General features: G+C 69.3%; 55 protein-coding genes and 4 pseudogenes (1 of these 59 cut by a window edge). 23 read left to right on the top strand and 36 right to left on the bottom strand.

What is annotated here, in order from left to right; all coding sequences use genetic code 11:
• The 3 genes and pseudogenes from lpdA to G7071_RS13050 all read left to right on the top strand — a co-directional run.
• Positions 1 to 722: the 3' portion of a dihydrolipoyl dehydrogenase gene (gene lpdA, locus G7071_RS13060; RefSeq protein WP_166319462.1), read on the top strand. Its footprint begins 655 nt before the window's first position; the window shows 722 of its 1377 coding nt (coding positions 656-1377); the start codon falls outside the window, past its left edge; the stop codon is at positions 720 to 722.
• A 44-nt stretch (positions 723 to 766) separates the two neighbouring features.
• Positions 767 to 2619: pseudogene (gene sucB / locus G7071_RS13055) on the top strand (2-oxoglutarate dehydrogenase, E2 component, dihydrolipoamide succinyltransferase).
• An 85-nt stretch (positions 2620 to 2704) separates the two neighbouring features.
• Positions 2705 to 3595 (top strand): TIGR01777 family oxidoreductase, encoded by an 891-nt coding sequence (locus G7071_RS13050; protein WP_166319460.1) that lies wholly within the window; start codon positions 2705 to 2707, stop codon positions 3593 to 3595.
• On the opposite strand, the gene G7071_RS13045 is transcribed toward G7071_RS13050, so the two are convergent.
• Positions 3541 to 4095 (bottom strand): hypothetical protein, encoded by a 555-nt coding sequence (locus tag G7071_RS13045; RefSeq protein ID WP_166319458.1) that lies wholly within the window; start codon positions 4093 to 4095, stop codon positions 3541 to 3543. The genes G7071_RS13050 and G7071_RS13045 overlap by 55 nt on opposite strands.
• A gap of 64 nt (positions 4096 to 4159) precedes the next feature.
• On the opposite strand from G7071_RS13045, the gene lipB reads away from it, so the two are divergent.
• From lipB to G7071_RS13020, 5 genes are all read left to right on the top strand, one after another.
• Complete coding sequence (gene lipB, locus G7071_RS13040; RefSeq protein ID WP_166319456.1) at positions 4160 to 4882, top strand: lipoyl(octanoyl) transferase LipB; 723 nt, start codon at positions 4160 to 4162, stop codon at positions 4880 to 4882.
• Positions 4883 to 4971: 89 nt separating this feature from the next.
• Positions 4972 to 5913 (top strand): ABC transporter ATP-binding protein, encoded by a 942-nt coding sequence (locus G7071_RS13035; RefSeq protein WP_166319454.1) that lies wholly within the window; start codon positions 4972 to 4974, stop codon positions 5911 to 5913.
• Positions 5910 to 6893 (top strand): hypothetical protein, encoded by a 984-nt coding sequence (locus G7071_RS13030; protein WP_166319452.1) that lies wholly within the window; start codon positions 5910 to 5912, stop codon positions 6891 to 6893. The genes G7071_RS13035 and G7071_RS13030 overlap by 4 nt, the downstream gene beginning before the upstream one ends.
• A 33-nt stretch (positions 6894 to 6926) precedes the next feature.
• The gene (gene lipA, locus G7071_RS13025) at positions 6927 to 7904 is read left to right on the top strand and encodes a lipoyl synthase (RefSeq protein WP_166319450.1); all 978 of its coding nucleotides are present in this window, start codon (positions 6927 to 6929) and stop codon (positions 7902 to 7904) included.
• 42 nt (positions 7905 to 7946) lie between these two features.
• Complete coding sequence (locus tag G7071_RS13020; RefSeq protein ID WP_166319448.1) at positions 7947 to 8654, top strand: DUF4191 domain-containing protein; 708 nt, start codon at positions 7947 to 7949, stop codon at positions 8652 to 8654.
• Here the strand turns inward: G7071_RS13020 and G7071_RS13015 are convergent.
• Together G7071_RS13015 and G7071_RS13010 are read right to left on the bottom strand one after the other, a co-directional pair.
• Positions 8651 to 9034 carry an RDD family protein gene (locus G7071_RS13015; RefSeq protein WP_166319446.1) on the bottom strand — a complete coding sequence of 128 codons (384 nt, stop codon included), beginning with the start codon at positions 9032 to 9034 and terminating at the stop codon, positions 8651 to 8653. The genes G7071_RS13020 and G7071_RS13015 overlap by 4 nt on opposite strands.
• 9 nt (positions 9035 to 9043) lie before the next feature.
• Entirely contained in the window at positions 9044 to 9790 is a 747-nt protein-coding gene (locus tag G7071_RS13010; RefSeq protein ID WP_166319444.1) for an SCO4651 family lipoprotein, read from the bottom strand.
• 159 nt (positions 9791 to 9949) lie between these two features.
• On the opposite strand from G7071_RS13010, the gene G7071_RS13005 reads away from it, so the two are divergent.
• Both G7071_RS13005 and glnA read left to right on the top strand, forming a co-directional pair.
• Complete coding sequence (locus G7071_RS13005) at positions 9950 to 12127, top strand: glutamine synthetase III family protein (RefSeq protein ID WP_166319442.1); 2178 nt, start codon at positions 9950 to 9952, stop codon at positions 12125 to 12127.
• A gap of 152 nt (positions 12128 to 12279) precedes the next feature.
• A complete protein-coding gene (glnA, locus tag G7071_RS13000; protein ID WP_166319440.1) occupies positions 12280 to 13710 on the top strand; it encodes a type I glutamate--ammonia ligase in 1431 nt (476 codons plus the stop codon).
• Between the two features lie 140 nt (positions 13711 to 13850).
• On the opposite strand, the gene G7071_RS12995 is transcribed toward glnA, so the two are convergent.
• From G7071_RS12995 to G7071_RS12970, 6 genes and pseudogenes are all read right to left on the bottom strand, one after another.
• The gene (locus G7071_RS12995; RefSeq protein ID WP_166319438.1) at positions 13851 to 14588 is read right to left on the bottom strand and encodes a gamma-glutamyl-gamma-aminobutyrate hydrolase family protein; all 738 of its coding nucleotides are present in this window, start codon (positions 14586 to 14588) and stop codon (positions 13851 to 13853) included.
• Entirely contained in the window at positions 14585 to 15352 is a 768-nt protein-coding gene (locus G7071_RS12990; RefSeq protein ID WP_166319436.1) for a 3-oxoacyl-ACP reductase, read from the bottom strand. Before G7071_RS12990 ends, G7071_RS12995 begins: the two co-directional genes overlap by 4 nt.
• Before the next feature lie 58 nt (positions 15353 to 15410).
• Complete coding sequence (locus G7071_RS12985; RefSeq protein ID WP_166319434.1) at positions 15411 to 16769, bottom strand: aldehyde dehydrogenase family protein; 1359 nt, start codon at positions 16767 to 16769, stop codon at positions 15411 to 15413.
• Positions 16770 to 16776: 7 nt separating this feature from the next.
• Positions 16777 to 18156 carry a glutamine synthetase family protein gene (locus G7071_RS12980; protein ID WP_206062804.1) on the bottom strand — a complete coding sequence of 460 codons (1380 nt, stop codon included), beginning with the start codon at positions 18154 to 18156 and terminating at the stop codon, positions 16777 to 16779.
• 28 nt (positions 18157 to 18184) lie between these two features.
• A complete protein-coding gene (locus G7071_RS12975) occupies positions 18185 to 18805 on the bottom strand; it encodes a FadR/GntR family transcriptional regulator (RefSeq protein ID WP_246210645.1) in 621 nt (206 codons plus the stop codon).
• Positions 18806 to 19124: 319 nt separating this feature from the next.
• Positions 19125 to 20387 (bottom strand): annotated as a pseudogene (locus G7071_RS12970) (amino acid permease); the annotation flags it as partial.
• Between the two features lie 266 nt (positions 20388 to 20653).
• Here G7071_RS12970 and G7071_RS12965 point away from each other — a divergent pair.
• Together G7071_RS12965 and G7071_RS12960 are read left to right on the top strand one after the other, a co-directional pair.
• A complete protein-coding gene (locus G7071_RS12965; RefSeq protein WP_206062803.1) occupies positions 20654 to 22672 on the top strand; it encodes an MFS transporter in 2019 nt (672 codons plus the stop codon).
• Positions 22673 to 22806: 134 nt separating this feature from the next.
• On the top strand, positions 22807 to 23640 hold the full coding sequence (locus G7071_RS12960) for an ATP-binding protein (RefSeq protein ID WP_166319428.1): 834 nt from the start codon (positions 22807 to 22809) through the stop codon (positions 23638 to 23640).
• A 221-nt stretch (positions 23641 to 23861) separates the two neighbouring features.
• Here the strand turns inward: G7071_RS12960 and G7071_RS12955 are convergent, their stop codons facing one another.
• The gene (locus G7071_RS12955) at positions 23862 to 24899 is read right to left on the bottom strand and encodes a DUF6081 family protein (protein ID WP_166319426.1); all 1038 of its coding nucleotides are present in this window, start codon (positions 24897 to 24899) and stop codon (positions 23862 to 23864) included.
• Positions 24900 to 25050: 151 nt separating this feature from the next.
• Here G7071_RS12955 and G7071_RS12950 point away from each other — a divergent pair, with 151 nt between their 5' ends.
• A complete protein-coding gene (locus G7071_RS12950) occupies positions 25051 to 25953 on the top strand; it encodes an ATP-binding protein (RefSeq protein WP_166319424.1) in 903 nt (300 codons plus the stop codon).
• 57 nt (positions 25954 to 26010) lie between these two features.
• Here G7071_RS12950 and G7071_RS12945 read toward each other — a convergent pair whose 3' ends face one another.
• From G7071_RS12945 to G7071_RS12870, 18 genes and pseudogenes are all read right to left on the bottom strand, one after another.
• Positions 26011 to 27189, bottom strand: coding sequence for a thiolase family protein (locus G7071_RS12945; protein WP_166319422.1), 1179 nt, complete (start codon positions 27187 to 27189; stop codon positions 26011 to 26013).
• A 25-nt stretch (positions 27190 to 27214) separates the two neighbouring features.
• The gene (locus G7071_RS12940) at positions 27215 to 28219 is read right to left on the bottom strand and encodes a TIGR03617 family F420-dependent LLM class oxidoreductase (RefSeq protein ID WP_166319420.1); all 1005 of its coding nucleotides are present in this window, start codon (positions 28217 to 28219) and stop codon (positions 27215 to 27217) included.
• Positions 28220 to 28221: 2 nt separating this feature from the next.
• Positions 28222 to 28626: a MaoC/PaaZ C-terminal domain-containing protein gene (locus tag G7071_RS12935; RefSeq protein ID WP_166319418.1), complete on the bottom strand. Its 405-nt coding sequence runs from the start codon at positions 28624 to 28626 to the stop codon at positions 28222 to 28224.
• Complete coding sequence (locus tag G7071_RS12930) at positions 28626 to 29063, bottom strand: hypothetical protein (RefSeq protein ID WP_166319416.1); 438 nt, start codon at positions 29061 to 29063, stop codon at positions 28626 to 28628. Before G7071_RS12930 ends, G7071_RS12935 begins: the two co-directional genes overlap by 1 nt.
• Positions 29060 to 29212: a hypothetical protein gene (locus tag G7071_RS18755; protein WP_206062802.1), complete on the bottom strand. Its 153-nt coding sequence runs from the start codon at positions 29210 to 29212 to the stop codon at positions 29060 to 29062. The genes G7071_RS12930 and G7071_RS18755 overlap by 4 nt, the downstream gene beginning before the upstream one ends.
• Positions 29209 to 29874, bottom strand: a complete 666-nt coding sequence (locus G7071_RS12925) for a maleylpyruvate isomerase family mycothiol-dependent enzyme (RefSeq protein WP_206062801.1) — start codon at positions 29872 to 29874, stop codon at positions 29209 to 29211. The genes G7071_RS18755 and G7071_RS12925 overlap by 4 nt, the downstream gene beginning before the upstream one ends.
• Positions 29871 to 30635, bottom strand: coding sequence for an enoyl-CoA hydratase/isomerase family protein (locus G7071_RS12920; protein WP_166319414.1), 765 nt, complete (start codon positions 30633 to 30635; stop codon positions 29871 to 29873). Before G7071_RS12920 ends, G7071_RS12925 begins: the two co-directional genes overlap by 4 nt.
• Positions 30628 to 31554, bottom strand: a complete 927-nt coding sequence (locus G7071_RS18750) for a biotin/lipoyl-containing protein (RefSeq protein ID WP_281351784.1) — start codon at positions 31552 to 31554, stop codon at positions 30628 to 30630. Before G7071_RS18750 ends, G7071_RS12920 begins: the two co-directional genes overlap by 8 nt.
• Entirely contained in the window at positions 31446 to 32612 is a 1167-nt protein-coding gene (locus tag G7071_RS18745) for an acetyl-CoA carboxylase biotin carboxylase subunit (RefSeq protein ID WP_206062800.1), read from the bottom strand. Before G7071_RS18745 ends, G7071_RS18750 begins: the two co-directional genes overlap by 109 nt.
• Positions 32613 to 32624: 12 nt before the next feature.
• Positions 32625 to 34223, bottom strand: a complete 1599-nt coding sequence (locus G7071_RS12910; protein ID WP_166319412.1) for an acyl-CoA carboxylase subunit beta — start codon at positions 34221 to 34223, stop codon at positions 32625 to 32627.
• Positions 34224 to 34244: 21 nt separating this feature from the next.
• Positions 34245 to 35096, bottom strand: a complete 852-nt coding sequence (locus tag G7071_RS12905) for a phosphate acyltransferase (RefSeq protein ID WP_166319410.1) — start codon at positions 35094 to 35096, stop codon at positions 34245 to 34247.
• Positions 35093 to 35425 carry an AtuA-related protein gene (locus G7071_RS12900; protein WP_166319408.1) on the bottom strand — a complete coding sequence of 111 codons (333 nt, stop codon included), beginning with the start codon at positions 35423 to 35425 and terminating at the stop codon, positions 35093 to 35095. Before G7071_RS12900 ends, G7071_RS12905 begins: the two co-directional genes overlap by 4 nt.
• Before the next feature lie 13 nt (positions 35426 to 35438).
• Positions 35439 to 36793: pseudogene (locus G7071_RS12895) on the bottom strand (acyclic terpene utilization AtuA family protein).
• 110 nt (positions 36794 to 36903) lie between these two features.
• Entirely contained in the window at positions 36904 to 37623 is a 720-nt protein-coding gene (locus G7071_RS12890; protein ID WP_166319406.1) for an ABC transporter ATP-binding protein, read from the bottom strand.
• Entirely contained in the window at positions 37607 to 38437 is an 831-nt protein-coding gene (locus G7071_RS12885) for an ABC transporter ATP-binding protein (RefSeq protein ID WP_166319404.1), read from the bottom strand. The genes G7071_RS12890 and G7071_RS12885 overlap by 17 nt, the downstream gene beginning before the upstream one ends.
• Positions 38434 to 39387, bottom strand: coding sequence for a branched-chain amino acid ABC transporter permease (locus G7071_RS12880; protein ID WP_166319402.1), 954 nt, complete (start codon positions 39385 to 39387; stop codon positions 38434 to 38436). Before G7071_RS12880 ends, G7071_RS12885 begins: the two co-directional genes overlap by 4 nt.
• The gene (locus tag G7071_RS12875) at positions 39384 to 40271 is read right to left on the bottom strand and encodes a branched-chain amino acid ABC transporter permease (RefSeq protein ID WP_166319400.1); all 888 of its coding nucleotides are present in this window, start codon (positions 40269 to 40271) and stop codon (positions 39384 to 39386) included. Before G7071_RS12875 ends, G7071_RS12880 begins: the two co-directional genes overlap by 4 nt.
• 70 nt (positions 40272 to 40341) lie before the next feature.
• Entirely contained in the window at positions 40342 to 41544 is a 1203-nt protein-coding gene (locus G7071_RS12870) for an ABC transporter substrate-binding protein (RefSeq protein WP_166319398.1), read from the bottom strand.
• A gap of 185 nt (positions 41545 to 41729) precedes the next feature.
• Here G7071_RS12870 and G7071_RS12865 point away from each other — a divergent pair, with 185 nt between their 5' ends.
• Positions 41730 to 43322, top strand: coding sequence for an AMP-binding protein (locus tag G7071_RS12865; protein WP_166319396.1), 1593 nt, complete (start codon positions 41730 to 41732; stop codon positions 43320 to 43322).
• On the opposite strand, the gene G7071_RS12860 is transcribed toward G7071_RS12865, so the two are convergent.
• Together G7071_RS12860 and G7071_RS12855 are read right to left on the bottom strand one after the other, a co-directional pair.
• Positions 43319 to 43903 carry a TetR/AcrR family transcriptional regulator gene (locus G7071_RS12860; protein WP_166319394.1) on the bottom strand — a complete coding sequence of 195 codons (585 nt, stop codon included), beginning with the start codon at positions 43901 to 43903 and terminating at the stop codon, positions 43319 to 43321. The genes G7071_RS12865 and G7071_RS12860 overlap by 4 nt on opposite strands.
• A 27-nt stretch (positions 43904 to 43930) precedes the next feature.
• The gene (locus G7071_RS12855) at positions 43931 to 44224 is read right to left on the bottom strand and encodes a PaaI family thioesterase (RefSeq protein ID WP_166319392.1); all 294 of its coding nucleotides are present in this window, start codon (positions 44222 to 44224) and stop codon (positions 43931 to 43933) included.
• A gap of 74 nt (positions 44225 to 44298) precedes the next feature.
• Here G7071_RS12855 and G7071_RS12850 point away from each other — a divergent pair, with 74 nt between their 5' ends.
• Positions 44299 to 44739, top strand: coding sequence for a hypothetical protein (locus G7071_RS12850; RefSeq protein ID WP_166319390.1), 441 nt, complete (start codon positions 44299 to 44301; stop codon positions 44737 to 44739).
• Here the strand turns inward: G7071_RS12850 and G7071_RS12845 are convergent.
• The 4 genes and pseudogenes from G7071_RS12845 to G7071_RS18730 form a co-directional block, all read right to left on the bottom strand.
• Positions 44733 to 45668, bottom strand: a complete 936-nt coding sequence (locus G7071_RS12845) for an acyl-CoA dehydrogenase family protein (protein ID WP_343043496.1) — start codon at positions 45666 to 45668, stop codon at positions 44733 to 44735. The genes G7071_RS12850 and G7071_RS12845 overlap by 7 nt on opposite strands.
• A 98-nt stretch (positions 45669 to 45766) precedes the next feature.
• A pseudogene (locus tag G7071_RS19855) lies at positions 45767 to 45829 on the bottom strand (hypothetical protein); the annotation flags it as partial.
• Positions 45830 to 45931: 102 nt separating this feature from the next.
• Positions 45932 to 46705, bottom strand: coding sequence for a class I adenylate-forming enzyme family protein (locus G7071_RS19700; RefSeq protein ID WP_206062798.1), 774 nt, complete (start codon positions 46703 to 46705; stop codon positions 45932 to 45934).
• A complete protein-coding gene (locus G7071_RS18730; RefSeq protein ID WP_206062797.1) occupies positions 46702 to 47595 on the bottom strand; it encodes an AMP-binding protein in 894 nt (297 codons plus the stop codon). Before G7071_RS18730 ends, G7071_RS19700 begins: the two co-directional genes overlap by 4 nt.
• A 184-nt stretch (positions 47596 to 47779) precedes the next feature.
• Here G7071_RS18730 and G7071_RS12835 point away from each other — a divergent pair, with 184 nt between their 5' ends.
• The 5 genes from G7071_RS12835 to G7071_RS12815 are packed head-to-tail and all read left to right on the top strand — an operon-like array spanning position 47780 to position 51803.
• A complete protein-coding gene (locus G7071_RS12835) occupies positions 47780 to 48388 on the top strand; it encodes a biotin transporter BioY (protein WP_166319388.1) in 609 nt (202 codons plus the stop codon).
• A 4-nt stretch (positions 48389 to 48392) separates the two neighbouring features.
• Positions 48393 to 49379 (top strand): AMP-binding enzyme, encoded by a 987-nt coding sequence (locus tag G7071_RS12830; RefSeq protein ID WP_166319386.1) that lies wholly within the window; start codon positions 48393 to 48395, stop codon positions 49377 to 49379.
• A complete protein-coding gene (locus G7071_RS12825) occupies positions 49376 to 50524 on the top strand; it encodes a thiolase family protein (RefSeq protein WP_166319384.1) in 1149 nt (382 codons plus the stop codon). The genes G7071_RS12830 and G7071_RS12825 overlap by 4 nt, the downstream gene beginning before the upstream one ends.
• Positions 50518 to 51201 carry an energy-coupling factor ABC transporter ATP-binding protein gene (locus G7071_RS12820; RefSeq protein ID WP_343043495.1) on the top strand — a complete coding sequence of 228 codons (684 nt, stop codon included), beginning with the start codon at positions 50518 to 50520 and terminating at the stop codon, positions 51199 to 51201. Before G7071_RS12825 ends, G7071_RS12820 begins: the two co-directional genes overlap by 7 nt.
• Entirely contained in the window at positions 51198 to 51803 is a 606-nt protein-coding gene (locus tag G7071_RS12815) for an energy-coupling factor transporter transmembrane component T family protein (RefSeq protein WP_166319382.1), read from the top strand. The genes G7071_RS12820 and G7071_RS12815 overlap by 4 nt, the downstream gene beginning before the upstream one ends.
• A gap of 12 nt (positions 51804 to 51815) precedes the next feature.
• On the opposite strand, the gene G7071_RS12810 is transcribed toward G7071_RS12815, so the two are convergent.
• Both G7071_RS12810 and G7071_RS12805 read right to left on the bottom strand, forming a co-directional pair.
• Complete coding sequence (locus tag G7071_RS12810; RefSeq protein WP_166319380.1) at positions 51816 to 52985, bottom strand: acyl-CoA dehydrogenase family protein; 1170 nt, start codon at positions 52983 to 52985, stop codon at positions 51816 to 51818.
• Between the two features lie 13 nt (positions 52986 to 52998).
• Positions 52999 to 53844, bottom strand: coding sequence for a 3-hydroxybutyryl-CoA dehydrogenase (locus G7071_RS12805; RefSeq protein WP_166319378.1), 846 nt, complete (start codon positions 53842 to 53844; stop codon positions 52999 to 53001).
• Positions 53845 to 53922: 78 nt separating this feature from the next.
• Between G7071_RS12805 and G7071_RS12800 the strand changes: the two genes are divergently transcribed.
• From G7071_RS12800 to wrbA, 3 genes are all read left to right on the top strand, one after another.
• The gene (locus G7071_RS12800; RefSeq protein WP_166319376.1) at positions 53923 to 54618 is read left to right on the top strand and encodes a TetR family transcriptional regulator; all 696 of its coding nucleotides are present in this window, start codon (positions 53923 to 53925) and stop codon (positions 54616 to 54618) included.
• A 105-nt stretch (positions 54619 to 54723) separates the two neighbouring features.
• Positions 54724 to 55344 carry a YceI family protein gene (locus G7071_RS12795; RefSeq protein WP_166319374.1) on the top strand — a complete coding sequence of 207 codons (621 nt, stop codon included), beginning with the start codon at positions 54724 to 54726 and terminating at the stop codon, positions 55342 to 55344.
• Between the two features lie 102 nt (positions 55345 to 55446).
• Entirely contained in the window at positions 55447 to 56037 is a 591-nt protein-coding gene (wrbA, locus tag G7071_RS12790) for an NAD(P)H:quinone oxidoreductase (RefSeq protein WP_166319372.1), read from the top strand.
• Positions 56038 to 56052: the final 15 nt, after the last annotated feature.

Here is a 56052-nt window from a genome sequence, read left to right as displayed (position 1 = left end):
CCTTCCGCAAGCGCAAGATCGACTTCCGCACCAACACGTCCTTCCAGAGCGTCGAGCACACCGAGTCCGGGGTGGCGGTGACCGTGGAGGGAGGCGACGTGATCGAGGCCGAGCTGATGCTGGTCGCGGTCGGCCGCGGCCCCTCGACCGACGGGCTGGGCTATGAGGAGCAGGGCGTCGCGATGGAGCGCGGGTTCGTGCTCGCAGACGAGCACTGCCGCACCAACGTCGAGGGAGTCTTCGCCGTCGGTGACATCGTCCCCGGACTGCAGCTCGCCCACCGTGGGTTCCAGCAGGGCATCCTGGTGGCCGAGGAGATCGCCGGGCTCGACCCCCGGCCGATCGACGAGGCGGGCATCCCGCGTGTCACCTACTCCCACCCCGAGATCGCCTCGGTGGGACTCGACGAGGCGGCCGCGCGTGAGCAGTACGGCGATGACGTCACCACGCTCACCTATGACCTCGGTGGCAACGGCAAGAGCCAGATCCTCCAGACCCAGGGCTTCGTCAAGCTCGTCGCCCTCAAGGACGGGCCGGTGCTGGGCGTCCACATGGTCGGCGACCGCGTCGGTGAGCTGATCGGCGAGGCCCAGCTGATCTATGGCTGGGAGGCCCACGCCGACGACGTCGCGCCGCTGGTCCACGCCCACCCGACCCAGAACGAAGCCCTCGGTGAGGCGCACCTCGCTCTCGCCGGCAAGCCGCTCCACGCACACTCCTGAACCAGACACGACCGCACCCGACCACAGCGAGCGAAGGAATCCTCATGGCCTCCGAAGTCACCCTCCCCGCCCTCGGCGAATCCGTCACCGAGGGGACCGTCACCCGCTGGCTCAAGCAGGTCGGCGACGACGTCGCTGTCGACGAGCCGCTGCTCGAGGTCTCCACCGACAAGGTGGACACCGAGATCCCCTCCCCCGTGGCCGGCAAGCTGCTCGAGATCAAGGCCAACGAGGACGACACCGTCGAGGTCGGCGCCGTGCTGGCCATCGTGGGTGACGAGGGCGAGGGTGGTGGCGAGGCGACCGAGACCGCGGAGCCCGAGGCCGAGCCCAAGGACGAGCAGGAGTCGGAGAAGAAGACCGAGCAGGAGGAGGAGATCGCCGAGGAGACCGGCGAGCTCCCCGCCGGCGACGAGACGCCCGAGGCGGAGAAGCAGGATGCGCCGGCCGAGGAATCCAAGCCGGCCGCTGAGGAGAAGCCCGCCGGGGGTGGCGGCGGCACGTCGGTCACCCTGCCTGCGCTCGGCGAGTCGGTGACCGAGGGCACGGTCACCCGTTGGCTGAAGAAGGTCGGCGACGACGTCGCCGTCGACGAGCCGCTGCTCGAGGTCTCCACCGACAAGGTCGACACCGAAATCCCTTCGCCTGTGGCCGGGACGCTGCTGGAGATCAAGGCCGAGGAGGACGAAACCGTCGAGGTCGGCGCCGAGCTGGCTGTCATCGGCTCCGGCGAGGCTGCTCCCGCCGCCGAGGAGAAGCCCGCCGAGCCCGCCGCCGAGGAGAAGCCCGCGGAGGAGAAGCCGGCCGAGCCCGCCGCCGAGGAGAAGCCGGCCGAGCCCGCCGCGGAGGAGAAGCCCGCCGAGCCCGCCGCCGAGGAAGCACCCGCCGCTGAGCCGCAGCAGCAGGAGAAGGCCGAGGAAGCCCCCGAGCAGGAGACGACTGCCGCCGACGACCAGAGCTCCTACGTCACCCCGCTAGTCCGCAAGCTGGCCAACCAGCACGGTGTCGACCTCGCCGCCGTCACGGGCAGCGGTGTGGGCGGCCGGATCCGCAAGCAGGACGTCCTCGACGCGGCAGCCCAGGCCAAGTCCGCCAGCCAGCCGGCGCCGGCAGCCCAGCCTGCCGCACCGGCAGCCGCCGCCGCGAGCAGCAGTCCCAAGCCGGCCGCCAGCTCCACGTCGGCCTCGCTCCGCGGGACCACCGAGGACCTGTCGCGACTGCGCAAGATCATCGCCGAGCGCATGGTCGGCTCCCTGCAGACCACCGCACAGCTCACGCAGGTGATGGAGATCGACGTCACCACCATCGCGCGCCTGCGCGAGTCGGTGAAGGCGGACTTCCTGGCGCGCGAGGGGGTCAAGCTGACCTACCTCCCGTTCTTCGCCAAGGCCGCCATCGACACCCTCAAGGAGCACCCGAAGCTCAACGCGGCGATCGACACCGACGCCGGCAAGGTGACCTACTACGACCGCGAGAACATCGCGTTCGCCGTCGACACCCCGAAGGGCCTGCTGACCCCGGTCGTCAAGGACGCCGGTGACCTCTCGATCGCCGGCCTGGCGAAGAAGATCGCCGACATCGCCGAGCGCACCCGGAGCAACAAGATCGGTCCCGACGAGCTCTCCGGGGGACGTTCACCATCACCAACCTCGGCAGCTTCGGGGCCTTGTTCGACACTCCGATCATCAACACCCCGCAGGTGGCGATCCTCGGGCCCGGGGCCGTCGTGAAGCGGCCGGTCGTGATCGACGACCCCAACCTCGGCGAGACGATCGCCGTGCGCCACATGGTCCACTTCTCGCTGACCTACGACCACCGCCTGGTCGACGGCGCCGACGCCGGCCGGTTCCTGTCGGCGGTCAAGACGCGCCTCGAGAGCGGCCAGTTCGAGGTCTGAGCCACGACCACGCACGACCAGACGCGGACCCCGGTCGCCCACGGCGACCGGGGTCCGCGTTTTGTCGATGTGGTGAGGTGGAGCCATGCGCGTCGTCATCGCCGGAGCATCCGGGTTCCTCGGCACCCACCTGACCGAGCACCTGCGCGTCGGGGGGCACGAGGTCACCCACCTGGTCCGTCGACCCGCCCAGACCAGGCACCAGTCCCAGTGGGACCCCTATGCCGACCAGGTCGACCAGGACCTCATCGACCGCGCCGACGTCGTGGTCAACCTGGCCGGCGCCAACATCGCCGGCAACCCACACTCGCGCAAGCAGGCGGACGCCGTTCTCGAGAGCCGGCTCGCCACCACCGACGTCCTGGCCCGGGCCGTGGCGCGGGCCGAGCGAGCGCCCGCGTTCCTCGCAGGCAACGGCATCAGCTGGTATGGCGACCACGGCGCCCAGGAGCTGACCGAGACCAGCACCAGCCAGGGTGACGCCTTCCTGACGCAGGTCGCCCGGGAGTGGCAGGCAGCGGCCGCTCCGGCGATCGAGGCCGGCACCCGTGTGTGCGTGCTGCGCACGGCACCCGTGCTCGACCGTGCGTCCTCCCCGCTCAAGGAGCTCAGGCAGCTCTTCCGGCTGGGGCTCGGGGCGCGGCTGGGAGACGGGCAGCAGTACTTCCCGATCATCTCGCTGCGCGACTGGGTGGGTGCGGTGTCCTACCTCGCCGAGTCGCGTGACGTCTCGGGCGAGTTCAACCTCTGCTGCCCGCAGACGCCGACGAACGCCGAGTTCACCCGCGCGCTCGCCGAGGCCGTCCACCGCCCTGCCTTGCTCGTCGCACCGTCGTCGGTGCTCAAGGTCGCCGCGGGCCGGATGGCGCCCGAGCTGCTCGGCTCGCTCAACGCCCGCCCGGCGGCGTTGGAGCGCGCCGGCTATGACTTCCAGGACGTCGACGTCCGCGAGGTGCTGGCGGCGGCGCTGTCCTGATCGCGCACCCTCACCATCAGCCAGGCGCCGTCGATCCGTCTGAGGGTCAGGGTGCGGACGCTGGCGCGGTCGCGTGGCAGCGACGGGCGCGACGCGGCGCCCCGGACGACGCCCCCGGCGACCCGGTCGGTCACCCTTAGCCTCAGCTCGTCGTTTGACTGCTCCAGCACCTCGAGCGCCAGCACCTGGGTGGTCAGACCCTCGACGCGCAGTCCGCGATCGGCATATGCCCCGAGCATGCGGACGTCGACCCGGCCGGTGCGTGAGCCGTCGGCATACAGGTCGCCGAGCGCCTCGGCGTCGCCGGCCGCCCAGGCAGCCGAGCGCCGCGCATCCCAGTCGGCCAGCACGGCCCGCGGGTCGGTCCCGGCGGCTGCCGGCGGACCGGTCGTCGACGTCTGGGCCGAGTCGCGCTGCGAGACCAGGAAGAGGGCGGTGGTGGCCACGACGGCGCACACCGTCACGGCCAGGAGGTAGGGCACCAACCGTCGCGGATCCACTCCCCCACCGTGCCCCAGTTCCGCACGACCCGTCGGGGCTCATCCACAGGCGTAGGCTCAGGACATGCAGTTCGAGATCGCCGGTCTGGGCCGGGACGCCGTCGACTACCTCGCCGCATGGGACCTCCAGCGGTCGGTCCACGGAGAGGTCGTGGCGGGCACTCGCAGCGGCACGGTGCTGCTGCTCGAGCACCCCCCGGTCTTCACCGCCGGCAAGCGCACCGACCCGCACGAGCGTCCGCTCGACCCGGGAGGTGCGCCGGTGATCGACGTCGACCGCGGCGGCAAGATCACCTTCCACGGTCCGGGCCAGCTGGTGGGCTACCCCATCGTGGCCCTGCCCGACCACGTCAAGGTGGTCGACTACGTGCGTCGCGTCGAGGAGGCGCTGATCGCCGTGTGCGCCGGGTTCGGCGTCACGACCGCCCGGGTGCCGGGGCGCAGCGGCGTGTGGCTGCAGGCCGACGAACGGGGCCCCGAGCGCAAGATCGCCGCCCTGGGGATCCGGGTCAGCCGGGGCGTGACCATGCACGGCTTCGCGCTCAACTGCGACGTCGACCTGGGGTGGTACGACCGCTTTGTCCCGTGCGGCATCGCTGACGCGGGCGTCACCTCGCTCAGCCGTGAGCTCGGCCGCGACGTGCCCGTCGCGGAGGTCCTCCCGGTGGTCCAGGAGCACCTGACGACCTATCTCGCCTGGGAGCCCTACATTCCGACCCCCGACTACGAGCCGCGCCCGGAGCCGGGGCGCGTGCCCCGGATCGAGCTCCTGACGCCCGGTCGCTGAACCCGGCGAGCCGCGGGCGCAGTCGCTTCGCGGCTCTGCCAGAGTCCTCCCTCGGGGGCGTCACCGCGACGCCGGGGGAAGGAACGATCGTGACAGCCACGACCACAGCCGACCTGGTCATCGAGACCAAGGGGCTGCGCAAGGAGTTCAAGAGCCGACAAGGGACTCGGGTCGCTGTCGACGACCTCGACCTGGCGGTCCCGCGCGGTGGCGTGCACGGCTTCCTGGGGCCGAACGGGTCGGGCAAGACCACGACGATCCGGATGCTGCTGGGACTTGCCCGCGCCACCAGCGGCGAGATGTCGCTCTTCGACCAGCGGGTCCCGCAATGCTTGTCGGAGGTGATGGGCCGCGTCGGCGCGGTCGTGGAGATGCCGAAGTTCCTGCCCAACTTCAGCGGCCGGCAGAACCTCACGATCCTTGCGCGCACGATCGGCGCTCCCGCCGACCGCGTCGCCGCAGCGGTCGAGACCGTCGGTCTCACCGGACGCGACGGCGATCGCTTCAAGTCCTACTCGCTCGGCATGAAGCAGCGGCTGGCCATCGCCGCCACCCTGCTCAAGGACCCGGCGCTGCTGATCCTCGACGAGCCCACCAACGGGCTCGACCCGGCCGGGATCCGGGAGATCCGCGAGACGATCCGCGCCCTCGGCGAGTCGGGCGTGACGGTGCTGCTGAGCTCCCACATCCTCGCCGAGGTGCAGCAGGTCTGCGACAGCGCGACCATCATCGGCAACGGCCGGATGCTCGCCTCCGGTCGGGTGGAGGACCTCCTCGCGACCTCCGGGACGACCTACTTGGTGCGGGTGGCCGACGCTGCGGCTGCGGTGCCCGTCCTCGAGCGTGGCGGCTTCAGCGCCACGCTGGACGGCGAGATCCTCCGGGTCGAGGGCAGCAGCCCACCCACGGAGATCTCCCGGCTGCTGGCCGAGGAGCAGATCTGGCTCAGTGAGCTGACCCCGTCCCGGCAGGACCTCGAGTCGTTCTTCCTCGAGCTCACGACCGACCAGACCCTCGGAGGGGAACGATGATCCGGCTGTTGGGCGTCGAGCTCACCCGACTGCGGTGGCGCCGAGCGGTCGTCTCACTGCTGGTCGCTGCGTTCGCGATGCCGCTCATCGTCCTGGCCATCACCCTGTGGGACAGCCGACCTGTCAGTGCCGACGAGCTGGCGCAGGCCGAGAGACTGGCCGCCGAGCAACGCAACGACCCGCTGTTCGAGCGCGACCTGGAGCAGTGCCGCAAGGACCCGGGCTCGTGGGGTGCGGCGACAGCCGATGACTGCGAGGCACTCATGGAGCCGCAGGCAGAGTGGTTCCTGACCCGCCAGCCGCTGGAGATCGGGCCGGTGCTGCGCGACCAGGGGACCGCCATCGGGGTCGTGGGGATGATGCTCGTGCTGCTGGCCGGGGCGACCTTCGTCGGCGCCGACTGGGCCTCGGGCTCGATGAGCAACCAGCTGCTGTTCGAGCCTCGGCGCCTCCGGGTGTGGCTCGCCAAGGCCGGGGCGCTCGCCGTGGCGGGCGCTGTCACCGCTGCGATCGCGCAGGGCGTGTTCTGGCTGGGCATCTGGCTGGCCGCCCGCAGCTGGGACATCGAGGCCTCCGCCCAGACGTGGGACCGCGTCGACGGGGTGGTCCTGCGCTCGGTCGCGCTCGTGGTGGGGGCTGGGGTCCTGGGCTTCGCCCTCACGACGCTCTTCCGCAGCACGGTCGCCACGCTCGGCATCCTCTTCGCGGTGTCGGTCGGCGGGATGATCGTCCTCGGCGCGTTGGGACTCGACGCACGATGGTCGCCGATCACCAACCTCGAGGCCTGGATCCAGGACGGCGCCGAATACTTCAGCGACGGCGAGGTGATGTGCACCCGCGATGAATCCGGCAACGAGACGTGCGAGGGCGGAGGTGTCCAGACGCTCACCTGGTGGGAGTCCGCACGCTTCCTGGGCACGATCCTCGCGGGTTCGGTGACGCTCTCGATCGCGTCCTTCGTGCGGCGCGACGTCCCGTGAACGGGCGGCTTGTCCCGCGCGTAGAGTGACTGCGTGACAGCCTCCGCCCCACACGAACCGACGACCCCGGACCCGACCGCACAAGGTCGCAAGCTCCTGCGTCTGGAGATCCGCAACGCCGAGACGCCGATCGAGCGCAAGCCCGCCTGGATCAAGACCCGCGCCCGGATGGGCCCGGAATACACGGCGCTGCAGAACCTGGTGAAGTCCGAGGGTCTGCACACCGTGTGCCAGGAGGCGGCCTGTCCCAACATCTTCGAGTGCTGGGAGGACCGTGAGGCGACGTTCCTCATCGGTGGTGACCAGTGCACGCGGCGCTGCGACTTCTGCCAGATCGACACCGGCAAGCCGCAGCCCCTCGATCGCGACGAGCCGCGCCGGGTCGCAGAGTCGGTGCAGAAGATGGAGCTGCGCTACGCCACCATCACCGGCGTCGCGCGCGACGACCTTCCCGACGGGGGCGCCTGGCTGTATGCCGAGACGGTCCGAGCGATCCACGAGCTCAACCCCGAGACCGGCGTGGAGAACCTCATCCCCGACTTCAACGGCCAGCCCGACCTGCTGCGCGAGGTCTTCGAGTCACGTCCCGAGGTGCTGGCCCACAACGTCGAGACCGTGCCGCGGATCTTCAAGCGGATCCGTCCGGCGTTCCGCTACGACCGCTCCCTCGACGTCATCACCCAGGCCCGCGACTTCGGTCTCGTCACCAAGTCCAACCTCATCCTCGGCATGGGCGAGACCCGCGAGGAGGTCAGCCAGGCGCTCCGCGACCTCCACGCGGCGGGTTGTGAGCTGATCACGATCACCCAATACCTCCGGCCCTCGGTGCGCCACCACCCCGTCGAGCGCTGGGTCAAGCCCGAGGAGTTCATCGAGCTCAAGGACGAGGCCGACGAGATCGGCTTCTCGGGAGTGATGTCCGGACCGCTGGTTCGTTCGTCCTACCGTGCCGGCCGGTTGTACCGTCAGGCCATCGAGAGCAGGGCCGCCAGCTCCGGCGTCCCTGCCTGACCTCCCCTCCACGACGAAGCACGACGCAGCAAAGGGCCCCACATGTCATCCCCCGCCACCCCGCCCACCAAGCGGCGCCAGCAGCTCATCCAGACCTACCGGATGGCCAAGGAGTCCGACCGACGCATCGGCCTCTACACCCTGGGCGCCTTCCTGCTGGGCGCCGCACTCGGCTTCGCGATCCTGTTCTTCGTGATCCCCGGCGACGGGACCCTGTCGCTGGTGCTCTCGATCGTCTCCGCCCTGCTGTTCGGCGTCCTGGCCGCCCTCATCATCTTCGGCCGGCGCGCCCAGCGGGCCGCGTTCGGCCAGATGGAGGGCAAGACCGGCGCCGCCGCCTCCGCGCTGCAGATGCTCAGGCGCGGCTGGAAGACCGACCCGGTCGTCGGCTTCAACCGTCAGCAGGACATCGTGCACCGCGTGGTCGGCCCGCCCGGCATCGTGCTCGTCGGTGAAGGCAACCACAACCGGGTCAAGACGCTGCTCGCCACCGAGCGTCGCAAGCACGAGCGGGTGCTGCCCGAGACGCCGATCCACGAGGTCATCTGCGGCAACGGCGAGGGCGAGGTCCCCCTCCCCAAGCTGGTGCGCCACGTGACCAAGCTCGGCCGCAACGTCAAGCCGGCAGAGCTGACCGACATCCGCAACCGGATCAAGGCCATCGACGCCCAGCGCGGCACCATCCCGATGCCCAAGGGCCCCGTGCCGACGTCGATGAAGGGCATGCGCAGCCAGCAGCGCGGCCGCTAGGCCCGCAGATCGGCCAGCCGGACCGTCTGCGTCTTCACGGCCATGTCGTGGAGGCCGCGCCCGTCGGGGCGGAACACCAGCGGCGGGATCACGAGCGCGATCAGGATGCTGCGCAGCAGCGCCGGGAACAGCTCGATCGGGCGGCCCACGCCGTCGACGCGCACGACCCGCAGCCGGGTGACGAGCTTGCCGAACGAGCCACCCAGCAGGGCGGTGAAGAAGGCCGATTCGAGGATGAAGAGGCCGGTCGCATAGAAGCCTGACAGCGGGTCGTCGCTCCACTGCTCGGGACCGAGGACGAAGACCACCACCAAGGTGCACGCCGCCCAGTCCACGACCAGCGCCCCGAACCGACGGGCCCAGGAGGCGGTCTCGATCACCGGCGCAGCCTATTCGACCGGTGTGGCCCGCGGCGGCACGGCCACCTCGACCGGGGTCCCCCACCGGCTGTAGCCCACCTGGGCCGACTGCTCCGGGTTGTCCGGGACCTCGTAGGCCAACCGCACGGGGAGCGAGTCGGCGTCGACGTACAGGTCCATCTCGATGGTGTCGGGCAGGTCCATCTGCCGATAGATGGACCCCTCCGGCAAGGACTTGAACCAGTCGCGGGTGTCGACGGTCAGCACGTGGTGGTCGGTCTCCACCCCGTCGATCGTCTCCGTGCCTGCGGACTCGGTGCCGGTGACGGCGTCCGCGAGCGCTTGGTTGTCCTCGACGACGTCGATGTCGAGCAGCGGCGGCACGATGCCGGCGTCGAAGCCGCCCTCACCGCTCAGCCTGGGGTCGTCCACGGCGACGTAGGTCCACTGGTTGCCGACGAGCTCGCCACCGACGTACACCCGGTCATCGACCAGGCGCACGTCGATCCGCTGCGTGGGGTCCCCGCCCGTGACGGCGCGGAAGGAGCGATCGGCTCCCAGGGTCGTGTTGATGGTGATGTCGTCGGGCGTCTGCTTGGTGCCCAGGGTCAGGCGTACGGCGGTCTGGTCGGCGATCGCCTCGTTCATCTGCGTGACCACGCCGGCTCCGCCGCTGTCGTCGCCCGCGTCGTCGCTGCAGGCGCTCAGGGCGGCCAGGAGGGTCGCGGTCAGCGCGGTGACAAGCATCCGCCGTCCCGAGGGAGCTGTTCTGGGCATGTCGGGAACCGTATCCCGCGGTCCGGAACGGGCTGACCGGCCGGGTCGGAGGATCGTTAACACGCTCGTAATACGAGGGCACGAGTTCGAAACGCCAGCACCATAACGTGCGACGAACGAACAGTGGTGACACCGGGTCGCCGATGCTAGGGAGCAAGAATGACTGCGAACCTCGTCCGCTTGGCCGCTATCAAGGACGTCCAGGCCTGCGAGCCTCCGGCGACCTTCTTCGACATCGCCGAGGAGACCGGCTCGGTCTTCGGCGAGAACGTCTTCAGCCTCTCGGTGATGAAGAAGCGACTGCCGAAGTCGGTCTTCAGGTCGGTCTCCGCGACCATCGAGAAGGGCGAGGCCCTCGACCCGGCCATCGCCGACGTGGTCGCCTCCGCCCTGAAGGACTGGGCGATGGAGAAGGGTGTGACGCACTACGCGCACGTCTTCTATCCCCTCACCGGCCTGACCGCGGAGAAGCACGACTCCTTCATGGAGCCGGTCGGCGACGGCACGGCCATCTGGGAGTTCCAGGGCAAGACCCTCATCCAGGGCGAGCCGGACGCGTCGTCCTTCCCCAACGGTGGGATCCGCGCCACCTTCGAGGCCCGCGGCTACACCGGCTGGGACGTCCAGTCCCCGGCGTACATCCTCGAGAACCCCAACGGCAACACGCTGTGCATCCCCACGATCTTCGTGTCGATGACCGGCGAGGCACTGGACCACAAGACCCCGCTGCTGCGCTCGCAGAAGGCGATGGCCGACCAGGCCACCCGCATCCTGGAGCTGTTCGGCCACAAGGACATCGACAACGTCGTTTCCTACTGCGGCCCGGAGCAGGAGTACTTCCTCGTCGACTCGTCCTTCGTCAACCTCCGCCCCGACCTCCTCAACGCCGGGCGCACGCTGTTCGGCGCCAAGCCGCCCAAGGGCCAGGAGTTCGACGACCACTACTTCGGTGCCATCCCGGACCGGGTCCTGGCGTTCATGCACGACACCGAGCGCGCACTGTTCAAGCTCGGCATCCCGGCCAAGACCCGCCACAACGAGGTCGCCCCCGGTCAGTTCGAGATCGCTCCGGTCTTCGAGCGGTCCAACCTGGCATCGGACCACCAGCAGATGCTGATGTCGATCTTCCGCTCGGTCGCCAAGCAGCACGGCATGGAGTGCCTCTTCCACGAGAAGCCCTTCGCCGGCGTCAACGGCTCGGGCAAGCACGTCAACTTCTCGTTCGGCAACAACTCGCAGGGCAACCTGCTGCTGCCCGGGGACAACCCGCACGACAACGCCCAGTTCCTGGTCTTCTGCGCGGCCATCATCCGCGCGGTCCACCAGCACGGTGGCCTGCTGCGCCTCTCGGTCGCGTCCGCCGGCAACGACCACCGCCTCGGCGCCAACGAGGCCCCGCCGGCGATCATCTCGATCTTCCTCGGCGACCAGCTCGCCGACGTGTTCGACCAGATCGCCAAGGGCGGCGCGACGTCGTCGAAGCAGAAGGGCATCCTCAACGTCGGCGTGGACACGCTGCCCGACCTGACCAAGGACGCCGGCGACCGCAACCGCACCTCGCCGTTCGCCTTCACCGGCAACCGCTTCGAGTTCCGCGCCGCGGGGTCCAACCAGACCGTGGCCGCCCCGATGGTCATCATCAACACGATCATGGCCGAGGCCCTCGACTTCTGCGCGAGCGAGCTCGAGGCTGCCGTCGCGGCCGGCACCGACTTCAACGAGGCCGTCCAGACCCTGCTCGCCAAGATCGTGGAGAACCACGGTGCGGTGATCTTCAACGGCAACGGCTACTCCGACGAGTGGCACCTCGAGGCCGAGGCCCGCGGCCTGAAGAACCTCCGCACCACGGTCGACTCGCTGCCGGAATACCTCACGCCCGAGTCGCGCGAGCTCTTCTCGACGTACGGCGTCTTCAACGAGGCCGAGCTGGAGTCCCGCTTCGAGGTGGGTGTCGAGCAGTACGTCATGACCCTGGTCGTCGAGGCCAACCTGACGGCTGAGATCGCGCAGACCACGATCCTGCCGGCCGCGGTGCGCTTCCAGACCGAGCTCGCCCAGAACGTCGGGGCCCTCAAGGCTGCCGGTGTCGACGCCGACACCAGTGACCTGCTGGTCATCTCCGAGCTGGTGACCGACCTGCGAACCGGCCTGGCCGGCCTCAAGGACGCTGTCGCCGGGGCCCTGGAGCACGAGGGGATCGCCGAGGCGACCTACCAGCGCGACGTCGTCATCCCGGCGATGGCCGCGGTGCGCGCTGCGGCCGACGCGCTCGAGGCCGTCGTCGCCGACGACCTGTGGGCGCTGCCGACCTACCAGGAGATGCTCTACATCCTGTGACGGGAGGTCCCATCTCGGTGGTCGGGAAGCCTGCTGGCGCTCGGCGGGGCACCGAGGCCCTGTTGTAAGTTTCGTGAGGCACGAGCGCAGCGTCGCGCCAGCGTGCACCCCACTCGATCCCGTGCCGCCCGGTGGCGTGCCAAGGAGGACGAATGTTCAGCAACAGCGAAGAGCTGCTCAAGTACATCAAGGACGAGCGCGTCGAGATGGTCGACGTCCGTTTCTGCGACCTGCCCGGCGTCATGCAGCACTTCACGGTGCCGGTCTCCTCGTTCGACCAGTCGGTCTTCGACGACGGGCTGGGCTTCGACGGCTCCTCCATCCGTGGCTTCCAGGCGATCCACGAGTCCGACATGCAGCTGTTCCCGGACCCGACGACGGCCTACATCGACCCCTTCCGGGTCGCCAAGACCCTGGTCGTCAACTTCTTCATCCACGACCCGATCACCGGCGAGGCCTACTCCCGCGACCCGCGCAACATCGCCAAGAAGGCGATGGCCTACCTCGCCAGCACCGGCATCGGCGACAAGGCGTTCTTCGCTCCCGAGGCCGAGTTCTACGTCTTCGACAGCGTGCGGTTCGAGACCTCTGCCAACGAGGGCTACTACCACATCGACTCCGAGGCTGGGGCCTGGAACTCGGGCACCGCAGGCACCGCCGACAGCCCCAACCGCGGCTACAAGGTGAAGTACAAGGGCGGCTACTTCCCCGTCGCCCCCTACGACCACTTCGGTGAGCTGCGCGACGAGATGGTCATCGAGCTGGAGAAGTCGGGCCTGCTCGTCGAGCGCGCCCACCACGAGGTCGGCACCGCCGGCCAGGCCGAGATCAACTACAAGTTCGACGAGCTGCTCAAGGCCGCCGACGATGTGATGAAGTTCAAGTACATCATCAAGAACGTCGCCTGGCGCAACAACAAGACCGCCACCTTCATGCCGAAGCCGATCTTCGGCGACAACGGCTCGGGCATGCACGTGCACCAGTCGATCTGGAACGAGGGACAGCCGCTGTTCTTCGACGAGACGGGGTATGGCGGCCTGTCGGACATGGCCCGCCACTACATCGGCGGCATCCTCAAGCACGCGCCGTCGCTGCTCGCCTTCACCAACCCGACGGTGAACTCCTACCACCGCCTGGTGCCGGGCTTCGAGGCGCCGATCTCGCTGGTCTACTCCCAGCGCAACCGCTCGGCCTGCGTGCGCATCCCGATCACCGGCGCCAACCCCAAGGCCAAGCGCATCGAGTTCCGCTGCCCCGACCCGTCGGCGAACCCCTACCTCGCCTTCTCGGCGCTGCTGCTCGCCGGCATCGACGGCATCCAGAACAAGATCGAGCCGCCGGCGCCGATCGACAAGGACATCTACGAGCTGCCGCCGGACGAGATGGCCGACATCAACCAGGTCCCGACCTCGCTCGACGCGGTGCTGGACAACCTGGAGCGTGACCACGACTTCCTGACCGTGGGCAACGTCTTCACGCCTGACCTGATCGAGACCTGGATCGACTACAAGCGCCAGAACGAGATCCTGCCCGTGCAGCTGCGCCCGCACCCGCACGAGTTCGAGCTCTACTACGACATCTAGTCACTTGTGCACGTAGAGCTCGAACTCACCGTTCGAGAACGAGGGCTCCGGCTTGGCCGGGGCCCTCGTTGCACGTCAGCGTCGCGATCTCGCAGGTCTACACGGACACAGCGATAGTGGCGACGATGATGCGCTCCCGATCAGGTAGGACCGCCACGCCCGCGATCGCCGCCGCCGCCGACCAAGCGGGCCGCCGCCACGAGCGCGGCGAACAACCCCGCGTCCGCCGCCATCTCCGGGTGCCACTGCACGCCGAAGCAGAACCGCTCGCCCGGTGCCTCCATCGCCTCCAGCAGCCCGTCCTCCGACCACGCCGCGGGCGTGAAGCCCGGGTGGGTACGCACCGACTGGTGGTGGTGGCAGTGGACGCTCAGTCGAGGCTCCACGAGGGACGCCAAGCGGCTCTCGGGAACCATGGAGACCGCGATCGTGCCGAAGGCGTCCCCCCCGGGACTGTGCCCGGTGTGGTTCACCAGGTCGGGGACGTGCTGGTCGAGCACCCCGCCGGCGTGGGCCGCCATCACCTGCATGCCGCGACAGACGCCCAGGACCGGCAGGCCACGCGCGTCGGCCGCGTCCAGCAGCGCGAGCTCCCAGCCGTCCCGGTCGTCGCGCCAGCTCGTGGTCGACGAGTGCGGGTCCTCGCCGTACCGCTGGGGGTTGACGTCCGCTCCGCCGCTGATGAGCAGCCCATCGAGGCGGTCGACGACGGCAGCGGCCGCTGTGGCGTACGGCGCCACGGGCGGCAGCAGGACCGGCAGGCCGCCGACAGCCTGGATCGCCGCAGCGTACGTCGTGGGCAGCAGGTCGGCGGACGTGTCCCAGACCCCCCACCGGGCCGGCTCCCGGTAGGTGGTGAGCCCGATGACCGGTGTCACAGCGGGGTGACGTAGGCGCCGGAGATCCCGCCGTCGACGAGGAACGTCGAGGCGGTGATGAAGGAGGACTCGTCCGAGGCCAGGAACAGCACGGCGTTGGCCATCTCCTCCGGCTCCCCGAAGCGACCCATCGGGACGTGGACGAGTCGCCGCGCGGCGCGTTCCTCGTCCTTGGCGAAGAGCTCCTGCAGCAGCGGGGTGTTGACCGGGCCCGGGCACAGGGCGTTGACCCGGACGCCCTGCCGGGCGAACTGCACCCCGAGCTCACGCGACATGGACAGCACGCCCCCCTTCGACGCGGAGTAGGAGATCTGCGAGGTGGCCGCACCCATCACTGCGACGAAGGACGCGGTGTTGATGATCGAGCCCCGGCCCTGCTCGAGCATGTGCGGGAGCGCCGCCTTGCAGCACAGGTAGACGCTGGTCAGGTTGACCTCCTGCACCTTGCGCCACGCGTCCAGGTCGGTGTCGAGGATCGAGTCGTCCTCCGGCGGGGAGATGCCGGCGTTGTTGAAGGCGATGTCCACCGACCCGTAGGTGTCCTTGGCGGTGGCGAAGAGCGCGTCCACCTGCTCCTTGCTGGTGACGTCGGTGTGGACGTAGGTGATCTCGTCGTCCTCGGCGAGATCCTCTCCGCGGGCGTCGTCGAGGTCCCCGATGACGACCCGTGCCCCCTCCTCGCGGAAGCGGCGCACGGTCGCGAGACCGATCCCCGAGCATCCTCCGGTGATCACGGCGACCCTGCCCTCGAGGCGTCCAGTCATGGTGTCGACTTCCTTTCGTCGGTGTGGCGCCGTTGCGGGGCGCGGTGGTGGGGCGCGCTCAGTCCTGCGCGATGAAGACGTTCTTCTCCTCGGTGAACGCGTTCGGCGCGTCGGGGCCCAGCTCCCGGCCGAGGCCCGACTGCTTGTAGCCGCCGAACGGCGTCCAGTACCGCACCGAGGCGTGCGAGTTGACGCTGAGGTTGCCGGCTTCGACCCGCCGGGCGACCCGCAGGGCGCGGCCCAGGTCGCGGGTGAAGATCGAGCCGGACAGGCCGTACTCGGTGTCGTTGGCCAGCCGCACGGCCTCCTCCTCGTCGTCGAACGGCATCACCGCCACGACCGGCCCGAAGACCTCCTCACGCCAGATCGGCATGGCCGGGTCGTCGGCGAGGACGACGGTCGGCGGCACCCAGAACCCGTCGGAGTCCGGCACCGAGCCGGTGAAGGCCGTCTCCACGTCGACGAGGTACGACGTCACCGTCTCCTTCTGCTTCGCCGACACCAGCGGGCCCATCTCGCTGTCGGGATCAGCCGGGTCCGTCACCTTGAAGGCCGTCACCGCGCGCTCCAGGCCGCTCAGGAACTCGTCGTACGCCGACCGTTCGACGAGGATGCGGGAGCGGGCGCAGCAGTCCTGGCCGGCGTTGTCGAAGACGGCGTACGGCGCCCGCGCGGCGGCCTCGGCAACGTCCGCGTCCGCGAACACGATGTTCGCCGACTTGCCGCCGAGCTCCAGCGTCACGCGCTTCACCTGCTCAGCGCACCCGGCCATGATGCGCTTGCCGACGGCCGTCGATCCGGTGAAGCAGACCTTGCGCACCAGCGGATGGGTGACGAAGCGCTCCCCCACGACCGAGCCCCGGCCGGGGATCACCGTGAGCACACCCTCCGGGATGCCGGCCTCGAGCGCCAGCTCGGCCAGCCGGATCGCCGTCAGCGGCGTCAGCTCCGCGGGCTTGAGCACGACACAGTTGCCGGCGGCGAGCGCCGGCCCGAACCCCCAGGCGGCGATGGGCATCGGGAAGTTCCAGGGCACGATGACCCCGACGACGCCCAGCGGCTCGTGAAACGTGAGGTCGATGCCCCCGGCGACCGGGATCTGCCGGCCGAAGAGCCGTTCCGGCGCCGCGGAGTAGTAGTTGAGGACGTCGCGGACGTTCCCGGCCTCCCAGCGCGCGTTGCCCAGGGTGTGCCCAGCGTTGCGGACCTCGAGCTCGGCGAGCTCCTCGACGTGCTCGTCGACGACGGCGGCGAAGCGGCGCAGCAGCCGGGCACGCTCGCCCGGTGCGACGTCGCGCCACGCCGGGAACGCGTCGTGCGCCCGCTCGATGAGCGAGTCGGTCTGCTCCACGGACGCCAGGGCGACCTCGGTGACCGGCTCGGCGGTGGCCGGGTTGATGACGGTGTAGGTGTTCACGTCCGCCTCACATCCTCTCGAAGCCGCGGCGCAGCTCCCAGTCGGTGACCGCCGCGCCGAAAGCGGCCAGCTCGACGTCGGCCATGTTCGTGTAGTGGTCGACCACCTCGTCACCGAGAGCCGCGCGCGCCACTTGGGAGCCGTGGAACGCGTCGCGGGCCTCCCTCAGGGTGCCGGGCACCCGCGGCCGGTCCGAGACGTAGGCGTTGCCCTCCAGCGGGGGCTCGAGCTCGAGGCCCTGCTCGATGCCGTGCAGCCCGCCCGCCAGCATCGCGGCGATGGCGAGGTAGGGGTTCACGTCACCGCCCGGAACCCGGTTCTCCATCCGGGCGGCGGCACCACGTCCGACCAGGCGTACGGCGCACGTGCGGTTGTCCTCCCCCCACGCGATGGCGGTCGGCGCGAAGGAGCCGGCGGCGAAGCGCTTGTACGAGTTGACGTTGGGGGCGTAGAGCAGCGTGAAGTCCGCCATCGTCGCGAGCACGCCGGCCACGAAGCTGTCGTACAGCGGCGTCCGCGCGTTCGGCTCGTCCTCCCAGAAGACCAGCTCGCCGTCCGCCCCACGCAGGGACAGGTGGATGTGGCACGAGTTGCCCTCGCGCTCGTCGTACTTCGCCATGAACGTCAGCGACTTCCCGTGCTGCGCGGCGATCTCCTTGGCGAGCGTCTTGTAGACCGCGTGGTTGTCGGCCGTGACCAACACGTCGGCGTAGAGGAAGCCGACCTCGTGCTGGCCGAGGTTGCACTCACCCTTCGCCCCCTCCACGTCGAGCCCTGCGGCGTACGTCGTGTTGCGGATGTCGCGCAGCAGGGGCTCGATCCGGGTGGTGCCGAGGATGGAGTAGTCGACGTTGTACTGGTTGGCGGGGGTGAGCGCGCGGTACGCCGCGGCGGACGCGGCTTCGTAGGTGTCGTCGAAGACGATGAACTCCAGCTCGGTCCCGGCGAGAGCGACGTAGCCGAGGTCGCGGGCCCGTGCGGCCTGCTGCTTGAGGACGGCGCGGGGGTCCTGCACCACCGGGGCGTGCTGAGCGCTGTCCCGGGAGGGCCAGACGAGGTCGCACTGCACCATGGCGGACGCGGGCAGGTGCGGCAGGAGCCGGATCGTGTCGAGGTCCAGGACCATCTCCATGTCGCCGTAGCCCCGCTCCCACGACGTCATGGCATAGCCGTCGACGGTGTTCATGTCGATGTCGACGCCGAGGAGGTAGTTGCACCCTTCGACGCCGTGCTCGAGGGCGTGGTCGACGAAGTAGCGCCCATGCAGGCGCTTGCCCTGCAGTCGCCCTTGCATGTCGGTGAAGGCGACCACCACCGTGTCGATCTCACCCCTGTCGATCCGCTCCGTGAGGTCGTCGATCGTCAGGTGCCTGTCGTTGCGCGTCATGGGGTCCTCTCCCGAGCGGTGTGCGTCGTCACCCGAGGAGACCTCGGAGCAGGGCGGCAGTGTCGTCACAGTGCTGTTCCATGGCGCGTCGCGCCTTCGCCGGCTCCCCCGCGAGGATCGCGGCCACGATCGCGCGGTGCTGGCGCGTCGAGTGCTCGATGTTGGGCTCCAGCACCGGGATCGAGCGGAGCATGTCGTGCAGGCCCGCCTGCACCTCCGTCACGGCCGCCACCGTCATCGGCGAACCTGTCACGCTCGCGATGGCCAGGTGCAGCCGGGAGTCCGCCTGCCGGTGGGCACCGCTGTCGGGAGCCTGGTCGACCTCGGCGAGCGTCGTGGTGAGCAGCATCCGTTCCGTGGCGTTGAGCTGCCGGCTCGCAGCCAGCCACGAGGCGCCGGGCTCGACGATGCGACGAAAGGTGAGCGAGTCCAGGAGCTGCTCGCGTCGCTCGCCGGTGGCCGGCGTCCGGTCGGTCTCTTCGGCGGGCGGCCGGAAGGCGACCACGCTCCCACCGCCGCGACCTCGCGTCGTACGCACCATGCCGGCCGTGCGCAGCGCAGCGATCGCCTCGCGCAGCGTCGAGCGTGACACCCCCATCTGCTCGGCGAGCTCCCGCTCGGGTGGCAGGGCCGACCCGTAGGGGAACACACCGAGCCGGATGGCCGTGGCGAGCTGTTCGACGCAGCCCTCGAACGCGTGGTACCCCCGGACCGGCCGGAACACCACGTCGCCCAGCGGGGCAGCGGTCACTCCTCCTCCGCAAGGATCTGCTGTCGGGCCCGGTCGTGGCCCTCCTCCTCGTTGAAGATGTCGTCGAGGTCCTTGGTGGTGTATTCATCCTTGGCTCCGTGCATGAAGTGCTTGCGCCCCCGGCGAACCAGGTGACGGTGGCGAAGATGAACACCGTGGAGACCGCGATCGGCGCGTAGTTGAAGGTCGCGTCCCCGAAGGTCCCGGGCGCGTACGCCGGCAGCATGAACAGCACGACGATGAAGCACACCCACGCGACCGCGATCCAGCCGACGACGGGGCTCCACCGGCCCAGGTTCCACGGCCCGGTCTGGAAGTCGGGGTTCAGCCGCCGCAGCAGGACCGGTATCACGTAGGCGATGTAGAGCCCGATCACCGCGACCGACGTCACCGCGAAGTAGGCGGTGAGGTTCCAGATCGCCGGGAGGGTCAGCACCACCGACCAGAACACGCAGAACCAGATGGAGTTGGTCGGCGTCCCGGTGCGCGGGTTCACCTTCTTCCAGATCTGCGATCCGGGCAGCGCGTTGTCGCGCGAGAAGGCGTAGGTCATCCGGGAGTTCGCGGTGACCGACGCCATCCCGCAGAAGAACTGCGCGACGGCGGCGATGAGCAGCATCAGCTTGCCGAGGTCGTCCCCGGCCGCGTCGATGAAGATCTGCGCCGGCGGGAGGCCGGTCTCGGTGGCCCGCTGGGCGTCGTAGTCCTGGATGGCTGCCGTCACGCTCACCAGCAGGATCCAGCCGGCGATCAGTGACACCCAGACACTGCGGACGATCCCCTTGGGTGCCTGGACGCTGGCCCCCTTCGTCTCCTCGGCGACGTGCGCGGACGCGTCGTACCCGGTGAACGTGTACTGCGCCATCAGCAGTCCGATGAGGAACACGTAGATGGCGCTCTCCCACCCGGTGGCGTTGCGGTACTCGGTGAACGTCCACGTGAGCGACTGGTGCTGGTCGGGGACCAGCCACAGGATCGAGACGATCACGGCGACGCCGACGATGTGCCACCACGCGGAGACGTCCGAGAGAAGCTTGACGAGGTTGACGCCGAAGGTGTTCAGCAGCCCGTGCAGCGTGATGATGACGAGGAACGCGATGAACGTCGAGGTGAGCGTGACGTCGACCCCGAAGGTGAGGTTCAGCAGCGCCATCCAGGTGACGGCGGCGCCGTAGTCGATCGCGGCCGTCACGGCGACCTCGCCGAGGAAGTTGAACCAGCCGACGTACCACGCCCAGACTCGCTTGTTCTTCCGCGCCAGCTGGCCGGCCCAGTAGTAGAGCCCACCGGCCGTCGGGTAGCTGGAGCAGATCTCGGCCATCGCCATCGCGACGAGGAGGACGAAGATCCCGACCAGCGGCCAGCCGAGCGAGATCACGATCGGCCCGCCGGCATCCATGGCGAGGTAGTACGTCGTGATGCAGCCCGCGAGGATCGAGATGATCGAGAAGGACACGGCGAAGTTGGAGAACCCGCTCATGCCTCGATGCAGCTCCTGGGTGTAGCCCAGCTCCGCCAGCCTCTCCTCGTCAGCGCTCAATGACACGTCGCGTGGTTCCGTGGTGCTCATGGCACTCCTTCGTCCGTGGGCCGACGATCGCGAGTGTGACGCCGCTCACGTTGCGCTGTCAATGGCACGACCTCAGACCTTTCTTGCCCAGTCCGGCCCTGCTGCTCCCTGCTGCTCCTGACGGCCTGGTCAGGGGACTATCGTCGCCGCATGCGAGTCCACGTGCGGTGCGGCCGGTGACCGCGACCGCGCTCGCAGTGGAGCCCGAGCGTTCGAGTCGCTCGGGCGCCATCGTGCTGGTGCTGGCGCTGTGCGGCACGGCGGTGTCGCTGATGCAGACGCTGGTCGTCCCGTTGCTGACGGACTTCCCCCGGCTGCTCGACACGACGCCTGACAACGCGGCCTGGCTGGTGACGGTCACGCTGCTCACCAGCGCCGTGGCCACGCCCATCCTGTCCCGGCTGGCCGACATGCACGGCAAGCGCCGGATGATCGTCGTGTCGCTGGTCGCCCTGCTCGCCGGCTCCCTGCTCGGCGCGCTGAGCGACTCGCTCGCCGTGCTGATCGTCGCCCGCATGTTGCAGGGGTTCGCGCCGGCGCTGATCCCGATCGGCATCTCGACGATGCGCGACGAGCTGCCGCCGGAGAAGATCGGCGGCGCGGTCGCCCTGATGAGCGCCACGCTCGGCATCGGTGGCGCCGTGGGCCTCCCACTGTCGGGCGTGATCTATGAGGCGTTCGGCTGGCAGGCGGTCTTCTGGGGCAGCGTGGTCATGTCGCTGGTGATGCTGGCGCTGGTCCTCACCGTGGTGCCGGAGTCGGGGGTGAGGACGCCCAGCCGCTTCGACTGGCTGGGCGCCATCTTGATGTCGATCGCCCTGACGGCCCTCTTGCTGGGCATCTCCAAGGGGGGCGTCTGGGGGTGGACGTCGCAGTGGACGCTGCTCTCCTTCACCCTCGCCGTGCTCTTCTTCGCCCTCTGGGCTCCGTGGGAGCTGCGCACCGGCGCGCCCCTCGTCGACCTGCGCACCTCGACCCGCCGACCCGTGCTGCTCACCAACATCGCCTCGCTGCTGGCCGGGTTCGCGATGTTCACCAACCTGCTGGTCGCCACCCAGCAGCTCCAGATCCCTGTCTCGACCGGCGTCGGGTTCGGCCTGGGGGTCACCGAGGCCGGGCTGGCCATGCTGCCCGGCGGCGTGCTGATGGTCCTGATGGCGCCGGTCTCCGCGTCGATCACGCGCCGGTTCGGCGCACGGATCACCTTGATCGCCGGCCTCTGCATCACGGGCTTCGGCTACGTCGTCCGGGTGCTCCTCGACGGTTCCCTCATCCAGCTCATGGTGGGCGTCTCCGTCGTCTCGATCGGGATCGCAGTCAGCTTCGCGGCGATGCCGGTGCTGATCATGCAGTCGGTGCCGATCAGCGAGACGGCCGCGGCCAACGGGCTCAACACCGTGGTCCGCTCCATCGGCACCTCGACGTGCTCGGCCACCGTCGCAGCGGTGCTGACCGCCGGCATCGTCGCCGGCGGCGCCTACCCCTCCGAAGCGGCGCTGCACTCGATGAGCTGGATCGCCGCCGTTGCCGCGTTCGCCGGTGCGGCAGTCGGGTTCCTCATCCCCGCTCGTGTCGCCCCGGTCCTCGCGGCTGGTCCCCCGGTCGCCGGTGAACGGGCGCCCGTTGCTCGCGGCGACGCCGTACGCCGCGCTGACGTCGGCACCGAGGTCGTCGTCCGCGGCCGGGTGCAGCGTCCCGACGGCAAGCCCGCCCGACTCGCGGTGGTCTCGGTGCTCGACCGGCGCGGGCGACAAGCGGACTGGGCGCGCGCCGACAACGACGGTCGCTGGTCGGTCGTGCTGCCCGGGGCTGAGGAGTACCTGGTGATCTGCTCCGCCGAGGGCTGGGCTGCCCGGTCCGAGCTGCGCCACCTCTCGGCCGAGACCACCACCGTGCTCAGGCTCGACGAGCGGCTCACGGTCGCCGGCGTGGTCTCCCGCGGCGGGTGGCCCATCGACGACGCGCTCGTCGTGCTCACCGACGCCTCGGGCGAGTCCGCCGGTGCGACCAGGACTGATGAGGAGGGCCACTACGAGCTCGGACTGCCGCCTCTGGGTCGCTATGTGCTGACGGCGCTCGATCCCAGCACCGGGTTCGCGCAGTCCGAGGACGTGGTGATCAGCGCTCAACGACGTCGGTTCAACCTCGTCCTGCCGGAGCTGCTCGAACCGACGGATGCCCCGCCCACGACCTGATCTGGAGTCATGGCGGGCATGGGTGTCTCAAATCTGTCCGTGTCCACTTGCTACCCATAGGTAATCCCTACATTCGAGAGCAGCCAGCCTCTCGGGCGCCAGGGCGAAGTGGGCTACCGACGCAGGGGGGATGCATGCCGACCAGTGACGACGACCACCGAGCGATCGGCACCGACATCGATGCCCCGGTCGGCCGCATGATCGGAGCCCTGGCGCGACGCCAGCAGGTGCTGGTCAACGACGTCCACGTCCTGCTCGACGAGCTCGAGAAGGACGAGAGCGACCCGACGCGGCTGGAACGACTCTTCCGCGTCGACCACCTCGCCACGCTCCTGGGACGCAGCACTGCCAGCCTTGGTGTCCTGCTCGACACGAGCACCCACACCATGAGCGACCCACTGCGGCTCGCCGACGTGCTCCAGGCATCCGTCGCGGGAGTCCACGACTTCCGTCGCGTCGTGCTCCCCACCGCGCCGGAGCTCGATGTCGCCGGCGGCGTGGCCCTCGACCTGGTGCACCTGCTGACGGAGATCATCGACTACTCGCTGGCATCCAGCAGCACCGACACGGTGGTGGACATCGACCCCCCGCACGTCGACGGACAGACCGTCATCCGAGTGTGGAACCCAGCGCTGGCGATGCCTGACGGTTCGCTGTGGGCGATCAACAGCATGTTGCGCGCAGTGGATCCACCCGGGGATGACGGTCAAGAATCCATGGGTCTGTATGTCGCCGGTCGGCTCGCACTACGCCACGGTCTGACCGTCCAGCTGGCCCGCGCGGAGGACGGCGGAACTGCAGCCGCGATCCGCATCCCCGCGACCCTCGTCGCGAGCTCGGTCACGGCGCCGCCTTCGCCGAACGAGTACGTCGGTCGACACCGCAGGGAGTCGGTGGTCGAGAGCGCCATCACCAGCCTCGCGCTGCTCCATCACCGGGCCGGCATGCTGCGCGCCGGGCGACGCTGAGCTGTCCGCACATCTCGGAGACTGGGCAGTAACCAGAGCAGAGGCGTGACCCAGGTCGCTTACTGCGGGGTAGCGCCGAGAACCCCCTAGCGTCTTGTCCGATGCCGGGTGACGCGCTCCCCCGCATCCGGGTCGTGCATGTGTCCCTCCCAGGCATGCAGCCCGGCGCCCAGCCCGTCCCATCGGGCTGGGCGCACCCAACGTGGAGCCGCCACCGAGCCTCAGCGTGCGACGGTCTTGACCCGGAAGTCGTCGAAGGTCCCGGTGGCACCTTGGCCGAAGAGCCGCTCACTCAGCGGGATGCTCACCGCAAGCTCGGGTGCTTCGGGGTGTTGGAACGGGAAGGCGTCCAGCAGGCTGAACAGCCCGTGGCCGATCACGACACTGTTCACCTTGGCACTCAGGTCTTCTCCGGCGCCGAGCGACGGGTAGATGCCGCTGTAGGGAGCACCTTGGGCATCCAGGGGGACGCCGACGTCGTCGACGTGGGCGATCGGCTTTCCGTCGAAGAAGTAGTCCACCGAGCCCCCGGTGGCGTCGCGGTTGATGCGAATGCTGACGGTGTGGGTCCCCGGGGACGCAGGGATCTCCCTGATGATCTGGGTGTACATCTTCTCGCGGCCGACGTAGTCGGGTGACCCCTCCGGGGCGTTGCCGGTGACGTTCGAGGGCAGACGCTCGATGAGCGCAAACGCCGTGCCGCCCGAGACGAACCAGTCAAAGAGCTGCCCGGTGCTGAAGTCGATGACGTTCATGACCACGCCGGCCTGTTGCCCCTCGAGGGTCTCCTCGGCGTACGGAGCCCCGCTCTCGATGTAGGTGCCGTGGACGACTCGACCGGGTTCGGTGCCAGGGGTCGACGCCCTGATCGTCGAGCTGATCTCCAACGAGCCGCTGGCCGGCACTGCGAAGGACTTGTTGCTGATCGCGATGTACTTCAAGTGGTCGAACACACTGAAGTCTGCGCCCGTGCGAAACGGCACCGCGGAGAGCTTGAACGCCCCCCGTGAGAACGAGCGGGTGTCGGTCAACCCCATCTCGCCGAGACCGTAGGGGTTGGACCACTTCTGCTCGTAGTCCGCCAGCGAGTAGCCCGTCCGGCCGAAGTCGTCGTACACCTCGACGGTCGCTGTCGGCGTGGTGGACGGCTTCTCGGCCTCTGCGACCGGAGTCCAGAGAAGCGCGCAGCTGAGACTCACGACCCCCGCCATGAGCGTGACGATGCGGCTCCGTGTGACGATCGTCCCGGGTCGGCTCATGGGGTCTCCGTTCGCAGTCTCCTGGCTCGACTGTGCTCCTTCTGGCGCGCATGCGGAATACCGAAAATATGGGGGTGCGCCCGGCGCGTGCGGCCTGGCACATCGCCCAGACCCGCTGGCACGAACAACCGGCTGAGCCTAGTGTCGGTATGTGGACGGGGCAGTCGAGCCGCACCTGGAGGTCGATCCGGTCGTCGACGTCTGGGCGCTGGGCGCACTAGGACGGCTCGCCCGTCTGGCCGGGGTGCACCGCGTCGGGCTGGCCGTCGTCGAGGGCGGGGGCCGCCGCCTCCGATTCACCGCGAGCGATCGGCACAGCGGGACCAGTGCCCGGTGGTGTCTCGTGGACGCCTACGACGACGTCCCGCTCAACCGGGCCGTCCGAAGCGGCGCGGCCGTCGCGGGCACCCTGGGGCAGCTCAGACCGACCTACGCCGACTTCGTGAAGGCCCAAAACGGCACCCCGACCCGTTTCGTGGCTGCCGTGCCGATCATGTCCGCCGCCCAGGTGCTGGGCGGATTCGTTCTGTTCTACGACGAGCCGCCGGAATCCTCCACCGTCCTCACCGAGGAGCTCCTCGTTCACGGCACCGAGCTGGGACGAGAGCTGCGCTGGGCGCAGCTGCAACGCGTTCGCCGCCTCGACGACTGGGCTGACGACACGGCACCCGGGGTCAGGACGGCCCACCACAGCAACTCGACGGATCTCGCCGCTGTGGGCGAGGCGCGGGCCTTCGTGCGCCGGGTGCTCCAGAGCTGGGGCGTGAACGAGGACGACACCGAGACCGCCGTCCTGTGTCTCTCCGAGCTGGTGACCAACGCAGTGGTGCATGGTGCAGGCGGTTCCTCGGTACGCGTGTGTGAGGACTCGGGCGTCATCACCATCGCCGTACGGGACGCCGGCTCTCGGCCGGTGGGCCGCACGGTGGACCTGCAGGCAGATCCCCTCGCGGTGCATGGCCGTGGGTTGCGGTTGGTGGACGCGCTCGCCAGTCGGTGGGGCTCGGAGCTCAGTGCGACCGGTTTGACTGTGTGGTTCGTGCTGGACGGCTGACCGTTGGCCGGCCATCCCTCGTCACGCGACAGCGTGGCACGCTAGCGGTGCTTCACGTCAGACCCGCTTGAACAGCGCCGCCAGTGCCTGCCCGCCGCCGATGCACATCGTCACGATGCCCAGCTCGAGGTCGCGACGCACCATGTCCTTGGCCACCCGCAGGGTCAGGTTCGCCCCGGTCGCGCCGACCGGATGACCGAGCGCGATCGCACCGCCGTACGGGTTGACCCGCTCGTGACTCAGGCCCGCATCCCGCATCACCGCGACCGCCTGGGAGGCAAAGGCCTCGTTGAGCTCGATGATCCCGATGTCACCGGGTGCGGTCCCGGTCTTCTCGAACAACGCCTTGAGTGCGTACGTCGGGGCGTACCCCATCAGCTCCGGTTCCATCGCCGCCGTGGTGACCGCCTCGAGGGTCACCAGCCCCGTGAGGCCCCGTTGCTCGGCCGCGGACTGCCGCGCCAGCACGAGAGCGGCCGCGCCGTCGTTGATGCCGGAGGCGTTGCCAGCCGTGACCGTCCCGCCCTTCATGAACGCCGGACGCAGACCCGCCAGCGTCTCGACGGTCGTGTCCGGCTTGGGGTGCTCGTCGACCTCGGCGGTGAACGGCCTGCGCCCACCCACCTCGACCGCGACGATCTCCTCGGCGAAAGCAGCCCTGGCCTCTGCGGTCGCCGCCCGGCGCTGCGACTCGGCCGCGAACTCGTCCTGCTCCTCGCGAGAGACGGCGTACTTGTCAGCGACGTTCTCCGCAGTCACCCCCATGTGCATCCCGCCGAACGGGTCGGTCAGCATCATCACGGTGCCGTCGACCAGGTCGCGGTTGCCGAGCTTGTAGCCGTTGCGGGCACCGAAGTCGTAGAACGGCATCCGGGTCATCGACTCATCACCGCCCGCGAGGGTGAAGTCGAGGTCGTTCCAGCGCATCTCCATCGCCGCCGACCACACCGCCTGCAGCCCCGAGCCGCACAGGCGGTTCACCGTGTAGGCAGGCACGCTCTTGGGAAGTCCGGCCGTGACCGCGACGCGGCGCGCGTTGTAGGCGTCCGGTCCGACCTGGCCGATGCAGCCCATCACCACCTCGGAGATGTCGCTGTCCTCCACCCGGGCACGCGTGAGCGCCTCCCGGACGGCGACCGCGCCGAGCTCGAACCCCGGCACGTCCTTGAACATCCCGCCAAAGCTGCCGATCGGGGTGCGGGCGCCCTCGAGGACGACGATCTTCTCTTCACTCATGAGCCACTCCTGGGACGTCTGCGGATCAAGGTCGGACCCCACTTCCGGCACCCACCGCGAGCCACTGCTCCCGGTCCATCACGTAGGGCGCATAGAGGCCCACCCGGTCGATGTGCGCATCGAACCGAGCGCGCACTGCGTCGAGCAGGTCGTGGGAGCTCGCCTCAACGGCGAACTCGCCCACCAGCTCGTCGGTGATCAGGGTCGTCATCTCGTCCCACAGCCCCTGTCGGGAGAGCTCGCGCAGCCGGTCGGCGCGATCGCCCTCGCCGTACAGGTCGAAGACCCAACGGTAGGCGGGGGTCGAGGCGTAGAAGGCCAGCTGCTTGCGCACCGCCGCCCGGGCGACGTCGAGCTCCTCATCGGTCCTGCCGGTGATGACGAGCACGGGACAGCTCAGCTCGAAGTCGCCGCGGCGACGCCGTTCGTCGACCAAGGGCAGCACGTGCTCGTCCAGGGTCCGCAGCGACGAGAGCGGGTGCAGCACCAACCCGTCGGCCCGCTCCGCCGCCATCGAGATCATCGCCGACCCGACCGCGGCCAGGTGGACGGGTGGCATCGGGTGCCCGCTGGGCCCGGGGTCGAACATCGGAGTCATCAAGGTGTGCTGGTAGTAGCTGCCCTTGAAGTCCAGCGGCACGTCGTCGTTCCAGCACGACCAGATCGCACGCAAGGCGTCCACGTATTCGGCCATGCGCTCGACGGGGTCGGACCACTCCTGGCTGAAGCGACGCACGATGTGTGCACGGACCTGCGACCCCAGTCCCAGGGTGAAGCGGCCGTTGCTCGTCCGGACCAGCTCGTGCGCGAGCTGCGCGACCAGCATGGGGCTGCGAGCGAACGCCACCGCGATGGCCGTGCGGAGCTCGATCCGGTCGCTCTCCTGGGCGGCGATCGCGAGGGGCGTGAAGGGTTCGTAGGCGGCTTCGAGGGCCCACAGCCCGCCCAGACCGGCGGACTCGGTCATTCGCGCGTAGTCAGCCGCATCCGAGATCCTGATGCCGGTGCCGGGGTAGAGGTCGATCTCCATGGTCACAGCCCTCCTCCAGCGACGGAGGCGCGTCCCGAGAGCACGTCCGACCCGTCGTCTCGCCGGAGCCAGACCGAGCAGCGGAGCTCGCCGGAGGACTCGTCCACCTCGTCCACCTGGCCGCCCACCGTGAGGGACTCGCCCGCGAACGCGTTGCTGGTGAAGCGGAGGTCGAGCGTGGTCACGAGGGCCTCGTCGCCCAGCCACCGCCGGACGGCCTCCCAGACGTAGCCGGCGTTGAGGGGCCCCTGGTTGATCACCCGGTCTCCGAGACCGAGCTCCCTGACGACCTCGGGGTCGAGGTGGATGGGGTTCGGATCGCGGAGCAGCAGGGCGAAGGGCTTCATGGCCTGCGGGTCCACCTCCACCCGCCACTCGGGGATGGTGGTGCCGACGTGAGCTGTCATCACTCGCTCCTTCGCGGCACGACGAAGGTGTTCGTGCAACGAACCACCTGCCCGTCCGCGTCCTCGATGGTCACCAGGCAGTCGACGAGGTCGAAGACCGGCACCTTGGAGCCTCTTCTCCGACGCACGTCACGGATCTCGGAGGTGACCACGTAGTCGCGGTCGAACTCCAGGTGCGCGGTCTGCACGATGCTTGCCTCCCCGAAGAGCACTCCGTCGTCCTGGGCTGCGTCCATCACGTCGAACAGCTCCACGAGATCGGCGCCCATCCCCCGGAAGGTCCCGAGCAGCGCCCAGGCGGGGTGGGGGTGCTGACCGCTGGTCGGTGCGCCGATGGCGTCACGCGTGAGCCAGTCCTCGTAGCGCTCGATGCGCAGGGCACCGTCCGGCAGGCGCCGCCCCACCAAGGGGTGGATTGCTTCCTGCGTGCCACTCATGGGGCCACCCCCTCCGCGGTGCGGAACTGACCCGGGAGTCGTCCACCACCTGCAGGGCCGGCAAAGGCCTGGGCGATCGACATCCACTTCTCGGCCACGTCACCGCGGACCACCAGGTCGACGTCATCTCGATGGCGACGCTGGGTCACGACGAGACAGAAGTCGAGGACCGGACCTTGTACGACCTCCTCGGCACCTTGGTCCCCCACGTCCAGCTCTCGGTGCCGTCGGGGGCGGTCAGCTCCACTCGCACCGGGACGTCGGGGACCGGCAGACCGCGCGTTCGGAAGCTGTTGGGGAAGGCCAGGACACCGATGCGCGCCACATGTCGCAGCCGTGCCGTCGGGACCCTCGTGGCTCCGAGGGCGTCGTAGACGTCCTGGCCGTGCGCCCACGTCTCCATCAGGCGCGCCGTCAGCTTCGAGGCCAGGCTCATCGGCGGCCCGAACCACTGCACCCGCGCCTTGGGATCGGCCGCGGCCGCAGCCCGGATCAGGGCGTCGCTCTCGTCGCGCCACCACTCGAGCATCTCCGCGGGTGTCCGCTTCCGGTTGTCGGGCCCGATCCGGTCGACGTAGGTCTGCAGGTCGGGCAGCTCGTCGCGGAACCTGATGAACGCCTCGGGGTCGACGATGCTCAACCGCGTCATCGCGTCGAAGTGGGCGAGGTGCGCGACCTGGTCCTGGACGTTCCATCCCTCGGCGGGGGTCGGGGCGTGCCAGGAGCCCTCCCCCAGACCCTGCAGGAACTCGGCCAGCTCGGCCTGCTCCGCCCGCAGGTCCTCGATGAGCGAGGTGATCACCGCACTCATCGTCCCTCCCACTGGGGTCGTCGCTTCTCGGCGAAGGCACGGGGGCCCTCCTGTGCATCGGCGCTGAGATAGACGGGGGCCCAGATCCTCTCGGCCTCCTCGAACGCGGCTGAGCGTCCGTGCTCGGCGACGGCGTAGACCATCCGTTTCGCGGCGCGCACCGACAGCGGTGCGTTGGCGACGATGGTCGCGACGAGCTCACTGGTGGCCTGCCCCAGCATGTCCGCGGGCACGACCCGGTTGATCAGGCCGATCTCGTAGGCACGTTGGGCGGTGATCGCGTCACCGGTGACGAGGATCTCCATCGCCACCCGCGGGGGCACCAGCCAGGGAAGGGGTGCGGCCCAGGGCGACCCGCGCCCGACCTTGGCCTCGGAGACTGCGAACTTGGCGTGCTCGGAGGCGATCACCAGGTCCGCGGACTGAGCGAGCAGGAAGCCCCCGCCGAAGGCGCCTCCGTTGACAGCGGCGATCACCGGCTTGGTCAGCTCGATCGTGCGTCCCGGCTGGGGGACGAAGTCGGGCGGCGGGATGGTCAGCTTGGTGCTGGCCATCTCCTTCAGGTCCCCGCCGGCGCAGAAAGCCCGGTCGCCAGCGCCGGTGAGCACCACGACCGAGACGTCGTCGTCGGCCTCGGCCCGCTCGAAGCACTCCTTGAGCCCGGTCCGGACAGCCTCGTTGAGGGCGTTGCGAGCCTCGGGCCGGTTGATCGTGATCCAGGCGGCACCGTCGCGGACCTCGTACAGCACGGAATCACTCATCGCCGACCTCCTCCTCGTCCTCGGTCAGCACGATCAGCACCGTGCCTGTGTCCACGGAGGTCCCCGCGGCCGCGGGCACACTGGCCACGACAGCGTCCACCGTGGCGGTGATCGCGTGCTCCATCTTCATCGCCTCGAGGACGATTACCGTCTGGCCCGCCGTCACCCGATCGCCGGCCTCCACGTTGACCCGCACGACGGTCCCGGGCATCGGCGCGACCAGCGAACCGGCCTCGAGGTGGTCCCCGGTCTCGGGGAAGCGGGGCACGACCTGCAGGGCGATCGTGCCGTCGGCCCACGACACGTAGCGAGCGTCGCCCGAGCGCACGACCCGGAACCGCCGTCGCACCCCTTCGACGACGAGGTCCACCTCGTCGGGGTTGCACGAGTGCACCACCGTCTCGACCGCGACGCCATCGACCTCGAAGCGCGAGCCGCGGCCCAGGACGTAGCCCACCGTGACCTCCCGGTCACCGTGCCGGTAGCCGCGCGTGTGCAACTTGGAACGGGCCGACCTGTAGCCGGAGCTGACGTGGGGCAGCACCTTGGCCCGGGAACGACTGTCCGCCTGGTCGGCGAGGGTCGCAGCCAGCAAGGCAGCACTCTCCACTCCAGCGCCCTCGACCTCGATGAGGTCGCGGGGCTCCACCCTGTCCAGGAAGTGGGTGTCGATGCGGCCGGCTGCGAAGTCCTCGTGCTCGAGAATCCCCACCAGGAGCGACCTGTTGGTGGTGATCCCGTCGATCCGGGCGCGACGGAGGGCGCGGACCAACCTGGCGATCGCCTCTGCACGGGTGGCGCCGTGGGCGATCACCTTGGCCAGCATCGGGTCGTAGTTGGTGGAGACCCGGTCGCCCGAGACCACCCCGGCATCGACCCTGATGCCGGGCAGGCCAGGGACCTCGAAGCGCTCGAGCAGGCCGGCGGCCGGCAGGAAGTCGTTGGCCGGGTCCTCGGCATACAACCGCGCCTCGACGGCGTGGCCGCGCAGTTGTGGTGCATGCGCCTCGGGGGCAGCAGTCCCCCGGCTGCCACCTCGATCTGGAGGCGCACCAGGTCGAGACCGGTGACCAGCTCGGTGACGGGGTGCTCGACCTGGAGGCGGGTGTTGACCTCAAGGAAGTAGAAGTCACCGGTCGGGGCCAGCAGGAACTCCACCGTGCCGGCGCCGACGTAGCCCAGCGTGCGGCCCGCCTCGACGGCAGCCTGACCCATCCGGTCCCTCAAGGCCTGGTCGACGACCGGGGAGGGCGACTCCTCGATGATCTTCTGGTGTCGGCGTTGGATCGAGCACTCACGCTCGTTGAGGTGCACGATCGCACCCGACTCGTCACCGAAGATCTGGATCTCGACGTGTCGCGGGTCGTCGACGTAGTGCTCGAGGAAGACGGTGTCGTTGCCGAAGGCGGCCCCTGCCTCGCGGCGGGCCGAGGCGATGGCCTCGAGCAGCTCGTCGGGCTCACGCACCACGCGCATGCCTCGACCCCCACCGCCGAAGGACGCCTTCACGAGGACCGGCCAGCCGATCTCGTCGGCGATCCCACGGACTTTCGCATCCTCCACGCCGGTGAGGTCGACTCCGGGGAGCACCGGGACCCCGGCGGCCTGCATCATCTCGCGTGCAGTGAGCTTCGAGCCCATGGCCTCGATCGCCTCGGGCGTGGGACCGATGAAGGTGATGCCCTGCTTCTCGCAGGCACGCGCGAACTCGGCGTTCTCGGAGAGGAACCCGTATCCCGGATGGATTGCGTCCGCGCCGACCAGCTGAGCCGCCTCCAGCACCGCCTCCATGCGCAGATAAGTCTCGCCCGGCGTCGATCCGCCGAGCGGAACGGCCTCGTCCGCCTCGAGGACGAACGGCGCGTGTGCGTCGGGATCGGAGTAGACGGCGACGGTCGAGATGCCCATCTCCCGGCACGTCCGGAAGACGCGCAGCGCGATCTCGCCACGGTTGGCCACAAGAATCTTGGTGATCATCGAAAACTCCAGTCACATTCGGAAGACGCCGAAACCGCGGGTTCCGGAGATCTCGTTGTTGTGGCACATCGACAGGGTCATGCCGAGGACGTCGCGGGTGTCCCGGGGATCGATCACGCCGTCGTCGTATCCCTGACCGCTCATGTAGAGGGCGAGCGACTCGGCCTCGATCCGCTCCTCGAGGGCAGCGCGCTGGACGGCGTCGGCTTCCTCGTCGAAGGGACGACCGGCTGTCTCCGCAGCCTGTCGGGCGACGATCGACATCACCCCGGCCAGCTGCTCCGGACCCATGACCGCAGACTTGGAGTTGGGCCAGGTGAAGAGCAGGCGTGGGTCGTAGGACCGACCGGACATGCCGTAGTTGCCCGCTCCGTAGGACGCGGCCATGTTGATCGTGATGTGCGGCACCGAGCTGTTGGTGACGGCGTTGATCATCTTCGCGCCGTCCTTGATCATGCCGTTCTGCTCGTACTGCGTCCCGACCATGAATCCGGTCGTGTTCTGCAGGAAGATCAGCGGGGTGTCCGTCTGGTTGCACAGCATGATGAACTCGGCCCCCTTCTTGGCCTCCTCGTTGAACAGGACGCCGCGAGCGTTGGCCAGGATCCCGACCGGGAAGCCGTGGACGGACGCCCACCCGGTGACCAGGGCCGTCCCGTACACCGGCTTGTACTCCTCGAACCGGGATCCGTCCACGACCCGGGCGATGACCTCTCGCGGGTCGAACGGCACCTTGAGGTCGACCGAGGCGATGGAGAGCAGGTCCTCGGCCGGATAGATCGGGTCGTCGGCCGACTCGCTGGGGCCAGGACCTCGCTTGCGCCAGTTCAGGTGCTCCATGATCTCGCGGCCGATGGCGAGACACTCGTGCTCGTCCCGGGCCAGGTAGTCGGCGAGACCCGAGGTGCGGGCGTGCATGTCAGCACCACCCAGGCTCTCGTCGTCGGCGTCCTCGCCGGTCGCCATCTTGACCAGCGGCGGCCCACCGAGGAACACCTTGGCCTGGTTCTGCACCATCACGGTGTAGTCGCACATGCCGGGCACGTAGGCCCCGCCGGCGGTCGAGTTGCCGAAGACCAGCGCAATGGTCGGGATCCCAGCCGCAGACAGGGCGGTCAGGTCGTGGAAGAGCCGTCCGGCGGGGATGAAGAGCTCGACCTGTCGGTTGAGGTCGCCACCGCCCGACTCGACCAGGTTGATCACCGGGAGGCGGTTCTCCCGGGCGACGTCCATGGCCCGCAGCACCTTCTTCCAGGTGTAGGGGTTGGAGGCCCCGCCACGCACCGTCGGGTCGTGGGCGACGATGAGGCACTCGACGTCGCTCACGACGCCGATGCCGGTCACGACACTCGCGCCCACTGTGTATTCCGTGCCCCACGCGGCCATGGTGCCCAGCTCGAGGAACGGAGCGTCCGGGTCGATCAGCAGCTCGATCCGCTCCCGCGCCAGCATGCGTCCGCGCGACCGGTGCCTCTCGACGTACTTGCCGCCGCCGCCTGCGGCCGCGAGCTCGACCTGGCGCTCGAGCTCCGCCAGCCGCTCCAGGTTTCCCTCACGGTTGGTCACCGCGACGGGCGAGCCCAGGTCGAAGGTGGATGTCAGAACCTTCATCGTCTTCCCTTTCCAGCTCAGTCAGGAGGCCACGGGGTGCGCGGCCATGGGGTGAGGCGCAGATGACTGGCGCCCGATCAAGAGGACGGTCTCGACGATGTCGTCGATCGAGCAGCCGCGGGACAAGTCGACCCACGGTCGGGACAGGCCCAGGAGGAACGACCCCAGCGCTCGGCTGCCTCCGACTCGTTCAGCGACCTTGTAGGCGATGTTCGCCGCCTCCAGGGACGGGAAGGCGAGGACGTTGGCACGCCCGGCGACCGTCGACCCCGGGGCCTTGCGCGCCGCGACGGCAGCATCGATCGCCACGTCGTACTGCACCTCACCGACCACCTCCAGGTCGGGGCGTGCGGCGGTCAGGAGTCGGGTCGCCTCGCGGACCAGCGCCACCCTGGGATGAGCCGCGCTGCCGCCCGTCGAGAACGACAGCATCGCGACCCGGGGCACCTCGTCGAACAGGCTTCGGTGGTGGTCGGCCGCCGCCGCAGCGATCACAGCGAGCTGAGCCGCGTCGGGCTCCGGGACCACGACGCAGTCTGCGTAGGTCTTCCACCCGTCGTCGTGCTCGATGGCGAACGCCCCGCAGACGAGGTCCTCGGACCGGAGGTTGCGGATGCCGGCCCGCACGACCTCGGCGCTCGTGGTCAGGCTGCCGCTCACCCCTCCGACCAGGTCCGAGTGCTCGAGCGTCCGAGCCAGGTAGTCGACTCCGGACTCGCCGGCGGGCACCACCAGGTGGTCCACACCGTGAGGCAGGTCGCCCAGCTCGTGGTCGACGAGGACGGGCGTCACCTCCCCGAGCTCGACCAGTCGCTCGGCGGCTTGGAGGACGCGTGGATCACGGCCGTCCGCAAGCCCGACGCGGACCTTCACCGCAGCAGCTCGTCGGGGACCTCGAGCACCATCTGGAGCAGGCCGAGCGACAGGGTCTTGCCCTGGGCGTCGGTCCGCAGGGAGGCGGCACCTCCGCCGTCGAGCGCGTCATGAAGGATGAAGTTGAGGGCCTTCAGGTTGGGGAGCTCGTATCGCTCGACGCCGCCGCGACACAGGGCCTGGAAGTGGCTCTCCACCTTGTCGGCGGTGAGGTTCTCCCTCAGGAACTCGAACGTTCGCTCGTCCTCCACCCACACCCCGATGTTGGCATCGGCGCCCTTGTCGCCCGAGCGTGCGCAGGCGATCTCCCTCAGCTGGACGTTCTTCATGCGACGACCTCGTTCACGTGTACGGCGGCAGTGACTGCCGACTTGTCGATGAGAGCCGGCCAGAAGCCGACGATCTCGCTGGCCTTGGGACGGCCCCTGCGAAACCGGTGAGGCCGGGAGGCCCGGAGGTCAGCAACGAGGCCATCTCGGCCCCGAGGCGGTTGACCGCGACCTTGTCCGTGGACCGGACCGAGATGCGCAGGACGACCTCGGTCGGATCCTCCGTCCGCTCGGGCAGCATCTGGTCGTAGAGCACGTTGGTGCCGATGACCTCGACCCGGCAGTCCGCGTCCGGGAAGGTGACACCGTCCTGCGCGAGCCGGGCCAGCAGGATCTCGGCGGTCACGCGTGCCTTGGCCGGCGCGTCCGGCCCGCCGACGGTGAGCTGTGCCGTGGTGCGCCACCCGTCCAGGGTGCTGATCGAGACCTTGTAGCTGTCGGTGGGCGGGGTGCCCACGACGCCACTCACCCGGACCCGGTCGTCCCCGTCCTGCTCGAGCTGGATCGAGGTGAAGTCGGCCGTCACGTCGGGCGTCAGGTAGCGCGTCGGCTCTCCGAGCTCGTAGAGCAGCTGGGCGGTCACGGTGCCGACGTCGACCAGTCCCCCGGTTCCGTCCTTCTTGGTCACCACGAAGGTGCCGTCCCGACTCACCTCGACGATCGGGTAGCCGATGTCGGCGAGGTTGGGCACTGTCTCCCAGCGGTCGTAGTTGCCACCGGTGCTCTGGGTCCCGCACTCCAGGACATGGCCGGCGACGGTGCCGCAGGCCAGAAGGTCGTAGTCGGTCTCGCCCCAGCCGAACTCGTGGATCAGGGGCGCCAGCACCAGGGAGGGGTCGGTGACCCGGCCGGTGACGACGATGTCTGCGCCGGCCGCGAGCGCCTCGGCGATCGGGAAGGCACCGAGATAGACGTTGGCGCTCTGGACCTTGTCGAGCTCGGACTCGAGGGTCGAACCCGTGTTCATGTTGGACAGGGGGTGTCCCGAGCCCAGGAGCTCCGGCAGGCGGTCCATGATGTCGTCGCCGCCCACTGTCGCGACCGTGACCTCGAGCCCGAGCTTGCGGACCACGTCGTCGATGGCCCGCGCGCAGGCATCCGGGTTGACCCCGCCTGCGTTGGCGATGATCTTGATGCCGTGCTCGACGCACTCGGGAGGATCCGCTCGAGCTGGGCGACGAAGTCGCTCGCGTAGCCGGCCTCGGGGTTCCTGGCCCGCAGCTTCTGCATGATGCTCATCGTCACCTCGGCGAGGAAGTCCATCGTGAGGTAGTCGATCCCTCCTCCGCGCACGAGCTGGACGGGGCCGCGTGCCGAGTCGCCCCAGAACCCTTGGCCGTTACCGATCACGATCTTCTTGTCTGTCATGGTCCTACCGTTCTTAGTGAAAGTGAATTCACTATGACTAATTTTCGGTCCGCTGTCAACCCATCTCCCGAGGGCCGTCGGCCCTCGGTCGTCGGCTGGAAACGGTCTGCTCAGCCCTCGGCCAACGCCGCGTCGCCCAGGAAGGCGTGCAGGACCGAGGCATCGGTGCGCACCTGCTCCGCAGGGCCTGCGAAGACCACCTGGCCACGGTTCATGACCCGGACCTCGGAGGCGATGTCGAGACCCGCCTCGGTGTTCTGCTCGACCATCAAGATCCCGATGCCCGACTCCGCCATCAGCACGATCTTCTCGATGATCGTGTCCACGACCGTGGGAGCGAGTCCCATCGAGGGTTCGTCGAGCAGGACGATCTTGGGCTCCGACATGAGCGCCCTGCCGAAGGCGAGCATCTGCTGCTCGCCGCCGCTCAACAGCCCTGCGGCGGACGCCCGCCTGTCGTTGAGGATCGGGAACATCTCATAGACCCGCGCGAGCGTCTCGCGGACCTTGGCCCGTGGGGCGGTGTAACCACCCAGCCGAAGATTCTCCTCGATCGTGAGCGGCGCGAAGACGCGCCTCCCCTCTGGCACCAGAGCCACGCCTCGGCGTACGACGCGGTGGGGTGGAAGCCCCGACAAGGGCTCGTCGTCGAGCCCGATCGACCCCGAGGACAGCGGGACCAGGCCTGCCACCGCCTTGAGCGTCGTGCTCTTGCCGGCTCCGTTGGGGCCGAGGACGAGGCTCACGGTGCCGGGTTCCACCTTCAGGTCCACGCCACTCACCGCCTCCACGTGGCCGTAGCGGACATGCACGTCAGCGAGTTCCAACATGGCCCCTCCAGTTCTTGCCGAGGTAGGCCTCTTGGACCCGTTCGTCGCCGACCACGTCCTTGGGTCGACCCTCGGTCAGCAGTCGCCCCTGCGCCATCGCGAAGATGTGGTCGCACGTGTCGAGCATCATCTGGACGTCGTGCTCGATCAGCAGCTGCGCCAGCCCCTCGTCGCGCAGCTGCATCATCAGCCTCGAGATCTCTCCTCGCTCGGCCTGGTTCATCCCGGCCGTCGGCTCGTCGAGAAGCAGCAGGCGGGGCCGCATCGCAATGGCGCGGGCGATCTCCACCCGCCGCTGGGTGCCGTAGGACAGGTCACCGGGCAGTGCGTCGCGGAATGCGTCGAGGCCAGTGCGCTCCAGGGCCTCCTCGACGACGGGGTTCGCGGATCGACTGCGACGTCCGAGCCGGCCACGGAGCCCGGCGAGTCCACGCAGACCACCCTCGGCGACCGAGTCGTTGCCGAGCATGACGTTCTCGGCGACGGTGAGCTCGGGGAGCAGACGAACGGTCTGGAACGTCCGGGCGATGCCGAGTCCCGCGATCTTGCCCGGAGGCAGGTGGTCGTAGCGCTCGCCGGCCGAATAGATCTCACCGCGGGTCAGGTGCGTCAACCTGGTCAGCGCCGCCACGAGCGTGCTCTTGCCCGAGCCGTTGGGCCCGATGATTCCGGAGATCAGACCGGGCCGCAGTGACATCGAGATGCCGTCGACCGCCTTGATCCCGCCGTAGTGGACCGCGAGGTCCCTGGTCTCGAGCACCGGCACCTCGGCGGTGCCGTCTGGGCTGTCTGGGCTGTCTGGGCTGGCGCTCATCGGGGTGCCACCTTCCGGTCCGGACTCGGGTGTGCGGCTGTCTTCGAGTGGTGACCGGCCTGGTCGCTGCTCGACTTCGTGGTCCCGACTGTCGAGGACTTGTCCCGGCGAGAGGTGATCCGCCGACGAGCACGACCCCACAGGCCGTAGAGCCCGGTCGGCAGGAAGATCCCGGCCAACGCGACGATCACGCCGTAGACGAGCTCCTGCCAGTCCCCCACGAACGCAAGGACCTCGGGCAGCCAGGTGAAGAGGACCGCGCCGATGACGGCTCCGCGCCACGAGAGGGCACCACCGACGATGATCATGGTCAGGGCGACGATCACGAGGTGGAAGCTCACGTCCTGGAGACCGACCGCGTAGCGGGTCAGCGTGTTCAAGGAACCGGCTACACCACCGATGAATCCACTCACCACGAACGCTGCCAACCGATAGGCGCGCACGTTGGTGCCGACCGAGGACGCGAGCTCGATGTCCTCGCGTACGGCGGTGATCCGCCGAGCCAGCTTGCCTCGCTCGGTCAGGTGGATGGCGACCACGCACATCGCCACCACGGCGACCATGATCCCCATGGTCAGGTCGCTGAAGATCCCGAAGAGCCCGACCGGGCCGCCGGTCCACTCGCCCCCGTTGAGCGCCACCACGGCGACCATCAGGTCGAACGCGATCGTCGCCATCGCCAGGTAGAGCCCGCCGAGGCGATAGATGACCAGCCCCAGCACCAGACCGACGATCGCCGTGACGAGGCCCGTGAGCACGATCGTGGGCACGGACGCCATCTCGTAGCGAAGGACGAGGTTGGCCGACAGGTAGGCACCGATCCCGTAGGACCCGACACCGGCCAGGGAGAAGATCCCGAACCGCAAGGGGACCTGGACGCTCAGGGCGAGCAGGACTGCCACGAGCGTCCCCTGGATCAGCACCAGGTTGGTGTCGTAGAAGCCGGTCATACGCGACGCACCTCTTCGCGCCCGAAGATGCCTTGGGGCCGCAGCAGGAGCACCGCGAAGATGAGGCCGAACGAGACCGCCTCGACCCACAGACCACCTGTCTGGGTCAGGACCCACGTCTCGGCGAAGGCCAGCATGAAACAACCGGTGACCACGCCGAGAGTGCTGCCCACGCCGCCCAGGACGACGCACGCGAACGCCTTGATGAGCAGGCTGTCGCCACTCTCGGCGGTGATGGCGCCGAGGTTGAGCGTCAACAGGATGCCTGCCAGGCCCGCGAGGCCGCCGGCGAAGGCCATCGTGCCCCAGGCCAGCCGTCGCCGGTCGATGCCCATCAGGGAGGCGACCTCCGTGTCGACGCCCAGGGACCTCAGGGCCAGGCCCTGGCGCGAGCGACGCAGCCACACGCCCAACGCCGCGGCGATGGTAAGGGCGCAGACGATCGTGGCCACCTGGACGCTGCTGATCCGGACACCACCGAGCTGCCAGACCTCGATGCCGGTGGCTGCCGACTGGAGGCCGAAGGGAGAGTTCTTCGTGACGTGGGCGGCGATCGCGAGCGGAATCATCGCGACGCCGATCCCGCCGATGAGGATCCTTGTCTCGGCTGCATGCTCGTTGGCGGACCGCTTGATGATCTGGTCGAACGCCAACGCCTGGGTGAGGAACGACAACAGTGCGCCGACGACGACCGCGATGAGCGCCAGGCCCACGATCGGGATGTCGGTGACCTGGAGCGCCTGGTGGGAGACGAACACCGAGAACATGAAGATCGAGCCGTGGGCGAAGTTGAGGATCCCGATGGTTCCCCATGCTGCGCTCAGCCCGAGGGCGAACATCAGATAGATCGAGCCGAGACTGACGGCTCCTACGACTTCTTGCACGGTTCTCTTCCGATCTGCTGGGAGTGAGGGGGACGGGCGGCCGGCGCAGTCGCACCGGCCGCCCGGACCGTCACTGCGCGGCGTAGAGGAACTGCTCTTCCTTGCCGTCCCACTCGATGACGACGCCCTTGACCTTCAGGCTGTTCTCCTCGAAGGAGAGCTCTGTTCCCAGGGCGCCGGTGAACGGCTCCTCGGTCAGGGCCTTCATCGCAGCCACCACGTCCTCGCGGCCGGCGCTGTCGGCTTCCTTCACGGCGCGGGCGATGAACCAGGTGGCGTCGTAGGCCTCAGCGGCGTAGGGGAAGGGGTCCTCCCCGTCGTGGGCGTCGCGATACAGCTCGACGAACTCCTGCGTCGCGGGGTCCTCGGAGGCGTGGTCGAAGTCGACCGGCCACAACATCCCCGCGCCGGCCGGACCGGCCGGGAGGAGCGTGTCGGCCCCTGCGGAGGAGTTGCCCAGGACCTTGCCGTCGTAGCCGGCCTGGCGAAGCTGCTTCATCGCGGTGGCGTTGGCCGGGCCGATCTGCAGGATCGACACGACGTCGGGGTTGGTCTTGAGCACCTGCTGGATGGGGGCGCTGAAGTCCTGGGTGGTCTGCTGGGTCGCCACCGTCGAGGTGATCTCCATGCCCAGCTCCTCGGCCATGGCCGGAATGGCGTTCTCGCCGAGCTCCTTGAGCGTGGGGATCCAGGGGGCGTAGACGATGCCGATGGACTTCCAGCCCTCCTCCTCGACCTGCTGGGAGAGGATGTCGTAGTACTCCGACATCGGCACGGGGAAGCGATAGGTGTAGTCACCCAGCACGATCCCCGGCGAGCCGGCCTGGATGTAGACCACCGGCATCTTCTTCTGCTCGGCGATCGGCGACTGGGCCACCGCCTCGCCGCTGCTGAGGGAACCGAGCACAGCAGTCATCTCGGGATCGGTCACGGCGGACGTGAAGTCGCTGGCTGCCTTCTGGACCGATGCCTGGGTGTCTCGGATGTCGATGTCCAGGGTCACCCCGTCGCCGAGGAACCCGGTCTCGTTGATCTCCTCCATGGCCAGCTCGTAGCCCTTCTCGGCCTCCGCGCCGGCGAAGGCCGCCGGTCCCGTGAGCGGCACGCTGGCCATGAGCTGCACGGTGTCGGGGATCCCGTCCTCACCGCCCGGACCTGCCGAGCCGTTGCCGCTGCCTCCGCAGGCGGCCAGGACGGACAGGCAGAGAGTGGCAGTTCCGACGAGCGCCAGGCGGCCCCGTCGGATGGGACCTGACTGATTCGCTTGCGACATGAGATTCCTCCGGGTGGGTGTGACGACGGTCATACGGTGACACAAGTGAGTGGCAATTCACAAGAGGTTAGTAACAATCAATTCACTATCTCGTTGAGTTGCGCCTCAGACCATCACCCGCCGGGCCTGTGGGCCAGCACCCGACGACTCTTGCTTAGTGAACATCCCCTAACTACAGTGCCTCCATGAGTTCCTCCACCCTCCGGGCCACGTCAGTCCACGGGATCCTCGAGGCCGCGGTCGAGGCCGATCCGGATGCACCCGCGGTGTCCTTCGTGGACGGACCTGGCTTCACGCGGCAACAGCTCCTGACCGAGGTACGGCGAGTGGCCGCTGGGCTGGCCGCCGCAGGGGTCGCGCCGGGTGACCGGATCGCGATCCTCGTCGGCAACCGTCCTGAGTTCCTGGTGACCTACCTGGCCGTCTCGTCGCTCGGCGCCGTCTCGGTGCCGATCAACACGGCGATGCGCGGGGACGTCCTGACCTACATGCTCGAGATGGTCGGGCCCTGCCGCCTGGTGGTGGAGGCGGAGTACTACGACGCGGTCCCCCAGGAGCTGGCAGGGGCCGGCACCGTGCTCTCCACGTGGTGGATCCCGAGCCGTGAGGGGGACCAGCTGCCCGTCGGGGCGCTCGCCTTCTCCGACCTCAGAGAGGCCGAGCCACTCCGCGACTCGCACGAGAGCGGGCACGCTGAGCTGCTCTCCATCCTCTTCACGTCCGGCACCACGGGCCCCTCGAAGGGCGTCATGTGGTCGCACCGGACCGCGTTGGCCTTCAGTGAGAACGCAACCTGGGTGATGGGATACACGGCGCAGGACACCATCTACACGTGCCTCCCGCTCTTCCACATCAATGCTCTCTTCACCGCCTTCCTGGCGGGTCTGCAGCAGGGTGCGCCGGTCGTGGTCTCACCGCGGTTCAGCGCGAGCCGCTTCTGGCGTGAGATCACCGACTCCGGCGCCACCGTGACCAACATGCTGGGCGCGATGGGAGCCATCTTGTGGAAGCAGGAGCCTCAGCCCGAGGAGTCGACCCACCGACTGCGACTGGCCATGGTGGTGCCGTTCCCCAAGCGCGACCACATCGCCTTCGAGCAGCGCTTCGGAATGCTGATCAATGAGCTCTACGGCTCGACCGACACCAGCATTCCCATCGGCACACCGCACGGGGAGCGTCGTCCCGGGTCCTGTGGGCGGCCGGCGCCCGGCTGGGAGGTGGCCCTGGTCGATGCCATGGACGAGCCCGTGCCGGCCGGTGTCCCCGGTGAGCTGGTCACCCGACCCTCGAGGCCCTTCGTCGGGCAGCTCGGCTATTGGAGCCAACCGGACAAGACCTGGGAGGCCCACCGCAACGCGTGGTTCCACACCGGCGACATGCTGATCCAGGACGACGACGGGTGGTTCTACTTCCAGGACCGGCTCAAGGACGCCCTTCGGGTCTCGGGCGAGAACGTGAGCAGCTTCGAGGTCGAGCAGGTCCTGTCGTCACACCCTGCAGTCGCCGAGGTGGCCGTGTTCGGCGTGCCGAGCGACCTCGGCGAGGACAGTGTCATGGCCTGTGTCGTCACCGAGAGCGGACACCAGCTGGAGCCGTCCGACCTCGTCGACTTCGCCGCGGGGCGGCTCCCCTACTTCGCCGTACCCCGCTATGTGGACCTGGTCGACCAGCTGCCCAAGACCTCGACCCAGAAGATCCGCAAGCAGGAGCTCCGCAGCCGTGGCATCTCGACCACGACCTGGGACGGCGGGCAGCGGCGCAGCTCCTCGGCCCGCTAGCCGGGCCCTGTCAGGTCGAGACCCAGCACCGCGCACGCCGCCTGGGTCAAGGTCTCCCTCAGCACGTCGTCGGGCAGGGTCACCTGGTGGAACAACACTGCCTGGATGGCGCCGATCGCGATGTGGACCTTGGTCCGTGTCATCGGCTCGTCCAGGCCCTCGAGCTCCCCGAAGACGTGGACCCACTCCTCGAGGTAGAGCCGCTGCTTGCGGCGCAGGCGCACCTGGTCCTCGCGGGGCAGGTTGGAGATGTCGTTGTGGTAGACCTGCGCGAGGTGGCGCTTGCTGACGACGAAGTCGACCTGTCCTGTGATGAGCTCGTCGAGGGCCGCCCGGAGATCGGCGTTGCCCTCCACCGCTGCCCGTCCCTGCGCCAGCAGGTCGTCGATGACCTGCTCGAAGAGCACCACCAGGATCGCGGACTTGCTCTCGAAGTGGCGGTAGATGCCTGACCCCGTGATGCCGGCGCGTTCTCCGATCTCCGCCATCGACACGGTGTGATAGCCGCTGTCGGCCAGGAGCCCCGCGGCAGCGTCGAGGATCTTCTCCCTGCGGGCGGGGTCACGCGTGCGTTGTGCCAAGGTCAGGCTCCTTTCGGTGTCGCGATCCTAGTGCCGCGTCACGGTGGCGACCGCGCAGGTACGGCCGGCCTCGTCGCGGGAGGTGACCTGGACGACGCCCAACGTGCGGCCACGGTGCACCGGCTCCGCGGTGAGGTGCAGCACGGTTCCTTGCGGTGCGCCTCGGACGATCTGTATCCGGATCGATGCGGTGCGCGCCGGAGCCGGCATCGCGGTTGCGGCCATCCACTCGAGCAGACAGAAGACCATCCCACCGTGGAAGTGCCCCAACGGATTGGAGAACCGCTCGGAGACGGTGACCCGAGCGCCGCTGCCGGACACGACCACGTCCTCGCCCAGGAGCGCCGTGAGGCTCGCGGCGTCGGCAGGTCGAGGCGACCGGGAAGCGGGGGCCGGTGGCCCCCCGGACGGGCGTCGACGAACCGAGCGCGCATGGAACAGCGCGCCACGACGCCACCACGGCTGTCAGTGACCTCACCCTCCACCAGGGCGCCCTCCGGGTCCTCGTGCACGACGCGAGCGCTGCAGGCCACCGGGGTGCCGTCGGTCGGCACGAGCCCCACGACATCCACGGAGATCTCCGTGCTGAGCGCCCAGCCGTCGCTGAGCTGGACGGCGGCATAGCCCAGGACGACATCGATGAGCACGCCGAGTCCGGCGACCTCTCCCTGCCCGTCAGGCCCCGCCAGCCACGGGCCGGTGGGCACGGTTCCCGCGATCGAGCCGTCATCATCGACCCTCAGCCCCTGGAGGCCGAACAGCTGCTCGGGCACGCCCGCGATCATCGGCACCGGAGGCGCGTCTGCCGCCGGCGCGGGGCCCGGCGCCATCAGTAGGACCTCGGAAGTCCAAGGGTGTGCGTGGCCACGAAGTTGAGGACCATCTCCCTGCTGACCGGGGCAACCTTCAGCAGGCGTGCTGTCCCCCACAGGTGCGCCAGGCCGTACTCGGTGGCCAGCCCGTTGCCCCCATGGGTCTGGATGGCGGTGTCGAGGGCTTTCAGGGCGGCCTCCGCCGCGGCGTACTTGGCCATGTTGGACGCCTCTCCCGCTGGCAGCCCGTGGTCGTGCAACCAGGCTGCCTTCGCCGTCATGAGTCTCGCGAGCTCGACATCCACGGCAGCCGCCGCGAGCGGGTGCGAGACCCCCTGGTGGGAGCCGATCGGCACACCCCACACCTCACGCTCACGGGCATACTTCGAGGCCTTCGCCAGCGCGTAGCGAGCGATGCCCGTCTCGATCGCAGCACCGGTGATGCGTTCAGGGTTGAGCCCACGGAAGACGATCTCCATGCCCGCACCCACGTCCCCGACTCGCCTGTCGTCGGCCACGCGGACACCGTCGAAGGTCAGCGTGTACTGCTTCTCGGGAGCCCGGACCTCGACCGGGATCAAGGCCCGGTCGAGTCCCTCGGCGTCCGTGGGGACCACGAACAGCGTCATCTCGCCGCGACCGTTGTCTGCCGTGCCGGTGCGCGCGACGACCAGGAGGTTGGAGGCCTCGTCCACGCCGGATATGTAGTACTTGGTGCCCGACAGGACCCATTCGTCCCCGTCTCGCACAGCCCTGGTCGAGAGCTGATGGGTGTTCGAGCCGGCGTCGGGCTCGGTGATGGCGAAGACGATCTTGTCGGTCCCGTCCGCCATGGCGGGCAGCCAGCGCTGCTTCTGCTCGACGGACCCGAACTCCTTGATGACCTCGCCCGAGATCGCGGCCGAGACAAGGAGCAGCAGGAGCGGGCTGCCGGCCGCAGCGGTCTCCTCCACGACGATCGCCAGCTCCTGGATGCCCGCGCCTCCCCGCCGTACTCCTCCGGCAGGTTGACCCCGAGGAGGCCGGACTCCCCCAGGGCACGCCACAGGTCATGCGTGCGGCCGTCCTCGGCGAGGACCTTGCGCAGGTAGTCGTCACCGAACCCGGCGCACACCTGGGCCACGGTCTTGCGCAGCGAGGCGTGCTCGTAGCTCTCTTCGAAGTTCAACTGGTCTCCTTGGTGCGCCGCGTTCAGGCCGGCGCCCTTCGTGATGGGTCAGGACTGCAGGGACTGGCGGATGCGGTACTTCATCACCTTGCCGCCGACGGTCTCGGGCAGCGCGTCGACGAAGATGACCTCCTTGGGGGTCTCGAAGCCGGCCAGACGCTCGCGTCCGAAGGCGATGAGCTCCTCGGCCGTGACGCCTCCGTCCACGACGGGGACCACCACCGCCGTCACGGCTTCGCCCCACCGCTCGTCGGGGACACCGACGACGGCGACCTTCTGAACGCCCGGGTGCATGGAGAGCACGGACTCGACCCGGATGGTGGAGACGTTCTCCCCACCGGACTTCACCAGGTCCTTGTAGCGGTCCACCATCACCCGCAGGCCGTCGTCGTCGAACAGGCAGCTGTCGCCGGAGTGGAACCAGCCGCCCCGCAACGCCTCCCGGGTGGCTGCCTCGTCCTTGTAGTAGCCGGCCGTCATCACCGGGGAGCGGTAGACGGCCTCGCCCGCCTCGCCCGGCAGGTCGACCGGCCTGCCCTCCTGGTCGAAGATGCGCGAGGCCAGCAACGGGCTGGGCAGTCCGACGTAGTTCTGCTGGGGCGCCGTGGCCTCATAGACCTCGGGCCACATGCCCGGCCAGAACCGGTGGCAGGAGATCGACTCGGTCTGACCGAAGATCTCGACGACCTCGAGGGCGGGAGCGTGCTTCTTCAAGGTCTTCAGGACAGCCGGCGGCAGAGCCGCCCACCCGTAGACCGCGACCGTGAGCGAGGACGCGTCGCGCTCGCCACCCTCCAGGACGTCGGCGAGTGCCTTCATCATCGCGGGCGATCCCCCCACAGTGCCGTGACCTTCTCCCGGTCGATGGCGTCCGCGATGGCGACGGGGTCCGGGGCTCGGCCCAGCACGATGGAGCCTCCGGCGGCAAACGCGGAGAGAGCAAAGACCAGGTGCCCGACGTGATACATCATCGGCAGGAACGTCGCGACCTTGAGGTCACCCTCGAAGCGCAGGCCACGGGTGAGCGTCAGGGCGAAGCCGTGCGCGGCCAGCACGGCAGACGAGTGGGAGCCCATGACGCCCTTGGGCATCGCGGTGGTCCCGGAGGTGAAGAGGATCTCCCAGATGTCGTCGCCGTGCACGGTCGCCTCGGGTTCGGTCGTGGGACGGTCGGCGACGAAGTCGGTGAACGAGCGGCTGCCGTCGATGACGGCACCGCCCACCTCGATGGTGACGTCGGGGGTGCGGCCGTAGGCCCCGAACGCCGCCTCCACGCGGGGCCAGAGCTCGGCATCCACCACCACGAGCTTCGGGTCGATCCTCTCCAACAGGTGCTCGACCACGTCCGGGGCGAGATTGGGGTTGAGCGGCGAGACGACGACCCCGACCTTGGCAGCGGCCAGCTTGAACGCGTAGCCCTCCACCGTGTTCTCGCAGACCATCACCACGCGGTCACCACGACCGAGCCCCGAGTCGCTCAGGCCGTGCGCAACCTGGTTCATGAGCTGATCGAGCTGGAGGAAGGTGAGCCGCTCGTACGCCGGGTCGGCGCAGGCCCCCGGGGCCGCGACCAGGGCCTCCCTGTCGGGGGTGCTCCAGGTGAGGCGCTCGACGAGGTCGGCGACGCACACCCGGTCCCACCGCTTGTCCGCACGGCGGTCAAACAGGGTCTCGACATCCAGCGCGACAGACTCTGACGACGATGAACTCATTCCTTGCCTCCTCTGTGATGGTCATCTCACCTTAGCGAATACGCATTCACTTGCCAAGAGTCGCTGGGGTAGATTTCCGTCGGAACACCGTCATTGACCCGGCAAAGTGAACTTCTGATCACTACCATGTGATTGCCAGTCGAACGGATGACGCCGTCACGAATCCAGATGCGAAGGTAGAGCCATGTCCCGCAGCCCCTCCACGTCCACCAACCGCGATCTCGCGCTCGTCGCCGTCTTCGCCGGCATCGTCGCGGTGCTCGGCCTCGTCCCGGCCGTCTCTGCGTTCGGTGGCGCCGTGCCCATCACAGCGCAGTCGTTGGGCGTCATGCTGGCGGGCGCCATCCTCGGACCGCGGCGCGGCGCGATGGCGCTCGTCGTCTTCCTCGCCCTGGTCGCACTGGGGCTCCCGCTGCTCGCGGGCGGGCGCGGGGGGCTCGGCGTCTTCGCCGGACCGTCGGTCGGCTATCTCATCGGCTTCCCGGTCGCGGCCTACGCCGTGGGCGCCTTCACCTATGCGATGGCTGCGCCCTACCGGCTTCCGTGGGGCCTGGCCGCCAACCTGATCGGCGGCGTCGTGATCCTCAACGTCCTGGGCATCATCGGCATGATGGCCCGGGCGGACCTCACCCTGTCGGCTGCCACAGCCGCGGCTGCGGTCTACATCCCCGGGGACGTGGTCAAGGCAGTCGTCTGCGCGATGGTGGCGCGCGGCGTGCATGCGGCCTACCCGGGGCTGTTGCCGGAGCGTCGTTCGCGGCGCACGTCCGAGCATGCGGATGCCTCCGCCTGATCCCGTGGACGTCCTCGGGGCCGAGGATCCTCTCGTCGCCTTCACGGACGCCCACCGCGAGCACCGACTGCTCGCACTGAGGACGTCGGGGACCGCGGGGTCGCCGCGCACGGTCGTTCGGACGACTGAGTCCTGGATGGAGTCGTTCCCCCACGTGTCGGCGCTGTTGGGGATCGACTCCTCCAGCCGCGTGTGGGTCCCCGGCCCCATCACAGCGACGATGAACCTGTTCGCGGCGGCGCACGCCGACTGGGCGGGGGCGGCGCTCGCGACCGGGCCCCACGACGCGACCCATGCCCACCTCACCCCGTGGGCGTTGCGGCGTGAGCTCGCAACCCGACCCGGCGACCTGGCAGGACTGCACGTCCTGACCGCCGGTGACCGGCTCGAGCGCACGACGTACGACGCCGCGCGGAGCGTGGGCGCCGAGGTCAGCCACTACTACGGCGCCGCCGAGCTCTCGTTCGTCGCCTGGGGCGATCACGCCGATGCCCTGCGGCCGTTTCCCGGGGTCGAGGTGGCCAGTCGCGACGGTGCACTGTGGGTCCGGTCGCCCTACACCTGCCAGGGCTATCGAGAGGATGAACATCTCCTCCAGCGCGACGCGGAGGGTTGGGTGGGCGTGGGCGACCGCGGCGAGGTCGTCGACGGGTTCGTCCGGGTCCACGGACGCGACGGCGGCATCACCACGGGCGGCGCCACGGTCCTTGTCGCCGACATCGAGCGCCCGCTGCGCGAACAGACCACCGGCGACCTGGCGGTCGTCGGACTCCCCCATGCCGACCTGGGGGAGGTCGTGGTCGCCGTCGTCTCGCGCCATGACGACGTCGCGCGCCTGGCCTCCCACGCGCGTCGCGTGCTCGACCCGGCTCAGCGGCCGCGCCGCTGGCTGCACCTGGACCCGCTGCCCCGCAACCCCACTGGGAAGATCGACCGGGTCGCGCTCGCCGCAGAGGTCGCGGCAATGGCGGCGAGGGGTGGTGACGAATGACTTCCGGGCACGGCCGTTCACAGGCACCGGTGATCATCGCCGCGGCCCGGACGCCGATCGGCACCGCCGGCCACTCGCTGTCCAAGCTGACGGTGGACCGGTTGGGCGCCCCTGTGCTGACCTCCCTGCTCGCTCGGGCCGGTGTCGACGGTGGGCTCGTCGACGACGTGATCCTGGGCAACTGCACGGGTCCGGGAGGGAACGTGGCCCGGCTGACCGCGCTCACGGCCGGGCTGCCGGAGGAGGTGCCCGGCCTGACCGTCGACCGACAGTGCGCGAGCGGTCTTGCTGCGATCGGGCTCGCCGCCCACCTGGTGCGCGACGGAGCCGGCATGGTGCTCGCCGGCGGCGTCGAGTCGGCCAGCACCGCGCCGTGGCGCTTCTGGCCCCCGGTCGGAGGTGGTGAGCCTCAGCGCTACACGCGCGCTCCCTTCGCTCCCGAAGGGCTCGACCTCGACATGGGCATCTCGAACGACCTGCTGGCAGCCGAGGCCGGCGTCAGCCGGCAGCGTCAGGACGCCTACGCGGCCCGGTCTCACGCTCTGGCCAGCGCCGCCCAGGAGGCCGGGGTCTTCGACTCCGAGATCGTCGCCGTCGAGGGAGTCGTGCGTGACGACCGGCCCCGACCCGGCCTGACGGCCGAACGGCTCGCCCGTCTGCGGCCGGCGTTCCGGGCGGGTGGGACGGTGACCGCCGGCAACTCGTGCGGAGTCAGCGACGGAGCAGCCGCCGTGGTCGTGGTCAGCTCGCACCACCACCAGGAGCTGGGCCAAAGCGGCCTCCGCATCCTCAGCACAGCGACGGCCGGGGTCGCGGCCGCGCGCCCCGGGAGAGGCCTCGTCCCGGCCGTCCGGATCGCGCTGGACCGGGCCGGGGTCAGCCTGGTCGACATCGACGCCATCGAGCTCAACGAGGCCTTCGCCGGACAGGTGCTGGCATGCTGCGACGAGCTGCGACTCGATCCTGATCGGGTCTGCGAGGAAGGCGGTGCCCTGGCGCTCGGGCACCCGTGGGGCGCGTCCGGGGCCGTGCTGGTCGTCCGCCTGTTCTCCCGGCTCGTCACCCGGCGACAGGGGCGTCTCGGCCTGGCCGCGATCGCTGCCGGCGGTGGCATGGGAGTGGCCATGGTGGTGGAGTCGTGCTGATCGACTTCCGGGGCGTCTCCCACACCTATCCCGGCCGCGTGGGACACGTCGTCCGTGACCTCGACGTTCGGTTGGACGAACCCCGCATCGGCGTCATCGGCGCAAACGGGTCCGGGAAGTCGACCTTCGCCCGGATGCTCAACGGCCTCGTCGTGCCTTCCGCCGGGACGGTGACGGTCGACGGCCTGGACACGGGGCGGGACGGACGCCAGGTGCGCAGGAAGGTGGGGTTCTGCTTCACCAACCCCGACTCCCAGATCGTGATGCCGACGGTCGCCGAGGACGTGGCGTTCGGTCTGCGGCGGCGAGGACTGTCGAAGACGGAGATCGCCGCGCGCGTCGCCGACGTGCTGGCTCAGCACGGTCTCGCAGACCACGCCGACCACCCCGCGCACCTGCTCTCCGGAGGGCAGAAGCAGCTGCTCGCCCTGGCGTCGATCCTGGTGACCGAGCCCAGCCTGTTGGTCATGGACGAGCCGACCACCCTGCTCGACCGGCGCAACACCCGGACGGTCGCGGAGCTCATCACCCGGCTCCCCCAACAGGTCGTCATGGTGACCCACGACCTCGAGCTGCTCTGCGACTTCGACCGGGTCCTGGTCTTCGACGAGGCCCGGCTGGTCCACGACGGCCCACCCGCCGAAGCGGTCAAGCTCTACCGCGAGCTGATGGGATGACGGGCGTCATCGGGCTCTACCGGCCCGGCGTCTCGGCGCTCCACCGGATGTCTGCGGAGACCAAGCTCGCCGTGCTGGTCGTCGGTGGAGCCGGATCCGTCTTCGTGAGGACTCCAGCCGTCACCGCTGTGTCGCTCGCTGTCGTGCTGCTCGGACATGTCGTGGCCAGGATCCCGCCCCGCGTGCTGTGGGACTCCCTCCGCCCCGTGCTGTGGGTCGCCGTCCCGCTCGCCGCGTTCCAGGTGCTCGTGGTCGGGTGGGCGCGCGCGAGCGTCATCGTCGGGGTGATCCTCGCCCTGGTGATGCTCGCCAACCTCGTCACGCTCACGACCCGCACCACCGACCTCGTCGACGTGGTCGTGAGACTCCTCCGGCCTCTGCGCTTCCCCGGCGTCAACCCGGAGCGGGTCGCGCTGATGCTCAACCTCGGCATCCGTGCCGTGCCGCTGGTGATCGAGCTGGCCGCCGAGGTCCGCGACGCCCAGCACGCGCGCGGACACGCGGCCAGTCCCCGCGCGTTCGCCGTACCCCTCATCGTCGGCGCCCTGCGCCGGTCCGAGGAGATCGGGGACGCGCTCGCCGCGCGCGGTTTCGAGGACTGACGGGGCAGACGATCAGGAGCGGCTCAGCAGCTGGCGGGCCATCACGATCCGCTGGACCTGGTTGGTGCCTTCGTAGATCTGGGTGATCTTGGCATCGCGCATCATCCGCTCGACCGGGAAGTCCTGCGTGTAGCCGTAGCCGCCGAGCAGCTGCACCGCATCGGTGGTGATCTCCATCGCGACGTCCGAGGCGTAGCACTTGGCGGCGGCTCCGAAGAAGGCGAGGTCGGCGTCGTCGCGCTCGGACTTCGCTGCCGCGACGTAGACCATCTGCCGGGCGGCCTCGAGCTTCATCGCCATGCCGGCGAGCATGAACTGGATGCCTTGGAAGTCCGAGATCGCCTTGCCGAACTGGCGGCGCTCCTTGACATACCCCACGGCGAAGTCGAGCGCTCCCTGGGCGATGCCGACCGCCTGCGCGCCGATGGTGACCCGGGTGTGGTCGAGCGTGCGCAGCGCCAGCCTGAGGCCTGTGCCGGGCTCGCCAATCATGCGGTCTCGGGGAAGGCGCACGTTGTCGAAGAGCAGCTCACGGGTCGGCGACCCCTTGATCCCCAGCTTTCGCTCCTTCTCGCCGAAGGAGAAGCCAACGTCGGACTTCTCCACGACGAAGGCACTGACGTTGCCACCGCGAGGGCCGTCGGGGTCGGTGACAGCGAGGACCGTGTAGAACTCCGAGACCCCGGCGTTGGTGATCCACGACTTCTGGCCGTTGAGCACCCACTCGTCGCCGTGGAGCACCGCGCGGGTCCGCATGGCGGCGGTGTCGCTGCCGGCGTCGCGCTCCGACAGGCCGTACGAGAAGCCGGCCTCGCCCCGGGCCAACGGCGTGAGGTACTTGACCTTGAGCTCCTCGCTCGCGCCGAGGATCAACGGCAGGCTGCCGAGCTTGTTGACGGCCGGGATCAGCGAGGACGAGCCACAGACCCGCGCCACCTCCTCGATGATCAGGCAGGTGGCAAGCGCATCGGCTCCGACGCCGTCGTAGGCCTCGGGGACGTGCGCGGCGAAGAAGTCCGAGGCGACCAGCGCCTCGTGGGCCTCCTGCGGGTAGCGGGCCTGGTCGTCGACCTCCGCGGCGTGCGGCGCGATCTTGTGCTCCGCCACCCGGCGGACGGCCTCGCGCAGGGCCTCGTGGTCCTCGGAGAGACGGAAGAGGTCGAAGTCGGTGCTGGTGCCCATGGGCCGGGTCCGTTCAGGAGTAGGTGTAGAAGCCACGACCGGACTTGCGGCCCAGGAGGCCCGCGTCGACCATCCGGGCCAACAGCGGCGGGGCGGCGTAGAGCGGTTCCTTGAACTCCTCGTAGAGGGACTCAGCGACCGCCTTCGTGGTGTCGAGGCCGATGAGGTCCGCCAGGGCGAGCGGGCCCTGCGGGTGCGCGGCTCCGAGGACCAGTCCGCGGTCGATGTCCTCGGCGGTGGCGAAGCCGGACTCCAGCATCCGGATGGCCGAGAGGACGAACGGGATCAGGAGGGAGTTCACGACGAATCCCGCGCGGTCCTGGCAGTCGATCGCCTGCTTGCCCAGCGCGCCTTCGACGAAGGATCGGCTGCGGGCGGTGGTCTCGTCGGAGGTGAGCAGGCTGGGGACCAGCTCGACGAGCTGGAGCACCGGGACCGGGTTGAAGAAGTGGATGCCGATGACGTTGTGCGGGCGGGCGGTCACCACGCCCAGCTTCATGATCGGGATCGACGACGTGTTGGAGGCGAGGATCGCGTCAGGGTCGGTCACGACCTTGTCGAGGGTGCGGAACAGCTCGGTCTTGGCGTCCTCGTCCTCGACGATCGCCTCGACGACGAGCTCCCGATCCGCGAGCTCACCGAGGTCGGAGACCACGCGGATGCGGCCCAGCACGGAGGCCGCCGACTCGATCTTGCCCTTCGCCTCGGCGCGCGCGAGCGATGTCTCGAGTCGAGCCCTGCCGGCCTCGACCGCTCCATCGCTGGACTCCACCACCACGACGTCTAGCCCCGCGCGGGCGGACACCTCAGCGATGCCTGCGCCCATCAACCCGCAACCGACGACTCCTACGCGCTCCATGCTTGCCCTCTCTGTGGAAACTCAGTACCGTTTCGAAGCGTACTCAGTACCGTCCAGTAGGGAAATGAGGATGCCGCGATGCGGACCCCGGCGATGCGAGAACGACTGGTGGACGCGGCATTCGAGCTCTTCGAGGAGCGCGGGTTCGACCAGACCACCGTTGACGACGTGGCCGAGCGCGCGGGCGCCGGGCGCACCACCTTCTTCCGGCACTTCCGGGCCAAGGAGGACGCGGTCCTGGCTGACCACGACGCACTATTGGCGCGGGTCACCACGATCCTTGCTGCCCCAGAGGTCGAGGGCCCGCCCGCAGATGCCTGGCAGGCACTCACCAAGCGCGTGGTCTCGGCCGCGCGGGCGGTGCTGGAGCACTACGTCGCGGAGGGCGAGCGAGCACGCCGGCGCTATCGGCTCTCAGCCACCGTGCCCGCGATCAGGTCCCGGGAGGTGGCCGGGATGCGGTCCTACCAGCATGCCTTCCGAGCTGCCATCAAGGCAGGCTTCGGCGGCGACGAGCGATCCGGCCTCGACGCGGAGCTCGCGGCCACGGCGGCGATCGCGGCGACCCATCACGTCCTGCGTCGGTGGCTGCGTTCGGAGACGCAGTCCCCCCAGGCCGACTTCGACGCCGCCATCACCCATGCTCTCACTCCGTGGCTGCCCGTGGCTCCGCAGGAGGTCACGCTCCCCCCTCGAGTGGTGGCCGCCGTCCGGCGTACGACCCCGCTCCTCGAGGACCTGCTCGACGAGCTGCAGGCCATGACCTCCGGCTGAGCCGGCGCCGCGCGAGACCCAGATCACACGCCTGCGGGAATGAACTGGCCATCGGACGACTTGAGTTAGTTGTCACTACAACCAATCGCCCTCCAGGAGCACCCCATGTCCTTCTTCCGCCGCACGCGCAAGACCACCACCGCCCCCGCCATCGCAGCCGCCCCCGCCTCCGTCGCGGTGGCCCCGGCCGGCTCCGTCCTCACCGGTGACTACAGCATCGACGCCAGCCACTCCCGTCTTGGCTTCTCCGCCCGCCACGCGATGGTCACCACCGTCCGCGGCAACTTCAACGACTTCACCGGCACCGCGCACGTCGACGCCGAGACGCCGGCCAACTCGGTGGTCAACCTGACCATCAGCGCCGCCAGCGTGAACACCGCGTCCGCCGACCGCGACGGCCACCTCACCTCCGAGGACTTCTTCGACGTCGCGACCCACCCGGAGATCTCCTTCGCCTCGACCTCGGTCGAGCGCGACGGCACGGAGTGGAACATCACCGGCGACCTGACCATCAAGGGCACCACGCGCTCCGTCACCATCCCCTTCGAGGAGACCGGCACCGCGGTGGACCCGTTCGGCAACACGCGCGCCGGCTTCGAGGGCGCGATCTCGATCAACCGCAAGGACTGGGGCCTGACCTGGAACGCGGCCCTCGAGACCGGCGGCGTCCTCGTGTCCGAGAAGATCAAGCTCGAGCTCGACATCTCGGCCATCAAGAACGCCTGACCCACGCCCCGACAGACCCCGCCGGACCCTGACCAGGGTGCGGCGGGGTAGTCACGCGACCGGGGGTTGTCCTGGCCGCTGGAGGTGATTAGCGTCGAGTAGATGACGAAGTTATCGATCATCTACTACTCCAGCTACGGCACCGCACACGCGATGGCATCGCGCATGGCCGAGACCGCCGAGGCACAGGGCGCCGAGGTCAGACTGCGTCGCGTCAGGGAGACCGCCCCCGACGAGGTGGTCCAGAGTGTCGAAGGATGGGCCGCCCATGCGGCCTCCGTCGCCGACCAGCCCGTCGCCGAACCCGACGACATCGCGTGGGCCGACGCGGTCATCATGGGCTCCGGGACCCGCTACGGCCACGTCACCAGCCAGCTGCAGGCCTACATCGACACCCTCGGCCCGTTGTGGCAGGAGGGCAAGCTCGCCGACAAGGTCTATGCGTCCTTCACGTCCAGCCAGACGCTGCACGGCGGGCAGGAGACCACCATCGTCGCCATGCTCACCACGTTCTGCCACTTCGGCGGGATCATCGTGCCGCCCGGCTACACCGACCAGACCAAGTTCAACGACGGCAACCCCTATGGCGTGGGTGTCGTCACCGGTCAGGGTGGGGTCGACGACACCGCCAACACGGCGCTCGACCACCTGGTCACCCGGGTGCTCACGGTCGCGAAGCGACTCGGGTCCTGACCCGCAAGGCCGCCG

This window comes from Nocardioides piscis (genome assembly GCF_011300215.1).
Taxonomy (GTDB): Bacteria; Actinomycetota; Actinomycetes; order Propionibacteriales; family Nocardioidaceae; genus Nocardioides; species Nocardioides piscis.
The sequence above is the reverse complement of the archived record's forward strand: the minus strand, read 5'-3'. Positions and strand labels throughout refer to the sequence as shown.

Excerpts from the sequence above, each read along its gene's own strand:
- G7071_RS13050 (WP_166319460.1), top strand. The coding sequence starts at position 2,705 with ATGCGCGTCGTCATCGCCGGAGCATCCGGGTTCCTCGGCACCCACCTG.
- lipB (WP_166319456.1), top strand. The coding sequence starts at position 4,160 with ATGCAGTTCGAGATCGCCGGTCTGGGCCGGGACGCCGTCGACTACCTC.
- G7071_RS13030 (WP_166319452.1), top strand. The coding sequence starts at position 5,910 with ATGATCCGGCTGTTGGGCGTCGAGCTCACCCGACTGCGGTGGCGCCGA.
- G7071_RS13020 (WP_166319448.1), top strand. The coding sequence starts at position 7,947 with ATGTCATCCCCCGCCACCCCGCCCACCAAGCGGCGCCAGCAGCTCATC.
- G7071_RS13010 (WP_166319444.1), bottom strand. The coding sequence starts at position 9,790 with ATGCCCAGAACAGCTCCCTCGGGACGGCGGATGCTTGTCACCGCGCTG.
- G7071_RS13005 (WP_166319442.1), top strand. The coding sequence starts at position 9,950 with ATGACTGCGAACCTCGTCCGCTTGGCCGCTATCAAGGACGTCCAGGCC.
- glnA (WP_166319440.1), top strand. The coding sequence starts at position 12,280 with ATGTTCAGCAACAGCGAAGAGCTGCTCAAGTACATCAAGGACGAGCGC.
- G7071_RS12990 (WP_166319436.1), bottom strand. The coding sequence starts at position 15,352 with ATGACTGGACGCCTCGAGGGCAGGGTCGCCGTGATCACCGGAGGATGC.
- G7071_RS12980 (WP_206062804.1), bottom strand. The coding sequence starts at position 18,156 with ATGACGCGCAACGACAGGCACCTGACGATCGACGACCTCACGGAGCGG.
- G7071_RS12960 (WP_166319428.1), top strand. The coding sequence starts at position 22,807 with ATGCCGACCAGTGACGACGACCACCGAGCGATCGGCACCGACATCGAT.
- G7071_RS12955 (WP_166319426.1), bottom strand. The coding sequence starts at position 24,899 with ATGAGCCGACCCGGGACGATCGTCACACGGAGCCGCATCGTCACGCTC.
- G7071_RS12945 (WP_166319422.1), bottom strand. The coding sequence starts at position 27,189 with ATGAGTGAAGAGAAGATCGTCGTCCTCGAGGGCGCCCGCACCCCGATC.
- G7071_RS12940 (WP_166319420.1), bottom strand. The coding sequence starts at position 28,219 with ATGGAGATCGACCTCTACCCCGGCACCGGCATCAGGATCTCGGATGCG.
- G7071_RS12935 (WP_166319418.1), bottom strand. The coding sequence starts at position 28,626 with ATGACAGCTCACGTCGGCACCACCATCCCCGAGTGGCGGGTGGAGGTG.
- G7071_RS12930 (WP_166319416.1), bottom strand. The coding sequence starts at position 29,063 with ATGAGTGGCACGCAGGAAGCAATCCACCCCTTGGTGGGGCGGCGCCTG.
- G7071_RS12925 (WP_206062801.1), bottom strand. The coding sequence starts at position 29,874 with ATGAGTGCGGTGATCACCTCGCTCATCGAGGACCTGCGGGCGGAGCAG.
- G7071_RS12920 (WP_166319414.1), bottom strand. The coding sequence starts at position 30,635 with ATGAGTGATTCCGTGCTGTACGAGGTCCGCGACGGTGCCGCCTGGATC.
- G7071_RS18745 (WP_206062800.1), bottom strand. The coding sequence starts at position 32,612 with ATGATCACCAAGATTCTTGTGGCCAACCGTGGCGAGATCGCGCTGCGC.
- G7071_RS12910 (WP_166319412.1), bottom strand. The coding sequence starts at position 34,223 with ATGAAGGTTCTGACATCCACCTTCGACCTGGGCTCGCCCGTCGCGGTG.
- G7071_RS12900 (WP_166319408.1), bottom strand. The coding sequence starts at position 35,425 with ATGAAGAACGTCCAGCTGAGGGAGATCGCCTGCGCACGCTCGGGCGAC.
- G7071_RS12890 (WP_166319406.1), bottom strand. The coding sequence starts at position 37,623 with ATGTTGGAACTCGCTGACGTGCATGTCCGCTACGGCCACGTGGAGGCG.
- G7071_RS12885 (WP_166319404.1), bottom strand. The coding sequence starts at position 38,437 with ATGAGCGCCAGCCCAGACAGCCCAGACAGCCCAGACGGCACCGCCGAG.
- G7071_RS12880 (WP_166319402.1), bottom strand. The coding sequence starts at position 39,387 with ATGACCGGCTTCTACGACACCAACCTGGTGCTGATCCAGGGGACGCTC.
- G7071_RS12870 (WP_166319398.1), bottom strand. The coding sequence starts at position 41,544 with ATGTCGCAAGCGAATCAGTCAGGTCCCATCCGACGGGGCCGCCTGGCG.
- G7071_RS12865 (WP_166319396.1), top strand. The coding sequence starts at position 41,730 with ATGAGTTCCTCCACCCTCCGGGCCACGTCAGTCCACGGGATCCTCGAG.
- G7071_RS19700 (WP_206062798.1), bottom strand. The coding sequence starts at position 46,705 with ATGATGAAGGCACTCGCCGACGTCCTGGAGGGTGGCGAGCGCGACGCG.
- G7071_RS18730 (WP_206062797.1), bottom strand. The coding sequence starts at position 47,595 with ATGAGTTCATCGTCGTCAGAGTCTGTCGCGCTGGATGTCGAGACCCTG.
- G7071_RS12835 (WP_166319388.1), top strand. The coding sequence starts at position 47,780 with ATGTCCCGCAGCCCCTCCACGTCCACCAACCGCGATCTCGCGCTCGTC.
- G7071_RS12825 (WP_166319384.1), top strand. The coding sequence starts at position 49,376 with ATGACTTCCGGGCACGGCCGTTCACAGGCACCGGTGATCATCGCCGCG.
- G7071_RS12815 (WP_166319382.1), top strand. The coding sequence starts at position 51,198 with ATGACGGGCGTCATCGGGCTCTACCGGCCCGGCGTCTCGGCGCTCCAC.
- G7071_RS12810 (WP_166319380.1), bottom strand. The coding sequence starts at position 52,985 with ATGGGCACCAGCACCGACTTCGACCTCTTCCGTCTCTCCGAGGACCAC.
- G7071_RS12805 (WP_166319378.1), bottom strand. The coding sequence starts at position 53,844 with ATGGAGCGCGTAGGAGTCGTCGGTTGCGGGTTGATGGGCGCAGGCATC.
- G7071_RS12800 (WP_166319376.1), top strand. The coding sequence starts at position 53,923 with ATGCGGACCCCGGCGATGCGAGAACGACTGGTGGACGCGGCATTCGAG.
- G7071_RS12795 (WP_166319374.1), top strand. The coding sequence starts at position 54,724 with ATGTCCTTCTTCCGCCGCACGCGCAAGACCACCACCGCCCCCGCCATC.
- wrbA (WP_166319372.1), top strand. The coding sequence starts at position 55,447 with ATGACGAAGTTATCGATCATCTACTACTCCAGCTACGGCACCGCACAC.